Annotated in this window: 52 protein-coding genes (2 of these 52 cut by a window edge); 22 read left to right on the forward strand and 30 right to left on the reverse strand. The window is 60.0% G+C overall.

What is annotated here, in order from left to right; genetic code table 11:
• The 4 genes in view from IAE77_RS13725 to IAE77_RS13740 are tightly spaced (at most 50 nt apart) and all read left to right on the forward strand, a layout consistent with a single transcriptional unit that may run on beyond the window.
• Positions 1-3,924: the 3' portion of an autotransporter-associated beta strand repeat-containing protein gene (locus IAE77_RS13725; protein ID WP_294227428.1), read on the forward strand. 1,239 nt of this gene lie to the left of the window's left edge; only the last 3,924 of its 5,163 coding nucleotides appear in the window; its start codon lies off the left edge, out of view; it ends in the stop codon at positions 3,922-3,924.
• A complete protein-coding gene (locus IAE77_RS13730; RefSeq protein WP_294227430.1) occupies positions 3,921-4,706 on the forward strand; it encodes an autotransporter-associated beta strand repeat-containing protein in 786 nt (261 codons plus the stop codon). The genes IAE77_RS13725 and IAE77_RS13730 overlap by 4 nt, the downstream gene beginning before the upstream one ends.
• Positions 4,707-4,756: 50 nt before the next feature.
• Positions 4,757-6,193: a metallophosphoesterase family protein gene (locus IAE77_RS13735; RefSeq protein WP_294227431.1), complete on the forward strand. Its 1,437-nt coding sequence runs from the start codon at positions 4,757-4,759 to the stop codon at positions 6,191-6,193.
• Between the two features lie 44 nt (positions 6,194-6,237).
• Positions 6,238-7,509, forward strand: a complete 1,272-nt coding sequence (locus IAE77_RS13740) for a DUF1552 domain-containing protein (RefSeq protein ID WP_294227433.1) — start codon at positions 6,238-6,240, stop codon at positions 7,507-7,509.
• A gap of 46 nt (positions 7,510-7,555) precedes the next feature.
• Here the strand turns inward: IAE77_RS13740 and accD are convergent, their stop codons facing one another.
• Complete coding sequence (accD, locus tag IAE77_RS13745; protein ID WP_294227435.1) at positions 7,556-8,392, reverse strand: acetyl-CoA carboxylase, carboxyltransferase subunit beta; 837 nt, start codon at positions 8,390-8,392, stop codon at positions 7,556-7,558.
• Between the two features lie 141 nt (positions 8,393-8,533).
• A complete protein-coding gene (locus IAE77_RS13750) occupies positions 8,534-9,361 on the reverse strand; it encodes a ComF family protein (protein WP_294227437.1) in 828 nt (275 codons plus the stop codon).
• Positions 9,362-9,481: 120 nt separating this feature from the next.
• Here IAE77_RS13750 and purT point away from each other — a divergent pair, with 120 nt between their 5' ends.
• Positions 9,482-10,663, forward strand: a complete 1,182-nt coding sequence (purT, locus tag IAE77_RS13755; RefSeq protein WP_294227439.1) for a formate-dependent phosphoribosylglycinamide formyltransferase — start codon at positions 9,482-9,484, stop codon at positions 10,661-10,663.
• 13 nt (positions 10,664-10,676) lie between these two features.
• On the opposite strand, the gene IAE77_RS13760 is transcribed toward purT, so the two are convergent.
• Complete coding sequence (locus tag IAE77_RS13760; RefSeq protein ID WP_294227538.1) at positions 10,677-11,183, reverse strand: class I SAM-dependent methyltransferase; 507 nt, start codon at positions 11,181-11,183, stop codon at positions 10,677-10,679.
• A gap of 188 nt (positions 11,184-11,371) precedes the next feature.
• Here IAE77_RS13760 and IAE77_RS13765 point away from each other — a divergent pair, with 188 nt between their 5' ends.
• The gene (locus IAE77_RS13765; RefSeq protein ID WP_294227441.1) at positions 11,372-12,214 is read left to right on the forward strand and encodes a transglutaminase-like domain-containing protein; all 843 of its coding nucleotides are present in this window, start codon (positions 11,372-11,374) and stop codon (positions 12,212-12,214) included.
• Between the two features lie 9 nt (positions 12,215-12,223).
• Here the strand turns inward: IAE77_RS13765 and IAE77_RS13770 are convergent, their stop codons facing one another.
• A complete protein-coding gene (locus IAE77_RS13770; RefSeq protein ID WP_294227443.1) occupies positions 12,224-13,477 on the reverse strand; it encodes a hypothetical protein in 1,254 nt (417 codons plus the stop codon).
• 147 nt (positions 13,478-13,624) lie between these two features.
• Positions 13,625-14,497 (reverse strand): S-methyl-5'-thioadenosine phosphorylase, encoded by an 873-nt coding sequence (gene mtnP, locus IAE77_RS13775; RefSeq protein ID WP_294227446.1) that lies wholly within the window; start codon positions 14,495-14,497, stop codon positions 13,625-13,627.
• A gap of 134 nt (positions 14,498-14,631) precedes the next feature.
• On the opposite strand from mtnP, the gene IAE77_RS13780 reads away from it, so the two are divergent.
• Both IAE77_RS13780 and IAE77_RS13785 read left to right on the forward strand, forming a co-directional pair.
• Positions 14,632-14,874: a YgdI/YgdR family lipoprotein gene (locus IAE77_RS13780; RefSeq protein ID WP_294227448.1), complete on the forward strand. Its 243-nt coding sequence runs from the start codon at positions 14,632-14,634 to the stop codon at positions 14,872-14,874.
• Complete coding sequence (locus IAE77_RS13785; protein ID WP_294227450.1) at positions 14,874-15,449, forward strand: Maf family protein; 576 nt, start codon at positions 14,874-14,876, stop codon at positions 15,447-15,449. The genes IAE77_RS13780 and IAE77_RS13785 overlap by 1 nt, the downstream gene beginning before the upstream one ends.
• 6 nt (positions 15,450-15,455) lie before the next feature.
• On the opposite strand, the gene IAE77_RS13790 is transcribed toward IAE77_RS13785, so the two are convergent.
• From IAE77_RS13790 to IAE77_RS13825, 8 genes are all read right to left on the reverse strand, one after another.
• The gene (locus IAE77_RS13790; RefSeq protein WP_294227452.1) at positions 15,456-16,946 is read right to left on the reverse strand and encodes a hypothetical protein; all 1,491 of its coding nucleotides are present in this window, start codon (positions 16,944-16,946) and stop codon (positions 15,456-15,458) included.
• 34 nt (positions 16,947-16,980) lie between these two features.
• Positions 16,981-19,416 carry a U32 family peptidase gene (locus IAE77_RS13795; RefSeq protein WP_294227454.1) on the reverse strand — a complete coding sequence of 812 codons (2,436 nt, stop codon included), beginning with the start codon at positions 19,414-19,416 and terminating at the stop codon, positions 16,981-16,983.
• 42 nt (positions 19,417-19,458) lie between these two features.
• Positions 19,459-20,025, reverse strand: coding sequence for an adenylyl-sulfate kinase (cysC, locus tag IAE77_RS13800; protein ID WP_294227455.1), 567 nt, complete (start codon positions 20,023-20,025; stop codon positions 19,459-19,461).
• 4 nt (positions 20,026-20,029) lie between these two features.
• Positions 20,030-21,109: a hypothetical protein gene (locus tag IAE77_RS13805; protein WP_294227456.1), complete on the reverse strand. Its 1,080-nt coding sequence runs from the start codon at positions 21,107-21,109 to the stop codon at positions 20,030-20,032.
• The gene (locus IAE77_RS13810) at positions 21,106-21,909 is read right to left on the reverse strand and encodes a sulfotransferase domain-containing protein (protein ID WP_294227458.1); all 804 of its coding nucleotides are present in this window, start codon (positions 21,907-21,909) and stop codon (positions 21,106-21,108) included. The genes IAE77_RS13805 and IAE77_RS13810 overlap by 4 nt, the downstream gene beginning before the upstream one ends.
• On the reverse strand, positions 21,906-23,654 hold the full coding sequence (locus IAE77_RS13815; protein WP_345780981.1) for a glycosyltransferase: 1,749 nt from the start codon (positions 23,652-23,654) through the stop codon (positions 21,906-21,908). Before IAE77_RS13815 ends, IAE77_RS13810 begins: the two co-directional genes overlap by 4 nt.
• Before the next feature lie 11 nt (positions 23,655-23,665).
• Positions 23,666-24,448 (reverse strand): hypothetical protein, encoded by a 783-nt coding sequence (locus tag IAE77_RS13820; RefSeq protein ID WP_294227462.1) that lies wholly within the window; start codon positions 24,446-24,448, stop codon positions 23,666-23,668.
• A 494-nt stretch (positions 24,449-24,942) separates the two neighbouring features.
• On the reverse strand, positions 24,943-25,539 hold the full coding sequence (locus IAE77_RS13825; RefSeq protein WP_294227465.1) for a hypothetical protein: 597 nt from the start codon (positions 25,537-25,539) through the stop codon (positions 24,943-24,945).
• Between the two features lie 148 nt (positions 25,540-25,687).
• Here IAE77_RS13825 and IAE77_RS13830 point away from each other — a divergent pair, with 148 nt between their 5' ends.
• Positions 25,688-26,617, forward strand: a complete 930-nt coding sequence (locus IAE77_RS13830; RefSeq protein ID WP_294227467.1) for a hypothetical protein — start codon at positions 25,688-25,690, stop codon at positions 26,615-26,617.
• Between the two features lie 384 nt (positions 26,618-27,001).
• On the forward strand, positions 27,002-27,412 hold the full coding sequence (locus IAE77_RS13835) for a hypothetical protein (RefSeq protein WP_294227469.1): 411 nt from the start codon (positions 27,002-27,004) through the stop codon (positions 27,410-27,412).
• Between the two features lie 215 nt (positions 27,413-27,627).
• Here the strand turns inward: IAE77_RS13835 and IAE77_RS13840 are convergent, their stop codons facing one another.
• Positions 27,628-29,337, reverse strand: a complete 1,710-nt coding sequence (locus tag IAE77_RS13840) for a molybdopterin-dependent oxidoreductase (protein WP_294227471.1) — start codon at positions 29,335-29,337, stop codon at positions 27,628-27,630.
• A gap of 146 nt (positions 29,338-29,483) precedes the next feature.
• On the opposite strand from IAE77_RS13840, the gene IAE77_RS13845 reads away from it, so the two are divergent.
• On the forward strand, positions 29,484-30,389 hold the full coding sequence (locus tag IAE77_RS13845) for a diacylglycerol kinase family protein (RefSeq protein WP_294227473.1): 906 nt from the start codon (positions 29,484-29,486) through the stop codon (positions 30,387-30,389).
• A gap of 17 nt (positions 30,390-30,406) precedes the next feature.
• Here IAE77_RS13845 and IAE77_RS13850 read toward each other — a convergent pair whose 3' ends face one another.
• The 7 genes from IAE77_RS13850 to IAE77_RS13880 all read right to left on the reverse strand — a co-directional run bounded on the left by IAE77_RS13850 (position 30,407) and on the right by IAE77_RS13880 (position 36,879).
• On the reverse strand, positions 30,407-31,420 hold the full coding sequence (locus IAE77_RS13850) for a pseudouridine synthase (RefSeq protein WP_294227475.1): 1,014 nt from the start codon (positions 31,418-31,420) through the stop codon (positions 30,407-30,409).
• A gap of 9 nt (positions 31,421-31,429) precedes the next feature.
• The gene (locus IAE77_RS13855) at positions 31,430-31,582 is read right to left on the reverse strand and encodes a small basic protein (RefSeq protein ID WP_294227477.1); all 153 of its coding nucleotides are present in this window, start codon (positions 31,580-31,582) and stop codon (positions 31,430-31,432) included.
• A gap of 217 nt (positions 31,583-31,799) precedes the next feature.
• On the reverse strand, positions 31,800-32,096 hold the full coding sequence (locus IAE77_RS13860; protein ID WP_294227479.1) for a hypothetical protein: 297 nt from the start codon (positions 32,094-32,096) through the stop codon (positions 31,800-31,802).
• 39 nt (positions 32,097-32,135) lie between these two features.
• Complete coding sequence (locus IAE77_RS13865) at positions 32,136-32,588, reverse strand: hypothetical protein (protein ID WP_294227482.1); 453 nt, start codon at positions 32,586-32,588, stop codon at positions 32,136-32,138.
• An 18-nt stretch (positions 32,589-32,606) separates the two neighbouring features.
• Positions 32,607-34,076, reverse strand: a complete 1,470-nt coding sequence (gatB, locus tag IAE77_RS13870) for an Asp-tRNA(Asn)/Glu-tRNA(Gln) amidotransferase subunit GatB (RefSeq protein WP_294227483.1) — start codon at positions 34,074-34,076, stop codon at positions 32,607-32,609.
• 91 nt (positions 34,077-34,167) lie between these two features.
• Complete coding sequence (locus tag IAE77_RS13875; RefSeq protein WP_294227485.1) at positions 34,168-35,853, reverse strand: dihydroxy-acid dehydratase; 1,686 nt, start codon at positions 35,851-35,853, stop codon at positions 34,168-34,170.
• A 117-nt stretch (positions 35,854-35,970) separates the two neighbouring features.
• Positions 35,971-36,879, reverse strand: coding sequence for a hypothetical protein (locus IAE77_RS13880; RefSeq protein ID WP_294227487.1), 909 nt, complete (start codon positions 36,877-36,879; stop codon positions 35,971-35,973).
• Here IAE77_RS13880 and IAE77_RS13885 point away from each other — a divergent pair.
• On the forward strand, positions 36,878-37,051 hold the full coding sequence (locus tag IAE77_RS13885; protein WP_294227489.1) for a hypothetical protein: 174 nt from the start codon (positions 36,878-36,880) through the stop codon (positions 37,049-37,051). The genes IAE77_RS13880 and IAE77_RS13885 overlap by 2 nt on opposite strands.
• Positions 37,052-37,147: 96 nt before the next feature.
• On the opposite strand, the gene IAE77_RS13890 is transcribed toward IAE77_RS13885, so the two are convergent.
• Positions 37,148-38,155, reverse strand: a complete 1,008-nt coding sequence (locus IAE77_RS13890; RefSeq protein ID WP_294227491.1) for a hypothetical protein — start codon at positions 38,153-38,155, stop codon at positions 37,148-37,150.
• A 284-nt stretch (positions 38,156-38,439) separates the two neighbouring features.
• Here IAE77_RS13890 and IAE77_RS13895 point away from each other — a divergent pair, with 284 nt between their 5' ends.
• Complete coding sequence (locus IAE77_RS13895) at positions 38,440-39,069, forward strand: matrixin family metalloprotease (protein ID WP_294227493.1); 630 nt, start codon at positions 38,440-38,442, stop codon at positions 39,067-39,069.
• On the opposite strand, the gene IAE77_RS13900 is transcribed toward IAE77_RS13895, so the two are convergent.
• Together IAE77_RS13900 and IAE77_RS13905 are read right to left on the reverse strand one after the other, a co-directional pair.
• Entirely contained in the window at positions 39,032-40,201 is a 1,170-nt protein-coding gene (locus IAE77_RS13900) for an 8-amino-7-oxononanoate synthase (RefSeq protein ID WP_294227495.1), read from the reverse strand. The genes IAE77_RS13895 and IAE77_RS13900 overlap by 38 nt on opposite strands.
• A gap of 7 nt (positions 40,202-40,208) precedes the next feature.
• Entirely contained in the window at positions 40,209-40,880 is a 672-nt protein-coding gene (locus IAE77_RS13905; protein ID WP_294227497.1) for a tetratricopeptide repeat protein, read from the reverse strand.
• A 90-nt stretch (positions 40,881-40,970) separates the two neighbouring features.
• Between IAE77_RS13905 and lexA the strand changes: the two genes are divergently transcribed.
• Together lexA and IAE77_RS13915 are read left to right on the forward strand one after the other, a co-directional pair.
• Entirely contained in the window at positions 40,971-41,600 is a 630-nt protein-coding gene (gene lexA, locus IAE77_RS13910; protein ID WP_294227499.1) for a transcriptional repressor LexA, read from the forward strand.
• A 17-nt stretch (positions 41,601-41,617) separates the two neighbouring features.
• Complete coding sequence (locus IAE77_RS13915; protein WP_294227501.1) at positions 41,618-41,944, forward strand: hypothetical protein; 327 nt, start codon at positions 41,618-41,620, stop codon at positions 41,942-41,944.
• Positions 41,945-41,948: 4 nt separating this feature from the next.
• Here IAE77_RS13915 and IAE77_RS13920 read toward each other — a convergent pair whose 3' ends face one another.
• From IAE77_RS13920 to IAE77_RS13935, 4 genes are read right to left on the reverse strand one after another with little or no spacing between them, the layout of a single operon-like run.
• Positions 41,949-43,463 (reverse strand): carboxypeptidase M32, encoded by a 1,515-nt coding sequence (locus IAE77_RS13920; protein WP_294227503.1) that lies wholly within the window; start codon positions 43,461-43,463, stop codon positions 41,949-41,951.
• 8 nt (positions 43,464-43,471) lie between these two features.
• Positions 43,472-43,909 (reverse strand): PIN domain-containing protein, encoded by a 438-nt coding sequence (locus IAE77_RS13925; protein WP_294227505.1) that lies wholly within the window; start codon positions 43,907-43,909, stop codon positions 43,472-43,474.
• Positions 43,906-44,079 carry a hypothetical protein gene (locus IAE77_RS13930; RefSeq protein WP_294227507.1) on the reverse strand — a complete coding sequence of 58 codons (174 nt, stop codon included), beginning with the start codon at positions 44,077-44,079 and terminating at the stop codon, positions 43,906-43,908. Before IAE77_RS13930 ends, IAE77_RS13925 begins: the two co-directional genes overlap by 4 nt.
• Before the next feature lie 31 nt (positions 44,080-44,110).
• Complete coding sequence (locus tag IAE77_RS13935) at positions 44,111-44,980, reverse strand: aldehyde dehydrogenase family protein (protein WP_294227508.1); 870 nt, start codon at positions 44,978-44,980, stop codon at positions 44,111-44,113.
• 144 nt (positions 44,981-45,124) lie between these two features.
• Here IAE77_RS13935 and IAE77_RS13940 point away from each other — a divergent pair, with 144 nt between their 5' ends.
• Genes IAE77_RS13940 through IAE77_RS13955 form a run of 4 tightly spaced genes read left to right on the forward strand, consistent with a single transcriptional unit; the run spans position 45,125 to position 47,250 of the window.
• The gene (locus tag IAE77_RS13940) at positions 45,125-45,409 is read left to right on the forward strand and encodes an addiction module protein (RefSeq protein WP_294227510.1); all 285 of its coding nucleotides are present in this window, start codon (positions 45,125-45,127) and stop codon (positions 45,407-45,409) included.
• 18 nt (positions 45,410-45,427) lie between these two features.
• Positions 45,428-46,318 (forward strand): AAA family ATPase, encoded by an 891-nt coding sequence (locus tag IAE77_RS13945; protein ID WP_294227513.1) that lies wholly within the window; start codon positions 45,428-45,430, stop codon positions 46,316-46,318.
• Positions 46,290-46,700, forward strand: a complete 411-nt coding sequence (locus IAE77_RS13950; RefSeq protein WP_294227515.1) for a hypothetical protein — start codon at positions 46,290-46,292, stop codon at positions 46,698-46,700. Before IAE77_RS13945 ends, IAE77_RS13950 begins: the two co-directional genes overlap by 29 nt.
• A 10-nt stretch (positions 46,701-46,710) precedes the next feature.
• Positions 46,711-47,250 carry a hypothetical protein gene (locus IAE77_RS13955; RefSeq protein ID WP_294227517.1) on the forward strand — a complete coding sequence of 180 codons (540 nt, stop codon included), beginning with the start codon at positions 46,711-46,713 and terminating at the stop codon, positions 47,248-47,250.
• Positions 47,251-48,259: 1,009 nt separating this feature from the next.
• Here the strand turns inward: IAE77_RS13955 and IAE77_RS13960 are convergent.
• Positions 48,260-49,687 carry an aldehyde dehydrogenase family protein gene (locus IAE77_RS13960; RefSeq protein WP_345780983.1) on the reverse strand — a complete coding sequence of 476 codons (1,428 nt, stop codon included), beginning with the start codon at positions 49,685-49,687 and terminating at the stop codon, positions 48,260-48,262.
• A gap of 132 nt (positions 49,688-49,819) precedes the next feature.
• Complete coding sequence (locus tag IAE77_RS13965) at positions 49,820-51,619, reverse strand: YHYH protein (protein ID WP_294227521.1); 1,800 nt, start codon at positions 51,617-51,619, stop codon at positions 49,820-49,822.
• A gap of 211 nt (positions 51,620-51,830) precedes the next feature.
• On the opposite strand from IAE77_RS13965, the gene IAE77_RS13970 reads away from it, so the two are divergent.
• The 3 genes from IAE77_RS13970 to IAE77_RS13980 all read left to right on the forward strand — a co-directional run.
• On the forward strand, positions 51,831-52,589 hold the full coding sequence (locus IAE77_RS13970; RefSeq protein WP_294227523.1) for a hypothetical protein: 759 nt from the start codon (positions 51,831-51,833) through the stop codon (positions 52,587-52,589).
• Complete coding sequence (locus IAE77_RS13975) at positions 52,586-55,093, forward strand: serine/threonine-protein kinase (RefSeq protein WP_294227524.1); 2,508 nt, start codon at positions 52,586-52,588, stop codon at positions 55,091-55,093. The genes IAE77_RS13970 and IAE77_RS13975 overlap by 4 nt, the downstream gene beginning before the upstream one ends.
• 64 nt (positions 55,094-55,157) lie before the next feature.
• A protein-coding gene (locus tag IAE77_RS13980) for an IPT/TIG domain-containing protein (protein WP_294227526.1) crosses the window boundary here: on the forward strand, positions 55,158-57,671 show its 5' portion. It continues 1,950 nt past the right edge of the window; only the first 2,514 of its 4,464 coding nucleotides appear in the window; the start codon lies at positions 55,158-55,160; its stop codon lies off the right edge, out of view.

The following is a 57,671-nucleotide window of genomic DNA, read 5'->3' on the forward strand; positions in this document are numbered from 1 at the left end:
ACCGGAGTGGATCAGGTGCAGTGGACCGGCGGCGGTGGTTTTGCCGCGTTCAACGCAGATCGCATCGTGAACCTCGGCGGCGCGGGTGACACCGTGATCTGGGGGAGCGGCAGTTTCGTGCCGAACGGCTCCTCTCTCTATCTCGGAGCAACGTCCGCCACCCATACGATCGATTTCCAGAATCCCATCGACCTCGGTTCCGCTGTGCGGACGCTGGAGATCGCCAACGCCGCCGCAGTGAACCTCGACGCCATCATCAGCGGTGCCATCGGCGGTTCCGGCGGCCTGACGAAGAACGGCGATGGCACCCTGCTGCTGCAGGCCACGGACAGCAGCTACACGGGGCAGACTTATCTCGCCGTGAATGTCACCATGATCACCAAGATGGCCGACTACGGCCAGAACAGCTCCATCGGCCAGGGCGAGGCTGGGGTGCCGGTCCTGATTAGCACCCAGTTCCGCATGGGGACGCTCGAATACATCGGCAGCGGTGACAGCTCCGACCGCAGCTTCCAGCTCGGCACCAGCACCGCGACCCACGGCCAGGGAGGCACGATCGCGAACAACGGCACGGGGGCACTGGTCTTCGATGCCCCTGTGTTCAATGTCGCCGTTCCCGGCGTCACCACGGCACGCTCTCTGACGCTGAGCGGCTCAAACACGGACCTCAACACGATCTCCGGCGTCATTCAGAACACGGACGGCACCACCGGTGTCCTCAGCCTGACCAAGAGCGGCACCGGCACCTGGATTCTCTCCGGAGCGAACACTTACACCGGCACCACGACCGTGTCAGCCGGTGCGCTGCATCTCAACAGCACCTCCGCCATCGGCACGGGCGGCCTGACTTTGAACACGGGATCCATGATCGACAACAGCAGCGGGGCCACGATCACATTGAGCACCCCGAATGTGGTGACGTGGGGCGGGAATTTCGCGTTCGGTGGCACCAACGACCTCAGCTTTGCCAACGGCACCACCCTCGCCACCGGCAGCCGTACGATCACGCTGAACGGCACGGGCCGGACGCTCGCATTCGGCCAGCTTTCCATCACGAATGCGACCACGATGACCGTGAACGATGCGGGAACGGGGAACAAGCTCGTGCTTGGCGGGCTGGTGCTGGCGGAGAACAACCAGACACGCACGCAAACTTTCGCCGGCAGCGCTGCCATCGACATCGTCGGCGCGGTGGTGGATGGCACGGGAACAGGCGCGGACGCCCTCAGCTACACCGGCAGCGGCACCCTGAACCTCGTGGCAAACAACACCTACACCGGTGCCACGACGCTGAACAACACCGCAGGCACGCTCATTCTCGGCGGATCGAGCACCACCTCGCTGGTCACTCTTTCGGCAGGCACGCTGCACATCAATCATGCCGCCGCCATCGGCAGCGGCACGCTGGACATCAACGCTGGTGCCATCGACAACACGAGCGGGGCCGACATCGTGGTCGCCACGGCCAATCTGGTCACGCTGGACGGCAATTTCTCCTTCGGCGGCACGAACAGCCTCAGTTTCATCAATGGAACCGCCAGCGCCGGCGGCAGCCGCACGGTCACGCTGAATGGCACGGGACGCACGCTCAGCTTCGGCCAGCTCAGTTTCACCAATTCCACCGTTCTCACAGTGACCGACGCCGGCACGGGCAACAAGCTGGTGCTGGGCGGAGTGGTGCTGGCGGAAAACAACCAGGCGCGCACGCAGACCTTCGCAGGCAACGCCGCCATCGACATCACCGGCCCGATTGTCGATGGTCCGGGCACGGGCGCGGACAATCTCACCTACACCGGCAACAACGTGCTCACGCTCTCCGCAGCGAACACCTACACCGGCACCACCACCGTCAACACGGCCGCCGGCACCTTGCGTGTGACCTCCAGCAGCAGCCTCAGCACCGCCAGTCTGGTCGTGGTGCAGGGCTTGCTCGAGCTGAATCAAGCGGCGCAGACGGCCAGTCTGCTCACCTTTGGCTCCACCACAAACACCGCCCAGACCGTTGCGGCCACCATCACGCTGGCCAGCGGCACGGTGCTCACCCTCGGCGGCAATCTGACCGCCAATGACAATGTCAACGGCCAGGCTTCCTTCCTGAGCGGCGGCACGGTCGATTTGAACGGTGTGCGCACGTGGACGGTGGATGATTCCACGGCGGCCGATGTCGATCTGACCGTCACCTCGGTCATTCAGAACAGCGGAACGCCGGGGACCTTCACCAAGAATGGCCTGGGGCGTCTCGTGCTCTCCGGCGCCAACACATTTGCCGATGTCTTTGCCGTGGGGGACGGCGTGGTGCGCATCCAGCATGCCAGCGCCCTGGGCAGCACGGCCGGCGGCACCACGATCAACAGCGGCGACGCGCTGGAGATTGATGGCGGCATCACCGTCAGCGGCGAGAGCCTGCTCATCGCAGGCGGCGGCCCGTCATCCACGGGAGCGCTGCGCAGCGTCGCGGGCATCAATGCCTGGACCGGTGCGATCAATCTCGCTGCCGATGCACGCATTCATGCCGATGCCGGCTCAAAGCTCACCGTTTCCGCCATCGTGGCCGGCGGAACGTTCCGTGATGTCACCTTTGGCGGCGAGGGCGACATCATCGCCAGCGGCCGGATCGGCTCCGGCGATGTCTCTCCGGTGGATCAGGTGCTCAAGGACGGCGCTGGAACCTTGACGCTGGAGAATGCCGGCAATGATTTCACGGGCACGCTCACCATCAACAACGGCACCCTCAAGCTGGGCGCGTCGCAGGTCATTCCCGACGCCGAGAACGTGACAGTCAATCGCGGCACCTTCGAGCTGAATGGCATGACGGAAACCATCGCCGCGCTCACGCTCGGCAGCTCCACCACCACGCTGGCAGGAGCCACGCCGGGCATCATCGACACGGCCGGGGGCGGTCTTTTGCGCCTGGGAGGCAGTGTGGCTTCCAACGCGGGCTCGGCGGGCTTTGAAAACGGCCAGGCGGTCATCTCGGCCGGCCTGGACCTCAACAACGCCTCCCGCACCATCACCGTGGCGGACAATCCCACGCTGGATGTGGAGCTGGTCATCTCCGGCGTCATCAGCAACAGTGGCGCGACGGCCGCTGGCATCGTCAAAGACGGCGCCGGGACGCTGATCCTCAGCGGAGCGAACACTTACAACAACACCTCGACCATCCGCAACGGCACGATGCGCCTCGGTGCCGACGAGGTGCTGCCGAACGGCTTTGGCCTCACGCTGGACCAGCGTGCGGCGGGCACTTCGACACTGGACCTCAACGGGCACGTCGAGACCATCGGCGGCACGCTCACGCTCGGTTCGAATTCGACCACGGTGGCCGGTTCCGTGAACCAGATCATCGACAGCGCAGGCGGTGGCGTCCTGCGGCTCGGCGGCGGCATCACCTACAACACCGGCGCGGCCACCTTTCACAACGCCACCTCGAACATCTCCGCGAACCTCGACGTCAACGGAGCCACACGCACCTTCACCGTCAACGACAGCACAGTGGCCGCCAACGATGTCGTCATCAGCGGCGTGATCAGCAACAGCGGCGGCAGCGCGGCCGGAATCGCGAAGAGCGGCACCGGCACGCTGGTCCTCACAGGCGCGAATTCGTATGATGGAAACACCGCGGTGAATGCCGGCGTCCTGCGTGCGGCGAACAATTCGGCCCTCGGCACCCTCGGAACCGTCACTCTGGCCAACACCGACGCCGTTCTCGAGCTCGCGCAGGGCGTGACCATCAGCCGTGCCCTCACCGTTTCTGATTCGGGCAACAACAAGGTCCTGCGCCTCCAGGACGGCGCCACTGCGGCCACTTATGCCGGAAATGTGGGCATCTCCGAGGCCACCGCCGGGAACTTGATGTCTCCGCCAGTTCTGGCGGCACACTCACGCTCTCAGGCGTCATCAGCGGCACAGCGGCGGCTGGCGTGAGCAAGGAAGGCGCGGGCACGGTGGCTCTTTCCGGTGCGAACACTTACACAAGCGCCACGAATGTGAACGCGGGCGCGCTGCAGGTCGGTGCCACCGGCGTCGGACAGACGGGCACGGGGGCGCTGTCCGTGGCCTCGGGCGCGTCACTGCTCGGCACGGGCGTGGTTCGCAGTTCCAGCGTGATCCTGGCCGCCGGCTCGACTTTGACCGCAGGGGACTCCGCCGCCGTTTCCAGCCACGGCACGCTCGTTTTCACGCCTGCGAGCGCCAGCGGCACCGTGCACGACCTGCAAGGCTCCATCGTCCTGGGCATCACGTCCGCCACCTTGGAGGACGGCACCTTTGGCGGTCATGAGGTCGGTTCCATTGGCTATCAGGCCTGGATCGATGCGGTGGCCGGAACGGGCAGCCACGACCTGTTGGTGTTCAACAATCCGGCCGCAGGCACCGGCTACACGCTGAACTTTCTCACCACCACCGGCACCTTGCAGGTCGCGCCTTCCTCTTTCACCGCACGCTCAGGTCAGGTCTTCAATCTGCTCGACTGGAGCGGCATGGTGACCGCCAACTTCACCGGATTCAGCTTCAACAGCGGCTATCTCGTGGGCAATGGTGACGAAGGCGCCGACCTCGACCTGCCGGACCTCACCGGCACCGGCCTGTTTTGGGACATGAGCCGTTTCACCCTCTCAGGCAACATCGCCATCGTTCCGGAGCCCTCCCGCATGCTCCTCATCCTGCTGGGTTTCATGGGGATGATCCTCCGCCGCAGCCGCCGTTGATGAGCAGCCCGGTGCCAGAAACACGATTCGCAGCCGTTCATGGCGGCACCATGAGCATGCGCCCCTCTCAGAACCGCCGCCGATTCCTGCAAACCACCGCCGCCGCGGCCTTGACGGCACCCTGGCTGGCCGAAGCCGCCGATGCGGGGCCGTTTCAGGCCACGGGCACGCGTGTGGGCGAGGTGACGGACTCCACGGCCATCGTGTGGACTCGCCTGACGAAGAACGCGACGCGCAACAACGACGGCGTGACCTTCGCCCTCCGAAAGGGCAGGAACAAAGGCAGGACGCAGCCTCCCGTGCCGCCTGTGGCCGAGATCGAGGGCGCGTGTCCGGCGGCGTCAGGCCAGGTGCGTGTGCGGTTCGGTTTGAAGGAGGATTTGAGCGATGCGGTCGAGACGCCTTGGACGGAGGTGAGCGATGCTGGCGATGGCATTCACCAGTTCAAGCTCAGCGGGCTCAAACCCGGCCGCACGTATCACTATGTCAGCGAGACACGAGGCGGGGGCAGCTTCGCGGGCCGGTTTCACACCGCGCCTGCCGCTGAGTCGCCCACGGCCCTGCGCTTCTGCGTGATGACCTGCCAGGGCTATCAGGACCGCGATCACGCCGATGGGCATCCGATTTATCCCTCCATGACCGCGCTCGATCCGCGCTTCATCGTCATGACGGGCGATCTGGTGTACTACGACAGCAATCCGCCGCGTGCCGTCTCGCCTGCGCTCGCACGATTGCACTGGGAGCGCATGTTCAGCCTGCCGCGTCTCGTCGCCGCCACGCGCAGCACCTCGACCTACTGGTTGAAGGACGACCACGACACGCTCACCAACGACGCGTGGCCCGGCATGAAGGCGGGCGAGCTCACGTTCAAGGAAGGCGTGCAGATTTTCCGCCAGCAGGCCCCCATCGGCGATCTCGACTATCGCACCATCCGCTGGGGCCGCGATTTGCAGGTGTGGTTCACCGACGGACGCGATTATCGCTCGCCCAACACGATGCCGGACGGGCCGGAGAAGACCATCTGGGGAGCGGAGCAGAAGGAGTGGTTCAAACGCACGGTGAAGGAGAGCACGGCCACGTGGAAGGTGCTCGTCAGCCCCACGCCGCTCGTCGGTCCGGACCGCGAGAACAAGCACGACAACCACAGCAACGACGCCTTCACTCATGAGGGCGATGAGATCCGCGCGTGGCTGAAGGCGAACGCGCCGGGCAACTTCTTCGTCGTCTGCGGCGACCGCCACTGGCAGTATCACTCCGTGCATCCGGTCAGCGGCCTGAACGAGTTCAGCGTCGGCCCGGCCAGCAATTCGCACTCCGGCGGCACTCCGGGCGAGGACAAGGCCTATCACAGGTTCCACCGCGTGAAGGGCGGCTTCCTCTGCGTCGAACTGCGCCCGGATGGAAACGAAAGCGAGATCGCCTTCCAACTTCGCGGAGTCGATGGCGCCATCGGCTACGAGGCCAACTTCAGACGCGCCGCAGGTTAGCCTTTGTGTCAGACTTCACCGCCCATCATCGTTCCCCATCCGCCATGTACACCGCCACCAAACGCCATCTCGACCGCCGTGTCTTCCTGCGCGGCACTGGAACCGTGCTCGCACTGCCGTTTCTGGAGGCGATGGTGCCGGCTTTCGCCACGAAAGCGCAGGCAGCGGTTGGGAACCCGCCGCCACGGTTCCTCGCGATGTGCGCCACGCTCGGCTTTCACACGCCGTTCCTGTTTCCCAAGGAGACTGGCGGCGACTACGCGCTCACGCCTTATCTGGAGCCGTTGAAAGACCTGCGGAAGGACTTCTCCGTCATCTCCGGCCTGCAGCACATGGAGCAGAATGGCGCGAACGGTCATACGTCCGAAATGACCTGGCTCACGTCTGCGAAGCATCCGGGGCTCGCCGGATTCAAGAACACGATCAGCATTGACCAGCTCATCGCCGAACAGATCGGCTCGCAGACGCGTTTCCCGAGCCTGATCCTCGGCACGGGGAGCGATTCGCTCTCCTGGTCCTCCAGCGGCGTGCCGCTGCCGGCGGAAAGTTCGCCGTCCAAGGCGTTCACGCAGCTCTTCATCGACGGCACGCCTGCGGAAGTCGCCGCACAGGTGCGCAATCTCAAACGCGGCCGCAGCATTCTCGACACGGTGATGGGCCAGGCGAAAAAACTGCACGGCGACCTCGGCAAACGCGACCAGGAGAAGCTCGACGAGTATCTGAGCGCCGTGCGCGATCTCGAAGGCCGCCTCGTGCAGAACGAGGAGTGGGCGCAGAAGCCGAAACCGAAGGTGGATGCGAAGCCGCCCACGGACATCCAGAGCCGCACGGACGCGATCGGCAAAATGAACCTCATGCAGGACCTCGTGGTGCTCGCTTTGCAGACGGACAGCACACGCACCGTCACGCTCCGCCTCAACGGCATGAATGCGGTGCCGGAGATCGAGGGTGTGAAGAACGACTGGCACAATCTTTCCCATCACGGGCAGGACGAGGCCAAGATCGCCGAGCTGGAGATCATCGAGAAGGCGGAGTTCGCCGCCTTTGCCAGCTTCCTCACCAAACTGAAGGCCGCGTCGTTGCTGGACACCACTGCGGTCATCTTTGGCTCCAATCTTGGCAACGCCAGCTCACACAGCACCGCGAACATTCCGCTCGTCCTCGCCGGCGGCGGCTACAGGCACGGCCGCCACATCGCCATCGACAAGGAGAAGCACGTTTTTTCGAACCTCTTCGTCAGTCTGGCACAGCGCATGGGCGTCGAGACGGACAAATTCGGCTTCAGCACCGGCGTGCTGGACGTCAATCAGGCGTGATCCCGGATTCTGAGGCATTCACGCGGGCGGATCCGCCGCGCGGAGATCAGGCCGCCGCTTTCATGTACCGCAGGACGCGGGCCAGGGTGGCGCGCATGTCCTTGCGATCGACGATCATGTCCACCAGGCCGTGCTGGAGCATGAACTCGGCAGTCTGGAAGCCAGGAGGAAGGTCGGCATGAGTGGTCTCCTTCACGACACGCGGACCAGCGAAGCCGATCATGCACTTCGGCTCGGCGATGATGAGATCGCCCAAGGTCGCAAAGCTGGCGGTGACGCCGCCGGTGGTCGGATGGGTGAGGATGGAGATGTAGGGCAGGCGGGCCTCGGCATGGCGGGCCAGGGCGCCGCTGGTCTTGGCCATCTGCATGAGGCTGAGGATGCCCTCATGCATGCGGGCGCCGCCGGAGGCGGAGAAGACGAGGACCGGCTTCTTCTCGGCGGTGGCCGCCTCGATGGCGCGGGTGATTTTTTCACCGACGACGCTGCCCATGCTGGCGCCGAGGAAGCGGAAATCCATGATCGCCAGCAGCACCGGGATGCCTTCAATGCTGGCACGGCCGGTGAGCACGGCTTCGGTGAGACCCGTCTTGGCCTGGTAGGCCTTCACCTTGTCGAGGTAGCCTTTGAAGCCGAGCGCGTTGACGGAATCGAGGTCCTTGTCCATCTCGGCAAAGGTTCCCTCGTCCACGAGACTGGTGACGCGTTCGTCGGAGCCGATGGTGAAGTGGTAGCCGCAATGGGTGCAGACGCGCAGGTTCTTGTTCAGCGCATCCTCAAAAAGGCTTTCGTTGCAGGACGGGCACTTCGTCCAGAGGCCCTCCGGCATGTCGCGTTTCTTTTCCCCAAGTTCGTCAACGGAGCGTTTTTTGAAAAATCCCATGGCAGGTCAGTCGGTGTGGGCGTCCTGCGGGGCGGGGCCGGGCGGTACGTCTCCCCGATAGGCATTCGCAGGAGGTGCCCGGGGGAGGCCCCGCGGCGTTCGCACTGTCCGGCCCGGACGGTGCCGGACGCGGGGGCGAGACTAGCCGCGTGCGACGGTGATGACCACTACTTTTTCAGCCCCGCCCTCCTGCCGCAGCACGCGGGCGCACTCGCTGGTGGTGGCACCGGTGGTGAAAACATCATCCACCAGGAGGATGCGACCACCCTGGAGGGATGGAGGCCTGCGGCGGTAGCGTGTGCGCCGCAGCGCAAAGGCTCCGCGCAGGTTTTGCAGCCGCTCCTCGCGGTCGAGCCGCGCTTGGGTGTCGGTTTCACGGCAGCGGAGGAGGGCATCGCTGACGGGGATGCCGGTCGCTTGGCCCAGGCGCAGCGCCAGTTCGCGGCTTTGATTGAACTCGCGATCATGCTCGCGGGAACGGTGCAGGGGGACAGGCACGAGCCGCCACGTGGCGAGGTCCTCGCCGGCCAGGCGCGGGTCGTCGAGCGTCTTGAGGAGCAAGGCGGCCAGGACACCGCGCAGGTGCAGTTTCCGCTCATATTTGAACTGATGCACCAGCTCGCGCACGGGGCCCTCCGCGCGGCAGGCGGCGATGGCGAAGTCAAACGCGAGCCGCCGTCCGTCGCAGTTCATGCAGCGGAAATCGTGGGTGAAAGCGCCGTCATACATCTCCCCGCAGACCTTGCAGAAAGGCGGCTCCACCCAGGGCACCTCATCCGCGCAGGGCTGGCAAAACCAGGCCCGCATCCCGGCACGGGGCGCGTCCAGAGGCACCGGCACCTTGCACAGGCAGCACAGCCGCGGGTAGATGAGATCCAGCAGTCCGCCGAACACCGGGCGCAGCAGGCCTTGCAGACGGTTGGGCGCTGGCGGACCGGGGAAGGGCATGGCGCGAGGAAGGTCCGCCATGGAGGCCGGAGATCGTGAAACTGCAAATCGAGAATGTGATGATGGGAACCCTGCCGCTCCCGGCCGGCGGACTCGAAAACGGACGTTTGAAAGGCGGCGCGGGCCGTCCTAAATGGCCGCATGGCACGCATCGGCACTCCTTTTTCCTCCACCGCAACGAAAGTCATGCTCCTCGGCTCGGGAGAGCTGGGCAAGGAGGTGGTGATCGAGCTCCAGCGCCTCGGTTGCGAGGTGATCGCGGTGGACCGCTACGCGAACGCCCCCGCCATGCAGGTGGCGCATCGCAGTCACGTGATCTCCATGCTCGATGGGGACGCACTGCGCCGCATCGTGGATGTGGAAAAGCCGAACTGCATCGTGCCTGAAATCGAGGCGATCGCCACCGACACCCTGCTGGAACTGGAAAAAGAAGGCTATCGCGTCGTTCCCACCGCCCGCGCGGCCAAGCTCACGATGAATCGCGAGGGCATCCGCCGTCTCGCCGCCGAGGAGCTCGGCATCAAGACCTCGCCGTATGTGTTTGCGGCCACGGAGGAGGAATTCCGCGCCGGCATCGAGAAGATCGGCATGCCCTGCGTGGTGAAACCGATCATGAGCAGCTCCGGCAAGGGACAAAGTGTCGTGAAACGCAAAGCGGACATCGCCAAGGCCTGGCAATACGCGCAGGAAGGCGGACGTGCGGGGAAGGGGAAGGTGATTGTCGAGGGCTTCGTCGAATTCGACTATGAAATCACCATGCTGACGGTGCGGCATGCCGGCGGCACATCCTTCTGCGCTCCAGTGGGGCATACCCAGATCAAAGGCGACTATCGCGAATCCTGGCAGCCGCATCCGATGTCGAAAAAGGCGCTCAAGGCGGCGGAAAAGATGGCGGGAGCCATCACCGAGGCGCTCGGCGGCCGCGGGCTGTTCGGCGTGGAGCTGTTTGTCAAAGGTGACGACGTGATCTTCAGCGAAGTCTCGCCTCGCCCGCATGACACCGGCCTCGTCACGCTCATCTCACAGGACTTGAGCGAGTTTGCGCTCCATGTGCGGGCGATTCTCGGCCTGCCGATTCCGAATGTCAGCCAGCACGGACCCAGCGCGAGCTGCGCCGTGCTCGTCGCTGGTGAATCCTCCCAAGTTCAGTTCGGCCGCCTCGACAAAGTGCTCGCCGAGCCCGACACGCAGATCCGCCTCTTCGGCAAACCCAACGTCAGCGGCCAGCGACGAATGGCCGTGACGCTCGCCCGCGCCAAAAACATCAACGAAGCCCGCGCCAAGGCCCACCGGGCTGCGAAAGCGATGCAGATCCGGCTCTGAGCCGGTCATGGGCTCAGCACGGCTCTGGCGCATCCGCTTTGCGGATGTCGAAGGCGTAGCCTGCCGAGAGGAGCCACAGGTGAAGGTAGCCGGGATACTTCGCGATGATCTCGCGGTCGAAACGGATGCCGCGGCGTTGCTTGAGGCAGAGGCCTGCCGCACAGGTGGCAGCCTTGTAATCGGCCAGCGTGTGTCTGAACGAATCGGTCGCCAGGCCGTGAAACAAAGGGATGACCTTCCGCTTACGCGACCAAAAGCTGCTCCGGAGGTCGGTGACGATGATCCGGCCATCGGGCCGCAGCAGCCGGGACATCTCCCGGAAGCAAGGAAGCAGGTTTTCGACGTGATTGAGGACGAGGCTGCAAACCACGAGGTCAAACGGCTCTTGAAGCGGGATTGACTCAAGAGTGCCCTCCACAAACCGGGCCTCAAGGCCGTCAGCCTTCCCACGGGCCACTGCCAGCATCTTCTCTGAAAAGTCCACGCCTGTCACGGATGCCTCGGCTTTGGCGAGGTCGATGGAATGGCGGCGGCTGTGCCGGCGTGAAGTTCCGGGCCATCAGCGTGCCGTCCATCTCGCCGGACCCCCGGACTGGCAAAGTGGAGCAGAACCGGCCTTTCCCGGCGGTCTGAAGGACGCGGGCCCGCGGTCGGTGCTGCCAAAATCATCATTGCCTTCATCGCGTCGCCCGTGCTAACAAGCTGCCCATGCCTGTGCTGCCCCGCCTCAGCCATTTGATCAAGCTGCTGGACGACGAATCCGAAGTCGTGCGCCAGGCGGTCACGCAGGAGCTGACGGTGATGCGTCGTGAGCTGCCGCAGCACATCGAGGCGCTGGACACGCCGCTCAGCGCCGAGGAGGAACGTCTGGTGTCCCAACTGCTGGAGCCCGCACGCCGCACCGAGCTGGAGGACACCTGGATGCGCTGGCGCTGGATGGACGGGCCGGATGCCCAGCTTGAGGAGGGGTTGAGCCAGCTTTCCGCCTTCTTGAACGGCTGGAAGTCCCAATCTACCGACCTGACGAAGCGGCTCGACGCGCTCGCGGAGGAAGCCTTTGCCGAAAAAGGCCGCATGGACGCCCACGAACTGGCCCAGTGGCTGTTCGCGCCGCATGGCGGCGTCACACGCTTCCGGGGCAACAGCAAGGACTACTACGCGCCCTGCAACAGCAACCTGTTCTGGGTGCTGGACACCGGCTTGGGCAATCCGATCAGCCTCTGCTGCCTTTATCGCCTGCTCGGTCATCGTTTTGGCCTGGCAATCGAAGGATGCAACTTCCCCGGCCATTTTCTCTCCCGCGTCAGTCACCGTGAGGAGACCTGGCTGGTCGATTGCTTCAATCGCGGTCGTTTCATGCTGGCTGGCGATGTGGCCAGACATCACCCGGCGGCAAATCCTGGCATGGAGGACCTCATCCGTGAGCCTGCGACCGCCGAGGCGACCCTGCTGCGCATCCTGCGCAATCTCGATGACGCCTACGAGCGCCTGGGCCAGATGCCGGAGCGCCAGTTCATGCGCCGCCTGGCCGTGAAACTGATGGAGGAGTGAACCGCACGATCATTTCGCCGGGTTTTCCTTCTCCCACGTGGCGAACTCAGGCGAGGCGAGGAATTCAGCAAACTGGGCGTCCTCCGCCATCGTGTCACGAGTCAGCGTGACGCCGCTGGTTTTCTTGAAGGCTCGCAGTTCCTCCAGCAGGCCTGCAAAGTCCTTCTGATCCGCCCGAATCGACAGACGGGCATCGACGGCTTCATACAGGCCGGGCTCCTCCTGCTGCGCTTCATGCGCCAGCTTCAGCGCACCCGCATAATCCTTCATCATCCGCCGGGTGTTGGCCCGCAGCACCTTCAGGTAGGGATCATTGCCGATGACCTTCTGCACGCGCTGGATGCAGGCATCCGCCTCGGCCAGTTGGTTGTCGAGAAAGAACAAATCGATCATGATCAGGTCAGTGGTGCTGTCCTTGCCGAGGATGTCCGGCGCAGCGCGAAGGACTTCCTTGTAAGCCGCGTCGTTTTTGTCGTCGTCCGTACCGCTCAGAGCCATGTGTGCCTGGAGGCGCATCATGAAGAACCGCCGGTTCGTGCGATATTTGGCCGGCAGGGCGTCGCACACACGCAGAGCCTCCTTGTACTTGCCAGCGCGGAGCAAATCGCCTGCGGATTTCAGATGCCCGACCATCTCCGTGTCCGTTTGTGAGATGCCCAGCAACGCTGCCAGCTTTCCTGCGGCAGAGTCTGGAAGCATCATCGCCATCATGTTCCGCGCTTCATCGGAGACCAGGCTCGCATACATGTACGTGAACATGTCCACAGCGCGGAAGGTGCTGCCTTCGGGCCTCACGAGGATGTCCACATAGTTCACGCCGCCTCCTTCCGGTTTGATGCGCAGCAGCACCGCGGGCAGGCCCTCGCGCTCATGAAGACGCAGCACCTTGATGTCAGCCCCCATCAGGTCGTGCAGCCACCCGCCCGGGTTCTTGGTGATGCCGGAGAAGAACCCCCGCTTCACATCCGCCACCTGCGGCACACCGGAGAGACGGTCGTCAAACACCCGCTCCGCCAGGGCTGCGGAATCCAGCATGCTTTTGACCTTCTCATCGTCTTCATCGGCTAAGGCCTCGGCCAGTTCATCGCCAAAGGCTTGCAGCGCCACCTTTTGCTCGGCAGTGAGTGGTTTGACCACCTGTGCGGCCTTCGCCCGTTTCTGCTTCTCCTCCTGTGCTAGTTTCTGGATGCTCTGAAAAGCCGGAACCGCCAGTGCTCCCAGCACCGCAATCGGCAGCACCACCGCTCCGACGACGATCAGCACGATCGCTCCGGTGCCAAAGCCCTTCCGCGGTACAGCCGGGACAGGTGTCGGCGGAAGCGGCGGGGGAAGATCAGGCGGATTCATCTCAGCAGTGTGAGTGAGACTGCTCTCGCGTGGCAAGCACTCCCTGTGATGCCGTCAAAAAACTCACACAAACCGCCGCAGGATCGGCAGGAGGTCTTCGACCGTCTGCTCCGGCCACAGTTTGCGATCCGTCATCAAGGCGGTGTCGAGGGCGCGGTGCTCGGGCCAGTTGGGCTCGGTGGGAACCTGCGGAATGACCTGTGCAAGGATCGCCTTCGCGGCGGCGACGTTCGCGTGAAGATGGCCGATGACCGATTCGGCGGTGACGGCCTCCTCCTCGACCTTCCAGCAGTCGTAATCCGTGATCATCGCCAGGGTGGCGAGGGCGATCTCCGCCTCGCGGGCCAGTTTGGCCTCCGGCAGGTTCGTCATGCCGATGACATCGAAGCCGAGCTGACGGTGCGCATTCGACTCTGCCCTCGTGGAGAACGCTGGCCCGTCCATGCAGACGTAAGTGCCGCCATTGTGGACACGGCGGCCCTGGGAGACGCAGGCATCGTGCAGCAGACTGCGCAGTTGGTCAGAAAGCGGGTCGCCAAAGGCCACGTGGGCCACGATGCCACGCCCGAAGAAGGTGTGCTGGTCGCGTCGGCTGGTGCGGTCGAAGAACTGGTCCGGCAGCACGATGTCACGCGGGTGGTATTGCTCCTGCAAACTGCCGACAGCGGTCACGGCGATGATCCAGCGCACGTTCAGGCTGCGCAGTGCCCAGAGATTCGCACGATGATTCAGCTCCGTGGGCAGGATGCGGTGCCCTTTGCCATGCCTGGGCAGGAAATAGACGCGGCGTCCGGCCAGCGTGCCGGTCACGAGTGCATCGGACGGCGGGCCGAACGGCGTCTGGATCGTGATTTCCTCGCGGTTTTCGAAGCCGTCGAGGTCGTACAGGCCGGAACCGCCGATGATGCCGATGGCAGGGGGGAGATCTTGACTCATTCGGGCAGGGTAGGAGGCACGCGGAGTGCTTCAACTGTGATCATTCTGTTGCTTGAAATCGTCACTTGGCGACGGATGAACAGAAACCGCGAAAGCCCGGTCTGATTTGTGCCGTTTGCCACGTGTTCCCAGTCATGAAAGCCCTGCGTTTCAGTGTTTTGCTCGTGCCCGTCCTTCTGGCTTCCTGTTCCATGCCTGATATTCTGGTTTCGAACGCCCCGCACAAGATCAAGCTCAAGGACGGTCGTGAGGTGATCTGCTCCGGCGTCCCTCAATACCAGGCCAAAACCGGCTACTATTACTACCGCACACCGGAAAACCGCGACGCGGTCATCCGCGCGGACGAAGTGGCCGGCATCGTGGGAACAGGCGCGTGATGTCCGCCGGAACCAAACGCACGCTGGTGCTGGCTTCCGCATCGCCCCGTCGGGTGGATCTGCTGAGCGGGGCTGGATTCGCCTTTGAGATCATCGTGCCGCAGGTTGAGGAGGCGCACGATGCCACGCTCACTCCTGAGCAGCTCACGGTGGAAAATGCACGCCGAAAAGCTGTCGCTGGCAGCCTGCTGAAGCCCGGAGCACTCGTGGTCGGTGCTGACACGCTGGTTTACATCGATGGCGAGCCGCTGGCGAAGCCTGCCGACCTGGAGGAGGCGCTGGGCATGGTGCGCCGCCTCTCCGGGCGCACGCATGAGGTCTGCACCGGTGTCGTACTGGCCTGCGACGGAAAAGTGGAACGCGAACTCCATGTGATCACCCACGTCACCTTCAAGACGCTCAGCGATGCGACCATCCGGGACTACCACTCGAAGGTGAACCCGCTCGACAAGGCCGGCGGCTACGGGATTCAAGCATGCACGGACATGCTGCTGGAGCGGATGGAAGGCTCCTTCACCAATGTCGTCGGTCTGCCAGTCGATGAAGTCGCAACGGCGATCCGGGCGGCCGCGTGAGTGGCGTTATCGCCGTCTGAGGAAATCCTCACCTCTCACGATCTTCCCATCGCCAAGCACCACGGTGAAGCGGCCGTTGTTGCGCCTTGCGAGCGTGTCCAGCTCACGCGCTGCGTCCGGCTCCTGCATCGCGCTGGTGTAGATCGCCGTCATGGGCAGGCGCCGCTTGTTCTCATCCGTCACGATGTCGATCCAGCCCTGCTCGTCGGACCGCAGGCCGTCCGTCATGAAAAAGATCACATCCGGCTTTGGGTTTGCATGCAACGCCATCAGCAGGCCAGTGCCCCAGTTCGTGCCACCGGGATTGTCCGAGTTCTGCACGATCTTCACGCTTTCCGGCAGGCTGAAGGGCGTGGCCGGGAGGTAGCGGAACGTGGGGATCTTCACCCGTTTGTAGTTCGTCGTGTCGATGTCCCAGCGATACTTCATCAGCGCCTCCACATTGCGGCTGTCCACCTGGTCATGCGGCCAGGCGAAGTCGGAGAAAAAGAGAATCTGATACTGCGTGCCCATCGGCATCTGGTTCAGGCTCTTGGTCAGTTCCTTCTTCAGCAGGTCAAAACGCGAGATGCTCTCGCCATTCTTGATGGCCGACATCGAGCCGGACACATCCACGACAAACACGACACGCTTCCCCAAAGCCGTCTGGCCGACGAAGCTGAATTTCCCACCACGTCCGATGCCGGAACCAAATCCGCCGCCTGCCCCTCCCGCGCCCATGCCCTGTGGCAATCCCATGCCCAGGGCGCCACGAGCGCTGCTCAGATCCATGCGGTCGTTGATCTTCGAGAAGTCAGGCATGTCGAGCTGCGGCATCTCCGGCAGCGTGACCGCTGTGTTCAGCGTCTGCGCTTGAAGACGCGGCTTTGATTTCAACCACGGGTTCTTTTTCTGCTGGATCTTGTGCGTCAGCTCCGCCGCGGCTGCTTCCCCCTGGGCCGATCTGCCACTAGGAAGGAAATCCACCTGCCGGTCCATCACCTGCTTCACGCCGATGAACGTGGCCGTGATCAGGATGAACAGATGCACACCCAAACTCCAGCCGAGCGACTGGATGCCGACCTTCTCCGCCAGCTTGCGCCAGCGTTCGTGTTTCGCCGTCTCTGGATCATCAGGCTCTTCGGGAGGGCGTTTGGGGATGTGAGACCGCTTTGAATCCGCCCATTCGAATCGATCACGATCGTTTCCGCTGCTGACCTGTGGCGTTTCGATCGTCCGGGTCGTTCGTTCCGTCGCAAGACGCAGCACTCGAGGTGATCGAGGTGTTGGAAATGCGTCCGCTCCCGCCAAGTTCGGCAGGTGCTGCTTCGGAAGAGGCGCAGGCGGGGCAATGAATGGCAAAGTCGGCGCTTTCACCTGAGGCGGTGGCTGATCGGGCGGCTCCTCACGAGGCACAGACTTCTTCTCCCTCCAGGAGCTCCGCCGTTCGATGACTTCCTCGTCCGTCGAATCAACGGAAGGCAGGAAACTGAAGTCATCAGGAACGTGCCGGGGCATGAGGACGCAAACGTCAGGTCCAAACCCCGGTCATTCAAGGAAGTTCCGCCATCGTGCCGCGGGTCACCCCGAGCTGGCTCTGGGCCTTCAAATCGCGCCAGATGTCCTGTTCGTCGCGATTTCCGGCCAGCAGCTCCTGATAAGTGCGCAAAACCTCGGCGGAGGCCGCTTTGTCTTCCTCCAGCAGCTCCACACGGAAGCAACTCAGGCCATAGCTGCGCAGTTCGGAGAAAAACTGCGCCCCCGTCTGCGGCACGGCGTTGAAAAGCGTGTTCCGGCAGCCCACATCGGCCTTCAGCGGATGCGCCATGCCCACGCGGTCACGCAGATGCACGCGATGCTTCTCACAAGGGCGGCCGCAGTTGGTGAAATCGGTGCCTTCGCTCAAGAACGCGGCAAAAGCGCAGTGCTCCATGTGAAACATCGGCATGTGCTGGTGCAACGTCAGTTCAAACCACGACGGTGGTGCCGAGGCCAGCAGATCGACCACCTGCTCAATGTTGAGATCGTAGCTGATGGTGAGCCGCTCCAGCCCCGTCTTCTTCAAAATCTCCGCCGTGAGCGGGTTCGCCACGTTCAGCGAGAAATCACCGGTGACGGGAATGCCTTCGTCGCGGAAGAAAGCGATCGCGCCGAGGTTGCGAATCAACACGCCGTGCGGCTCGGCGCGTTGGATGAGCTTGAAGAAGCCTGCCTCGCCCGACTTTTGGATGCGCGGTGTCGCCAGCCAGACCTGCGATTGATCGGTGCGGTCCTTGATGTGCTTCAGGAGGTCCGCGTAGAGCCGGATGTCCTCGAAATCGAGATAGAGTCGCGGAACACCGGCCTCCAGCGCGGCGTCGATTTGATCCCGCGTGCGGCAAAGCGCGAACATTTGGAGCGGCGACGATTCGTCGCCCTTCCCACGCGATGGCATAAGCGATTCGAGCGTCGTGATGCTCTTCAATGGTTTGTCTGGCGACGATTCGTCGCCACTCCACGAGGCAATCAACTCCCTCCGCATCCGGTTCAACTCGCTCACCGGCAGGATCACCTCGCCAACCACATCGAACTGCACGCTGCCGAGTTCGAACTCCGTGCCGCCGAGTCGGCTGAACTGATCAATGAAGGCCTGGGGTGTCAGCGGGCGCTTCATCGCTGTTTGCAGCGGCATCGTGGATTCGATCACCAGATCACCGCAACACACACGCAAAGGTTCACCTGCTGTGCCAGTGACGACCAAATTGAGTTTCGACTGCTTGCGGATCGGAATCTCGCCTTCAAACGACTGCCGCAGCGCACGATTGAGCGTGGGATCGCTCGTTTTGAAGACTCGCGTGCCGATGGGGATGCCTTCCATGCGCAGATGGCCGTGGCGGAAGCTCAAACGGCTGCCGCGCATCTCGTAGATGCTGCCGCCCTGCTCGTCGTTCGTGTTGTTCAGGTTCTCAAACACCACGCCATCGCCCGGCTTCATCGCCAGTTGCAGCGAATCGAGCTCCAGCGTGTCCGCGTCGATGATTCGAGTCACAGAGCCGACATACGGCCCGCGTTTCTTGCCGTAGTAGGCACCCACGAGCTCCTGATGATTCACGCCGTGCATCCAACCGGTGGAAAGACCACGCGAGAAGGTCATTTCGAGCGCATAACGGTCGTCCTCCGTCGCCGGAGCCGGTTTTCCGGCCAGCGCACGATCAATCGCCGCACGATAGACCTGCGTGACACCGGCGACGTATTCCGGCGTCTTGAGACGGCCTTCGATCTTGAAGCTGCGGATGCCGAGTTCGATCAAGCGCGGGATTTCATCCACGGCGGCGAGATCCTGCGGCGAAAGGAGATAACGTTTGTCGCCGAGGTCGCGCAGATCGCCATCCACGATCATTTCATACGGCATGCGGCAGGCCTGCGCGCATTCACCGCGGTTCGCACTGCGGCGGCCCAGCGATTCGCTCGTGAGGCACTGCCCCGAGTAAGCCACGCACAACGCCCCATGCACGAACACCTCCAGCGGCACATGCGCGTCTTTGAAGCGCTCCAGCTCGCGGATGGAAAGCTCACGCGCGAGCACCGCCTGGTCGATGTCGAGCTGTTTGGCAAATTCGAGCCCTTCCGGCGAGGTGATCGTCATCTGCGTGCTCGCATGCAGCCGAAGATTCGGTGTGAGCGCTTTCACCATGCGGGCGAGGCCGAGATCCTGCACGATCACCGCATCCACCCCGCTGTCTTCGAGCAGACGAAGCTGCGTTTCGGCATCCGGCAGTTCCTTGGTAAAGATCAGCGTGTTAAAAGCCACATAGCCCTTCACGCCATGCGCATGGAGAAACTTCATCAGCTCCGGCAGGTCTTCCTCTGTGAAGTTGTCCGCCCGCAGGCGCGCATTGAAGCGCGGCATGCCGAAATAGATCGCATCCGCCCCGTTCGCGACCGCCGCGCGGGCACAGTCCCAATTCCCGGCGGGTGAGAGGAGTTCAGGACGGGCATTGCCAGGCATAAGTGAAGAACAGTGTGTTGTGGCGTACTCGGCAGCCTTTTGTCATTTTGTGATCAACCGCCAAAGCTGGTTCAGACATTCTTCTTGGGATCGCGTGCCCGTGTCCAGGGAAAGCTCGTTGTTGGTTGCCTCCTCAAAGACCATGTCGCAACCAGGAAGATGAGTGACCTGCCCTGACGCGGCTTGTCGATACAGTCCCTTCACATCGCGGGCGGCACAGACAGCATGGTCGCAGCGCAGATGGATGGTGGTCAATACATCGCCGAGAATTTGCCCTGCTAGCTCACGCATCCGACATTGCGGTGTCATCAATGCCACCAACACCAGGACACCCTGGCAGGAAAGCAGCCGTGCCAGCTCGGCAGCACGGCGGACGTTCTCCAAACGCCCTTCCTCGGTGTAACCCAGCCCTCGGCATAGTCCGGCTCGCAGCTCATCACCATCCAGCACCACCACCTGCCTGCCATCAGACCGAAGTTGTCTGGCCGCCTGCTGTGCCAAGGTCGTTTTCCCCGCACCGGACAGACCATAGAGCCAGATGACAGGAGCTTTCACAATTTCTTGTGCCTGCGCATCATCAATAGCCTCTATAAATTTCTCCGTGTGCATTGCTTTACACTTGTTTCAGTTCCGCAGGCCAGACAAGGTGGTTGCCATTCTCCTGCTGATATGACAGATCGAGACTCTGGATGAGATCGTTTGGATCATGGCGCTGGACCTGGGTGGCAATCCGCCCGTTTGAGAAGTGATAATACACCACCTCCTTGAGCCACTGCTCGTCAAAACAGTAATACGGGAAGCACTTCAAAGGAACTCGCTCGCTGGGCATCGGACCCTCATATTCCTGTTCAAGAACGCGGGGAATCGCAGGCTTTCGGTCATGACGGTTTTCATACACAAAATTGGTGGGGCGATCTTCCGCCAAAATGTTGAGCACGATGTAGCCGAGCATGCTTTCGGCAGCGTCAAAATCCACACTCGCAGGCTTCGCCATGAAGTTGTTGCCAAGGATGAGCGCCATCTGCCCTCCGCTTCCGGTGGATTGCAGCGGGCGTGCCAGCGCAGTTTTCGGCTCTTGTTCCAATAGCTTGAGCAGATGATTCACCCGCCTGATCTCAAACTCACGGTCGGTATCTGCGAAGTAAACAGCCCGGCATTGGAAATTGAAGGCCAGATAGCGCCACATCGCGCCAGGACTGTGGGCGAGGCTGGAATGGCGCATCATCACCACCTTGATGCCCCGGTTTTCTAAAATGGGTTTCAGGCATCTCAAATCGGCCGCAAGAAAGATCACGCACTTGTACGGCTCCCACCGCCCCTTGATGATGGGCTTCACATAGTTGTCAAAGAACGAGAACGGTTCTCGCTTCGACCCCGCGAATGCTGGATGCGGTATCTTGTAAAGTTCATCCAAGGGAATCTGCCCGCTGGCATCTTGAATCGGATGAGCGTCGCGTTTGGCGTAGTTGCAGCCTTTGAAGAACAACGAACCGCTGATGATCACATCCTCCGGGAGAATCACGAATTCGAGCGGTTCGAACTCAAACATCTCACTGAGCCGATAATGACCTCGGTTCGTCCGGTTCAAATATTCGCTGATAAGCTTTTCGTAATCTGCCAGCAGCACACGCAGCAGTCTTTGGGAATAGCAAGGATAGACATCCGTGATGCTGGTTGGAGGCCCGCTGATCATTGCATCAGCAGCTTGAGGGTGTTGCTTTGTGACTTGGTGAGGAATCGCTCATAATCACCTGCTACCCCTTTGCGACAAAAGGCTGTTTTCACCTCGCGCTGCTTTCGATCTTGTTTGAGGTTGATGTCGATCTCCTGGAAATTGGAAGCTGCTGCTATTGCTGCCGCTCGTTCTGTGGAAAGTCCACCGGACACCAACTTTTGTCCGAGCAATTGCACGGTCCTTTGGAGTTCAGCTGCATCCAGCAACGCCTCGTACTCCAAACGGACATAGTGCTCGTGCGCCACCGGCTCGTTGAAAAGTTTCCATTGCACCAGCCAGTCTAGCATTTCCTTGGTGCCATAGAATTGCCGAACCATTTCCACCTCCGTAAGGTGCGGATGCTCCGCCACAAAACGGCACTCCACAGACAGGCCGACCGTGGGTAGATAATAGCGGCTATACATGAGCCGGGAGATCATCACATCACGGAAATCCCGCACAATGTTAAATACCCAGAAGTCCGGGTTCTGCTCCAGAAACAATGGCACCAACCGCAAGGGAAGATCATGGGTCTTGAACACTCTCGATCCGGTTCTCGCAGCAGCCTCTTTCACTCCCTGAGAAAATCCGGCCACTCGTTCAGCGTCATCACTGCCAAACATCGAGAGGTCCATGAGTCGTTGCGGCACACCCGCGACATATTCGGCCTTTTGCGACTGGCTGGTGATCTTGCAGCAGATGGACGAAATCCAAGTCGATCCACAGCGCTGCGTGGTGCTGACCAGGACGTTCCTGCATTCTCTGGAGGATTCACTCATGGCAACAAGGGATGCTCCTTGATGTGACTGGCATGCAAATCCCGCACATGCCCTAGACGGAACAATGTGCTGATCCGCTCCTGGAGAAATTGCTTCACATTGCAGGCCATGCCTTTGCGGCTTGCTAACTGCCAGTGCTGGATGGCGCCAGCCACGACTTCACTCTTTGGCGGGCAGGCCAGCAGCCAATGATCTTTGCCATGGCAGAAGCTTGTTCGGCAATCCCGGTGCAATTGTTCAGGAAACGCCATCATCACCCCTTGAAACATTACCCCGCCATGCACATAAAGGATTGCTAGTGCGCAAAGGAGTTGCTGTTCCTCTTTCGGAGTCAGGGACAAGTCCCAGACTCCCATGGACATGTCCTCCAGCATGCGCTGCGTGTCACCTGTCGTCCATTGCCGGAGGCTGAATTCATATTCAGCCAGTGTTTCTGCCAAATCTGTGACGGAAAGACCGTGATCAGGAAGCAGATGCACAATGCGTGGCACCCTTTGGTCAGTGGAGTAAACCTCCGACAGCGTGACGCCGTCGCCTTCAGTAAGAGCTTTGGCCCACTCCACCGCAGGCCCCAATACGAAGCCACCATAGTGCTGTATATGACGGGAAATGGCGCGTTCTTCATCCAGATTGGCATCAGGATCTGCTACCAACAAGACTTTTGATCCCAAGCCGTTGCAGGCAGCTTGGCTGAGCTGTGCCGCTCGAATGAGGGTAGCGCCCTGATCTTTGAGATTTTGCACCCGTTGGCCGATGCCTTCGGTATCGCCTGATGCCAGCATCAGTAGTTTGGGTTTAAGGCCCACCATTTTGAGCACTTCCAAGAAACGATCCATGACTGCATTTGCCGCGCGATCCACCCAAAGAATGATGGTCCCATGAGCTTCAGCAAATTCAGCCAGTGCACATGCAATCAAATTATCTGTTTCAGAGTATGCATCCCGCAAATACCATTGCAGCTTACGTTCTGTTTGCTCCCCTATGGTGCTTAATAGCACATCTGCATTTTTTGTGAGTGTGTTTCCGTTTGAATCACCTAGCCAAGTATGAAACCAATAATGCACAACATAGGTTTCACGTTGAAGCCATTGCCGGGAGCGTATCAAACCTCGGTAATAGTGAGCCTCCTCAAAAGCACATGTTAAATCGGGCAAAAAGTGAACCCATGTTGATGGGACCGCCCCCAAGCTATGCACACACTGTGCCCCTCCCAACATTTCAATTACAGAAGTGATCACACCAGGACCAGTTTCCAAAACAGCATTAGCGGAAGACTTGGATGAGGCCGGGCTTTGAGTCATCCAAATCAATATTTCACCAATCAAGTCATTGCCAGGCTCCGCTATCATGAAGTCGTTCATCCACATTGTGCGACCGGAGAAATGAATTCTCTCGTGTATTGGATGATCGCGCGTCAGAAACACTGACTTCGATGAGTCCAGTTTTTGTAACAACTCATCCAAAGGCCTGATGCATTCGATGTCAACGTCGGCATATACTCCACCGTCAAAATAGAGGACCAAGATCCGGAGAAAGTCTGCCCGGTGAATACCTGTGGGGAACGACAAATAAGTAGGCAACAAACGAGGGCACCGCTCCTTTATCCAACGGACACAATCCTCGTCAGTATAGTATCGAAGTTCCCACCCAGGGTTCATGAAACGAAATGATTCGATACAAGCAGCTAAAGCTGGGTGGGGGTGGCGATTTTTCCAAGTCTGATGAATGATCTTAGGTACAGGCATAGCGGACAAATTTAACTTTCGAGAAGGTTAAATAGCGTTAGACGTGAATCGAAAAAGTAGGTTCCCATAAAGAGACCAAACGCTGCTCTGAGTTTTTCTTGTCCAACAGCACCAACAAAGTGTGAGATACAGCGCTGTCTGAGGTTGGAACTTTTGATGCCAGGGTGATAAGGCATCGAGACTAGAGGGCCACAATCAAACAAGCAGTAGTTTGTGTCGAGAATAACGCGATTCAGCGACGCCTGATCGGCACAAAGACGCCGCCTCCTTTCGACAGATTTTTCTGACGCAGACCAACGGCGAAAAAAATCTTCAGCAACTCCTCGCTGCACACCGAATACACCCGAGTTTATGCCATCGCACTTCAATGTGTTCATTTCCGAGTCGGAAAGAAAACAGTTAAATTGGCTTTCTACTATCGATTGACCTGGCTCTCTACAAATCAACACTTCCCACTGGGCATTTAAAATGGGATCTAAGGATTTTAGAACTAAACAATCGGCATCAAAAAAAATTAGTCTTTGCCAACTGTTCTCTAATAAAATGTTAACAAGACGATGCTTTAAACTCCATATTGCTTCGACACTCAAATCACCAACTTCATCAAAATCGATGGATTCTTCTTTGACTTGCTCCCTAGGAAACAAGAAAAGCTTGTCGTTCGAGTTGTGAATTACGAGGATCTTTCCCGAAAATCCTGAACGCACAATCGACGAGACAAGAAGCTTGGCTAAATTGCGTTGTAGAAATTCACCTTTTCGATCAATGGCTATCGTATAAATTAAATCACACATGAATGCGATAAACTTACAGTAGCATCTCTTTATGGATCATGTGAAATCGTTTTCCTAAGCTTGGTTGTGCCAGCCGGAGCAGGGTCCAAGCTCTGAGGTTTCCATCCTTTCGGGTCACCTTTCTTGGCAGTTCCAGACTCGTCATCAGTGCCCAACACATTACCATTTGCGTCCAACCATTCAATTTTCACGCTCCATGTCACATCACTAGCGGAACTTGCGAAAAATGTCGGAGCAAATACGTCTCCCGGTTGCGCGTCTTCTACTACCGGTTCGCCTGCGTGCGCCATTGAAACGCAAGTAGCTCCTGCAGCCATCAATAACATAGAGGCCGTAGTAGCCGAGCTTTTGCGAAGAAACGACCGTCTATTAATAGTGGGATTAGTATTCATGTTCGTATTATCATCATGAATGCTTCAGCCGAAATCTGTCAACATATTTTTCCGAAAAGCCACCCGACCTGTATTATAATTATAATATTATTCATTTTCTCACTAATTGAGGTTTTTTTCCTTCACGCTCATTTTCAGCATATTCGGAACGAATTCATCAGGCTCTGCAAAAATTTGTAGCTCATGAGTCGTGTTGTCGGAGCTTGGAAAATAAACATTGTGCGACGGTTTGCCTGCGGTCCTGCCTGTCATTTCCACGCTAACATCCGCAAGCTTGAATTGTTGACCTGACATTGTCATTTTGACTGTTTCGAGTTTTACACTTACTACCGCCGAAGCCCGCTCGTTGCGTGTTATACTAGGCGTCATTTTTGTAAACACAAAGCTGCCAGGTTCCGATTCATACCCCTGTGTGATAACGGTTTCGCCTTCTGCTACCAGAGTGTCAAAGTTGGTTATTAGATGGTTTTTTTTACTTTCAAAATTTGCTGCGAGCTTTCTTAGCTCGTCGGTAGAGAGGTCTTCCAAATGCACGCCCTTATTCAATTTCGGTGGAGAATCACTAACGCGGCTGGTAGCCCGCGCTGTTTCTTTCCGCCCCGAGATTGACGTGGCCTTGGAATTCCATAGCCATACGCCTCCCTGCATCAATATCAAAAGTGTTAATGCCAAGCCGATGTAGAAAATCGTTCTTTTCATCGCAAATGCATTATTAGTGTTGTTTAAATAGTGGCGCAACTTCTAATCAGTCGGATGGCAGCATCTCTCTGTGAAATGAACGCAAATTATGTCACGGGTACACCGGGACTGCAATCGACTTTCGGTGTTGGACAGTCGGCACGATCAAATGATGAAGCAACTTTTTCCACCATTCGGCCAATATCATCTGCATCGTTTTTTTCAAGAAAGCGTTGCCGAAGAAAAGCTGCTTTTGAATAGGATGTTTCAGGTCGTTGACATCTTGAACCAACAGCCCTCCGATTTTGTTGTCAGCACCTCGCTTTACTGCAAGCCACATGACCCAGAAAACTATCCCATTTTTCCACTAACAGTGGAGGAAATTAGGAAGCCCCATACCAGCGTTCGACATGGAAACTCCTGGTGGCAAGAATACATGGAGCCGCTCCTGAGTGGGGTGGAGCGAATCCCCGATCCGTGGTCGGTGCGCATTCACTTGGCACCCGACCTGATATTCCTCGAAAGTTATCTTCGGCATCCACGGATTGAATTGCGTATCATGTGCCACAACTCCGAGTTCACGATGCCAGGGATGCTCTGGCGCTACCTGCCTTTAAATGAATGTGGAGTCGTTATGGCACGAGGGGCGGATTCAATCTGGCCGGATGCTGGCACCTATAAGCATATCCAGGCCATGTTGAAATCAGATGCCATGCTGATTCGACGTTTTCGCCCCAGGGACAGGGATGCCGATGGTTTGTGTGTTTACCGGTCCATTCCAGGGCCGTTGGTGATCAAGTTGAATAACCCGCTCAACTTCACGAAGATGGCAAAAGCCTGGCTCTGGCACGGCATGCACGGCCTGCTGCCAACGGAAGTGACCGCTCCTTTTTTTGAGAAGCCGCTGCCCAAACTGGGCATGTCCCACTGGGCACGCTATGGGCAGGATGAGCAAATGCTGAGCCACTGGCTCTACTACGTTGCCGCCGCCAAAGGCATCTATACCGTCATCGACAAGACGCATCAAAGCCAGATTTGGCCGTTTGATCAGGAGTATCTGGAATCTCGATCTCCCCATTCAACGACCGTGCTGGTTTGATCTTCATTCACCGCACATCGAAGCTGGATTCCAAACCCACAACCACAGTTTGTTGGTTGAGAATGAAGGGTTTGGTGACGCAAATGAAGGTTTGTTGGGGGGGGGACATTGATTTCCGGCGCAAAATCCTTCTTTTCTAGTAGTTGAACTCGAATTTAAGGCCATTAAAGGGTGATTTTACCGTGACAAACAAAGATTTGAGCTTTGTTTGAATCCTTCGACGGATGCTGATGTCGAACTCGTTCGCAACTCAGAACCGTTATGCCTGTGCCGGATTCAGAGGGAGAAGCAGCCCGATGGGATGACCCACGATTACGGTGGGATATGGAGGGCTTGTTGTGGGATGGACCCGTGCCGGAATCGGTTCGCAACCAGATGCAAACCATGGAACCCAACACCAAACCGATGAGTCCTGCCATGCAGGACGACGACAACAACGCTGCCATCGCGATCCTCGCGATGGCGGATTACACCAGCATGAAACCCGAGTTCGAGAAAACCGTGGCCTATCAAAAAGCGGCGGATGGCACCGAAACCGGCATCCGCCCCGCGCTCGCTACGGCGCAAGCGGACTACCTGCTCAAGCAAAACGCCCTCAACGACGCCCGTGACAAGATGGTGGCCCTGCAATGGCAGCAGCACGAGTGGGTGCTGGGTGCGCGTGACCAAGTGGCCGCCAAGTTCGGCAAGAACTCCGACCAATACGCGGCCACCGGCCTCAAGAAGAAGAGCGAGCACAAGAAGGGCGGACCGCGTGGGCCACGCACCGCCAAGTCAAATGGCGCTGGAACCTGATGATCAAACTCTTGCGCCTGCGGCGTCTGTTTGTGACCGCCGCAGGCGCATCCCAGCGCTGGCGGGAGTGAGGAATTCGGGTTTGTAAGTCAGGGGCATGCTGAAGGTTCTTTGACAGAATGCGCTGCCCTTCTCGGAGGGACACTTTTGAAGTCATGTGTCCTTTTGCGAAGGATACATTGTAAACCAAGAGCTGGCCCGCATGATGTCACGATTCAACCAACGATGATCCCCTTCGCCTTGCGTTCTTTTTCGCGTTCGAGTAGCGGGATTTTCTCGGCGGTTTCGAGCACTTGCACGCCTTGATCACCGATCTTCGCGAAAGTCATGCCGGCGAGCGCAGGGACTTCGGCGGCGAGACGTTTGAAGACGTCCTCAATGGTGTGGATGCCATTCGAGCCGCCGAGGGCGACGATGAGGTCGCGCAGGATTTCCCAGGTGTCGCGGGCATTGCCAGGCGTCTTGATCGCCTTGTTGAGGCGCTGGAGGCGGCCCGTGGTGTTGATCATGCTGCCGCGTTTTTCAGCGTAAGCGGTGCCCGGGAGGACGACGTCGCTGAGTTCAGCGCTGGCATTGGCCAGAATGTGCAGGGAGGCGATGAACGGCACTTTTTCGAGATCGCGCTGTGAGAAGCCGACTTTGAGCAGATTCTCGCCAAGGGCCAGAACGCCGCGCAGCAGGCCGCGGGACATCTTTTCCTGGATGTCAGCCAGCTTGGAGCCGGGTTCGATGCCGAGGACGAGTCTTGCGCCGTTGGTGTTCGGATTGAGGTCGTCGGCACGCAGGTAATTGTCGGCACCACCCGTGCGCGGCACGACATCCACATTCGTCGTGCCAAGCAAGGCCGCCAGATGCTTCACGAAGAACAATTCCTCGTTCGTCATGCGGGCACTGGCGATGATGGCGATCTCCTCGCCCTTCTTGCCGGCCAAGGCGCTGGCGATGGTGCTGAGCGCGGTCTTCCAGCTCGCAACCCCGTGTTTGCCGCCGGTTTTCACCATGGGATCGGTGAGGCGGAACTCGCTGTTCACGAAGTGGAAGTCGAGACGGCCGCTGTCGCACATCCAGGACGAGTTCACGTCGTTGTTGTCGCGAGGCGTCTGGCGGTAAACGATGTCGCCACGGGCACCGATCTCCATGTTGCAGCCCCGGCCGCAGCCGGTGCAGATGCTCGGCGTCTCGGTGAGGAACCAGACGCGCTGCTGGAAGCGGAAGTCGTTGCTGGTCAGGGCGCCGACGGGGCAGATATCGACCGTGTTGAGTGAGTAGTTGTGCTCCAGGCGCTTGCCCGGATGCACGGCGAGGGTGGTGTGGCTGCCGCGATCAGTGAAGCCGAGCACCGGCTCGTCGGCGATCTCCGCGGTGAAGCGGATGCAGCGGCTGCACATGATGCAGCGCTCGTCATCGAGGCGCACACGCGGGCCGATATCGACGTTCTTGGGCTTCTTGACCTTGTCCTCACGGAAGCGGCTCTCGCCCTTGCCGTGCTCGACGCTGAACTCCTGCAGGCGGCACTCGCCTGCCTGGTCGCAGATCGGGCAGTCGAGCGGGTGATTGATGAGGAGGAACTCCATCACGCCCTTGCGGCATTCCTGCGTGAGGACGCTCTCGGTGCGGATGCCCATGCCTTCAGCGACCGTGTTCGCACACGCGATGACGGGGCGCGGCATCCAGCCAATCTTCGGCATGCCGTGCTCGTCTTTCTCCGGCTCCTGACCGGGAGCCGGGCGCGGCGGCATGCCCATTTCGACGAGGCACATGCGGCAGTTGCCGGGGGATGACAGTTTCGGGTGGTAGCAGTAGTGCGGGACTTCGGCCTTGGCCTGCTTGCACGCCTCGATCATGCGCGTGCCTTTGGGGAACTTGTGCCAGACGCCATCGATCTGCACGTTCACCAGATCGACGGGCGGAGGTGCGGCGGGCATGGCGGGGGCTTCGGCAGGAGCAGGCATGAGCAAAAAGGGGGCTTGGAAGGCGATTATCGGAGCCGCATGGACTGCGGCAACCGCATTTTGTGAAAAGTTTCACAAGCGTGCGGCCCTGAGTCTTTGCCAAGCGTTCACGACGTGCCATGAGTGCGCCTTTCATGCCCATTCCGGTCATCCTGAATCCCGCCGCACGAAGCACGAAGGCCGCCGCGCTGGAGGAAGCGCTGCGTGCGCTTTCCCCCGCGCCGGAACTGCACCTCACCAAGGGCCCTGGTGACGCGACGGTGATCGCCGAGAACCTCGCTGATGCCGGGCACGAACTGGTCGTTTCGGCAGGTGGCGATGGAACGATGAACGAGGTGCTGCAGGGCCTCTGCCGGGCAAATGCCCGCCGTAAACCCGGCGAAAAACACACGGCGCTCGGTGTTCTGCCCCTGGGGACCATGAACGTCTTCTCCGTGGAGTTGAAGCTGCCGGGCAAGGACATCTCTGAGTGCTGGCGCCGCATCACCACCGGCACTCGCTCCGAAGTCGATCTGTGGATGGCGAACGACCACTACTTCGTTCAGCTCGGCGGTGTGGGTCTGGACGCCCAGATCGTGCAGGAGACCTCGTGGGAGGCGAAGAAGAAATTCGGCCCGCTGAGCTACGTGATGAGTGCGGTCAACGTGCTGCTGCGGCCGCCGCCGACGCTCAGCGTGCAGATCGACGGGCGCGCCCCGCTGCTGGGCACCGTGGTGCTGTTAGGCAACGGCAAGCACTATGGCGGACCGTTTCCCCTGTTCCGCGATGCCTCAAACACAGATGGAAAGCTGGACCTGATCATCTTCCGCGGCCTCGGCGGCATGGAGTTCCTGCAATTGCTGCGCGGCATGCTGCTCGATGGCTACCAGGCCTGTGAATACCTGGACTACGTGCAGGCAGAGCAGTTCACGGTGACTTCCGACGCGGGTGACGCTCCCGTGGAACTGGACGGTGAGCTAGCCTCCCATCTCAGCGGGCCGGTGGCCTTCCGCCGGGCTCCATTTCAGCTCGGCGTGGTGGCTTGAGCGCGACGTCAGGTCGTTCAGCGTGGCCTTGGACCGCGACGAGGTCCTCGTGGCGCTGGACGCTGGGATTGCGGGCCGGAACGACCACCGGGACGTTCTGGCCGCCCTGCGCCGCCGGAGCGTGATCGTGAGCTGAATGAATCGCGTTTCGGTTTGAAGCGGGAAGGCTTCTCATCCGAGAGTTCGTCGGAAAACCGGGCTGATGGCCCGCTGCGCTTGCCACGGGAAGGCTTGAAACGCTTTTCACCAGCCCCGGATTCACGGGCGGGGCGTGGGGGACGTCGTTCCTGGGCACCTTCGGCCTCAGAAGCGGTTTTGCGGCCCAGTTTGGGCTTGCTGGGCTCCTCTTTGAAGAAACGCTCAACTTCCGTCGGTGTCAGCTCCTTCCAGCCGCCCTTGGGCAGGCCTTTGAGTTGCAGCCAGCCAATGCGGATGCGTACGAGGCGCACCACCTCATAGCCCAGCGCATAGAACATCAGGCGGATCTGGCGCTTCAGGCCCTGTTTCAATACCACATGGGCGTGATAGGCACCGTCCATCCACGCACGCTCGGCCCGGGCGTAACCTTCCTCGGTCTGCATGCCTTTGACGAGCTTCGCCATGACCTCGATGGTCAGCGGCTGGTCCACCGTCACCTCGTATTCTTTCTCCGCTCCCTGGCTGGGGTGGATCAGGCGGTGGGAAAGTTCACCGCGGTTCGTCAGGAGGATCAAGCCCTCGCTTTCCTTGTCCAGCCTGCCGACGTGATGCAGGCTCTGGAACTTCAGCGGGAGCAGATCGTAAATCGTCATCCGCTCATGCGTGTCACCACGGGAGCAGAGGTAGCCCTTCGGCTTGTTCAGGGCGATCACCAGCGGTAACTCGGTCCGCACCGGGGAGCCATCGACGACCACCTTGTCTTCTGGCTGCACCTGGGTGGCCAGCTCGGTGATGATGTGCCCGTTGATCGAGACCCGTCCTTCGAGGATGATCTGCTCGGCCCCGCGTCGCGAGGCCACACCACATTGGCTCAGGTATCGGTTTAAACGCACGGGAAAGCCTTATTCCGGCTTGGTCTTCGGCAAGTTCGTCGGCAGACGGCCTTCCTTCCACTGACCACGGGACTTGAGAAGCTTGATGCGCTCACCGCGCTTCAGGACACTGCGCTTGGTGCCGACGGAACCGGCGGACTTGAGGCTGCGATGCTGGGACATGATGACGAATGGGCTGGAGGTGGTCTGAAAAAGGGCGCGGAGAATAACTGACCTCGCGGAGGGCGCAAGGGGTTTGTACGTCTTGGTTCGAGCGGAGCAGAGGACAGAAAAATGATGAAACCTCAATGAGGAGTGACGAATCAACGCCACGAGCCATGGAATTCCGCGTCTGGCAGGACATTTGGCTTGATTGGTCGTTGCCAGCTAGCTGGCAGGCTCAATAAAAACTACCAAAGACCGGAGGAATCTCCCGCACGACCACCCGCAGGCTCAATCCATGCTGGCTCAATTCTTTGTCGAGCGCATCATCCGCCTCTGAACTGGTCTCCAGCACCTTTTCCACCCAAGGACGATAGACTTGCGAAAAACGCCGGGCGTAAGGGTGTCTCTCGTCGTTCCAATGCTGAAGCAGCCGTGCCTTGGCGGCCGGTCGCTTCCACAGCAGACGGCCATACTCCAGCCGCGCCTGATCGTGCGGCAGAAGTGGCCAGCGCTGGTGTTTGGAAACATTCACGGATTAAGCATGCCATACGCTCGCGGCATCGCAAAGCCGTTAAATCAGCCCCAGCTTGGCCGCGAAAGCCTCATGCTCGCGATCACGGGCCTCATTGCGCATGCGCTTGGGTGCAAGCAAGTCCGCCACAGCTGGCACAATGAGTTTCAGCTTGTCACGGTAGGTTTGGGCAAAGGCACGGTCACGCCATCCTGCAGGCAAATGATCCAGAACCATGCGTGGCATGAGATTCACATGCCAGCCATGGGTTTGCTCAAACTCACTGCCGATGAGCGCATCATAGGCAAGTTCCGCGATGGCATCGCTTTCGGTCACCGGATCGGCATCCATGCTGTTTTCAGGCAGCGGATCATCACGACCAACCCGTGCCACATGCCAGAGGAGGGCCGCCGAACCGATCAAAATCATCTCAGCCGGTTCGGCCAGGCGCCCGGCCCATTCATGAAGCCAGTCGATGACCTGATGAGGATGGCTCAGTTCGCGCTTCGGCATGGCCTTGTTGGTTTAAACTCAGCCCAAAACCTTCTTCCGCACGATCTCGGTGACCATCTTCGGATTCGCTTTGCCCTGGCTGGCCTTCATTGCCTGACCGGTGAACCAGTTCATGGCCTTGTCGTTGCCGCCTTTGACCTCGGCAACTTTGTCCGGGTTGGCGGCCAGGATTTGGTCCACGATGGCCTCCAGGGTGCCCGTGTCGCTGACCTGCTCGAATCCTTTGGCCTTGATGATCTCGGCGGCGGGTTTGCCGGACTCGAACATCTCGGCAAAGACTTCCTTGGCTTGGTTGTTGGAGATTTTTCCGGCTTCAACGATCGAAACGAGCTCGCTGAGCGCTTCCGGCTTCACCGGGCACTCGGTGATGGTGAGAGAGCGGTCATTCAGCACACCCAGGAGGTCGTTGATGACCCAGTTGGCGATCTTTTTGGCCGGAACCTTCGTGTCGGCGGCCACGGCGGCCTCATACCACGTGGCAAGCTCCTTTTCGCTCGCCAGCACACCGGCATCGTAGGCACTGCAACCGTAGTCCTTCTCGAAACGGGCACGTTTCTCGTGCGGCAGCTCGGGGACAAGCTGCTTCACCTTCGCCACAAGACCAGCCGTGCGCACAGGCAGCAAATCGGGATCGGGAAAGTAGCGGTAGTCATGCGCGTCTTCCTTGGAACGCATCAGCGTCGTCTCGCCGAGGTCGTCGTCCCAGCGGCGCGTGCTCTGCACGAGCTTCTCGGGATTGCGGCCTTCGAGAACGTCGATCTGGCGCTCGGTTTCAGCCTTGATGGCCCGGCGCACGGCGGACATCGAGTTGATGTTCTTCAGCTCGATTTTCACGCCCAGTTCCTTCTGGCCTTCCGGGCGCACGGAGATGTTCACGTCGCAACGCAGGTTGCCCTTTTCCATGTCGGCATCGCTCACGCCGCCGTAGATCAAGATCTGCCGCAGGCTGGTCAAATACGCGAAGGCCTCCTCCGCGCTGTCGATGTCCGGTTCGCTGACGATTTCCATCAGCGGCGTGCCGGCACGGTTGAAGTCGAGCGTGGTGAACTTGTCGTGATGCGTCGATTTGCCCACATCCTCCTCCAAATGGATGCGCGTGAGCTTCACTACCTTGCCGGGATTCGCGATGCTCTTCTGCGCGTCCTTGGGATACGCCAAGTCATACAGCGGGACGCCGCCGCCGAGGCACAATGGCAGGTCGAACTGCGTGATCTGGTAGTTCTTCGGCATGTCTGGGTAGAAGTAGTTTTTGCGGTCCCACTTCACCACCGGCGGTGTTTCACAGCCCAGCATCATGCCGGTGAGGATCGTCTTCTCGATGGCGGCTCCATTCAAAACCGGCAGTGCTCCCGGCAGGCCGAGGCAGGTCGGGCAGGTGTGCGTGTTCGGCTCCGCGCCATACTCCACCGGGCAGGAGCAAAACATCTTGCTGCGCGTGGTGAGCTGAGCGTGAACTTCGAGGCCGATGGTGACGATGTACTTGGGCATGGCGGAACGAGCCAAGCCAAAGCCGAATTCACCCCCAGATGCAAGAGCGAAGCCGCCGTCAGTTTCGATGAGACAGCACAAGGCTGTGACTTCAGCGGGAACTGCGGCTGAGCGTCCACTTCGGCACGCAGCCTTCATGGGCCTGCGAGACGGTCGCGGCGAAATCGGCAAGGTAGCCGAAGGGATGCGAAACTTCGACGGGTTCGGCCTTGCGGGCTTCGAGATCGGCTTTGACGGCGATGGTGCCTTTGAGGAGGTCGAACTCGATTTCGTCGTCGTCCTGCACTTTGGCGATGGGGCCGCCCAAAACGGCCTCGGGGGTGCAATGCACGCCGACCGCACCGGCGGAGACACCGGACACGCGGCCATCGGTGATCAGCGCGACCTTGCCATAGAGCTCCGGCACGGCGAGCGCGGCGCTGGCGACGTGCATCTCCGGCATGCCGAGCGCCACGGGGCCGCTGCCGCGGATGATGACGATGTGGCCGGGCTTGATGCGGCCCTGCGCAGCGGCTTCGAAGACGCCTTTGCTGTTCTCAAAGCAGATCGCACGGCCGCTGAAGCGCGGTTCTTTGAGCGACGACACTTTGAAGACCATGCCGTGCGGCGCGAGGTTGCCAAAGCACACCTGGATGTCGGCGTAGTCTTTGAACGGCTTGTCGTGCGGCGCGATGAGGTCGTTCGGAAACGGCACCGCTTTCGCGTTGGCGAGATTTTCGGCCAAGGTGCGGCCGGTGACGGTCATGCAGGAGCCGTCGAGCAGTCCAGCGTCAAAGATGTGCTTCAAAAGCATCGTGGTGCCGCCGAGGCGATGCAGATCGACCATCGTGCCGCGTCCGCGTGGCGCAAAGCTGCACAGCACGGGCACTTTGCGGCAGATGGCCTGCACATCGCGCAGCGTGAAGTCCACACCGGCCTCGCGAGCGACGGCGAGGAGGTGGATGACGCCGTTCGTGCTGCCGCCGATGGCGGCGATGGCCGTCATGGCGTTGGTGAGCGACTGCTTCGTGATGATGTCGCGCGGACGGATGTTCTTTTCGAGGAGGTTGCGCACTGCCTGGCCGACGCGGAGGCATTCCTCGCGCTTTCCGGCCTCGATGGCGGGCATGGACGAAGTATCGGGCAAACTGAGGCCCAGCGCTTCGAGCGTGATGCCCCAAGTATTGAAGGAAGCCGCGATGCCGCAGCCGCCGGGGCCGGGACAGGCCGTGCGGATGATCTGCTCGCTCTCGTCCCAGCTCATCGTGCCCTGCGCTTCCTTCGCGGCGGCGTCATAGACATCGAGGATGCTCGTCGATTGCCCTTTGTGGCAGCCCGGCATGATGCTGCCGCCATTGACGATGAGTCCGGGGAAGTTCGTGCGAGCCAGCGCCATCGCGAAGGCCGGGCCGTTCTTGTCGCAATGATGCAGGCCGATGATCGCATCGTAGCTGTGCGCCGTGCAGATCATCTCCGCGCCGTTGGCCATGAGGTTGCGCGAGCAAAGCGAGGCCGCGCCGCCGATGTTGCCCTGCGTGATGTTGTCGCTCGCCGGCGAGACACCAAACGGAAACCCCACCATGCCCGCCTCCGCGCAGCCTTGCGCGAGCAGCTTCGCCAGCTCGTGCGCGTGAACGTTGCAGATATTTCCATCGAGCAACGGCGTGCCGATGCCAACCTGCGCCTTGTTAAAGTCCTCTTCTTTAAAGCCGAGGCCCCAGAAGAAGGCCGTGATGCCGCGCTGCCAGCCACGGGTGACGTTGCGCGAGTTCCAGTTGAGGTGGTTTTGGTCTGCCATGAGGGGGCAGAGGCTAGCGAGCACGCCGGATCACGGCAAAAGAAAAGCTCCCGGCCTGCGAACAGACCGGGAGCTTCCCAACCTTATCAGAGAAATGCGGATCGAGATCCGCGTGGGTTAGAAGGCAACGCTCAACTTCACGCCACCGAAGATCTCGTTGTCATGGGTGACGTTGAGGTAATTGCGGGTGCTGCCGGCGAAGTTCCACGCGACATAGGGTGTCAGAGTGGCGATCTTGGTCAGCTGAATCGGAGTGCTGATGGAGAAAAGCACGTGCGTGAAGCCGCTCGACTGGGTGGCGACACCAGTGAATGCTGCATTGGCAAAGCTGCGCGTGCCAGTGTAGTAATCAATGCCGTAGCCGCCCTGAACGGAAGGAACGATGCTCAACCAGTCGGTGACGGCGATCGTATAGTCAGCCGCCAGCTGGAAGTACTGTCCATTGACGGTCAAGTCATAGTAGTAGCCAGCGTAGAAGTTGAACGCACCCACCGGGATGGTCAGTGTCACCCCGAGCTCATGAGCGCCGGTGAGACCCATTTCTGGGTCGCCGTTGTTCACGCCGGTGCCATTGATGGAACCAGAGTAGGTGTCCGGATAGCCGTAATACTGATACTGCACGCCCAGGGTGGACCAGCCAAGGTCATAGCTGAGGCTCGTGTAGATGTCGTATTCGGAGTAATCGAACGCTTGATTGGTCACGCCAGGCTGCGGGGTCTGGAGCGTGGAAATATATCCGGCACCAACACCCAGGCTCAGGCTGCCTGCGCCATCCTCTCCGGTGCCGGAAATCAGCGGAATGGAGAGGTTGATGAAGGTGGAGATGATGTTGTCAGCGAACCAGAGGCCGCGGAAGTAGTAGCGGCTGTCGTAGGCGGCGCTGATGCTGGCTCCCATGGAGTCGAACAGGGTGCTGGGCTCCGCCACGGGTTCAACGGGCGCTTTGGCTGGCGCAGTGCCAGCATTGGCGTTCAGCGCTGCACAGGCAGCAAGAACGGCCACGGACTTGGCAATGAGAGATGTCATGCTTTTGGGCTTCATGTGTTTGGTCGTGTTTCGTTTTGTTGGTGTTGAGGCGCTGCTTGGCCGGGAAGACGTTCACAGCGGACACGAGTCAAAGCAGTTGGCATGCCAGATCGCCGGGTTATTTCACCAAGCCGAGTTTCGCGGTTTTTATCCAGACAGAGCCGGTGCATGAGATTTCGGTCCCGCGGCTTGGAGCAAAAACAAAACCCCCTGGCGACTTAGTCACCAGGGGGTTGAAGTAACCGATTGGCTACGACTCGTGGCGATCTTAGAAGCGGATGCTCAGGGTCACGCCACCGTACACCACGCTTTCAAAGCCGGTGGAAGGAGGGTTGATGCCAAGACCGACGAGGGTGTTGCTGGACTGGGAGGACTGGGCGACGTTCTGAAGGGCTCCAAGCGGAACGTTCAGGGCGATGTAAGGAACCAGTGTTGCGCGGCTGTTAAGCTTGATCGGGAGGGAGAAGCGGATGTTAGCCGCTGCCCAACCTGAGATGTCATCACCACCGCTTTCAGATCCGGCGAAGAGCGTGGTGCCACCACCAAGGAAGGTGTTGGCTCCGTCGCGGGTGAACTGCCAAGTGTAGTTCTTGGCATAGCCGACATTGAAGCTCGGGACGAAGCTGATGGCATCAGTGATCGCGATGGTTGTGCTGGCCGTCGCGTCAAAGTACCAGCCGTCGCTCACCCAGTCGTAGTTGGCGCTGCTGGCGATGTCGATCGGGCCCAAAGAGGTCTTGAGACCAAGCTGAACTTCCTGACCGTCCTGCAATCCCTGATATCCACCGTTGCCAAAGTTGTTGATGGCAGGATTGGTGAGATCACCAGTGTTGTAGTAGTAGCGATAACCAAGGCTGAGAACAACCGGGCCAAGATCGTGCGCGAAGGCAGCACCGAACTCAAAGCGTTGGAAGGAATTGTGATCGCCAAGGCCGGCTCCGACTGCTCCTGGGAAATTCGGGGTGAAGGAATCGTTGTCACCAGCCAGGAATCCGTATTGGAAATCCCAGACGAGGGAGGTGGAAGGAGCGTCTTCGCTTTCTCCGCCGATGAGGAGGATGGAGCCGTCAACTCCGGCACGCACCCAGTTGGAACCGAAGTTCACGCCACGCCAGACATAGCTGGAGTCGTAGCCGAGGGAGGCGTTGATGCCGAGGTCGTCGTTCACCGGAGCGGGAGCGACCGGGTTTTTCGGGGCGGGAGCTGTTCCGGCCACAGCGGGAGTGGCGGCCAGTGCCAAGAACCCCAGCGTTTTCAGCAATGCATTCAATTTCATAGTCTGATCAGGTTGGTATTAGGTTGGTTGGTTTGAGGTCGGACACTCGCATGAAATGACCTGAAAACAGAGTTTCCAGGTCAAAGTACGTGAGCCGTTCAGGAAGTGAAGCTAGCAGGGGCTGTAATCACTGGAAAGAACTTTTTTCCGCGTCTCGGCATTTTTTTAGCTCTACATTGGCCTTTGGGTCTGTGCTCTGGAGTTCACGTGCTTCCTAAGTCACCTTGGCAGGCGGTCGTCCTGCTTGTGTGACAAATTGATCCCAATCGATCCCTTCGTCCGTCATGAGGATTCTCGTCGTCACCTCCATCATCCTGTGGTCCTGCCTCCGCCCGATCGCCGCGCAAGATCAACCTGCAACGCTGCTGACACTGCCGGTGCGCGTGCACCTGATGCGATCACAAATGCATGATCGGTTGCGAACGACTCTGAATGACGAGGCTGTGCGGAAAGTGTTTGAGGAGGTGAATGCGATCTGGGCGCAGGCAGGCATTCGTTTTGAACTGGAAGCCATCGCACCTCTTCAAGCTTTGGATCTGCCTGCCAAACGATGGTTCGTGAGGGATCGCGAATGGGTCAAGGCCACCATCCCCCCGTCTAGTTTCAGGCCGGACGCCATTGATGTCTGTTTCGTGAAGGACATGGGGCCGAATGGCTTTTTCTACGGCGAACCGGTCGTGGTCTGCGAGAATCCCGATTACACCAAAGTCAAAAATGGGGCCAAGAACCCTGTGGCCCGTGTGGCCGCGCATGAATTCGGCCATGTGCTAGGCCTGCAGCATCGACAGGATCACACCAACCTGATGGCATCGGCGCGGAACGGCTTCTCACTGAACAACCAGGAGATCAAAGACGCCCGCAAGCGTGCGATGGAGATCATCGCGGGCTGGACGTCGCAGCGGTCGCTTCCTTGATTTTGTTCATGGCCTCGGCGAGGGCGGCGACTTGGCCTGCTGAGTGGCTGGCGCTCAGGGTGATCCGCAGTCTGGCGCTGCCTCGGCCGACAGTGGGATAGCGTATGCAGGGGACGAAAAAGCCTTCGTGTTGCAGTTGCTGGCTTGCTTGAAAAGCAGCGTCCTCCTGGCCGAGGATCACAGGCAGAATGGCAGCGGGCGCGTCAGGTTTCGCCAGCAGCGACGTCAGGTGCCTGACATTGTCGCGCAATCGACGTCGCAGACTGTCACCACGACTTCCCCCCAGCCACCCCAGCGCCCGCAAGCCCGCGTAAGCCAGGGCAGGGGGGGGGGCGGTCGTGTAGATGAAGCTGCGCGCTCGATTGATCAGAAGGTCAATCACCGGGCGGGACGCTGCCACGTATCCTCCACTGAGCCCGAATGCCTTGCTCAAAGTGCCCATCTGGAGCTCAATTTGCGCTTCAACCCCAAGCTCGGCCGCCAGTCCTCTTCCGTGCGGCCCGATGACTCCCACGGCGTGGGCTTCGTCCACCATCAGCCACGCGCCATGCTTGGTTTTCAGTTCCACGATCTCCCGCAATAGAGATGCATCCCCGTCCATGCTGAAAATCGACTCGGTCACCACCAGCACGCGGCCTTCGGCGGTGCCCAGCAATCGTTCCAGCTTTTCGAGGTGGTTGTGCGGAAACACACGCACCGTGGCTCCACTCAATCTCGCGCCGTCCACGAGGCTGGCATGGCAGAGCTTGTCGAGAATGAGGGTGTCTCCCGGTCCCACCAGTGCCGGGATCGTTCCAAGGGAGACCGCAAAGCCGCTGCTGAAGCACAAGGCCGCCTCCGTGCCTTTGAAATCCGCCAGCGCCTCCTCCAATGCGCTGTGCGCCTTGTGCGTCCCGCATACCAGCCGTGAGGCGCCGGACCCGGCACCATGCTTTGCCACACCATCTTCCAGCGCGGAGCGGAGGTCTGCAGAGCCAGCCAGGCCCAGGTAGTCATTGGAGGAAAAATTCATCCATTCCCGGCCCTCGGACCGGACCATCATTCCGTCCACCTCGTCGAGCGGGCGCAAATCACGCCACAAGCCCTGTCCGCGTAGTTCTTCGAGCTGTGAGGTAATGTTCCAGCTGTTCATGTGCGGTTCACTCCTTCAGCCGTCGCTCCACCACCTCGTCCCTGGCCACACCGAGGCTCAGGGCCTTCTCATAATGCCTGCGGGCGAGTTCCGTCGCTGGCGGACGACGTTCCAGGAGCATCAGCGCCATGTTGAAATGGGAGATGCCGTAGTCCGGTTGCAAATCGATCGCCTTTTGCAGTTCTGCCTCCGCGGCGTCAGTCCAGCCCAGTCCTTTGACGGTGATGGCGAGGTAATTGTGTGCGCGGGCATCTTCGGGCTCTTCGTGAATCGCCCGCGTGAAGCAGGAAATGGCCCGGTAGGCGTCTCCCTGGCGTTGAACGAGCAAGCCGAGAGCCGTCCACGAGGCGGCGAGTTTCGGATTGAACTGCACTGAATTCTCAAAGCACTCGATCGCTCGTTTCACATCACCGGCCTGCTGCTCCACCGCTCCCAGATTCGCCCAGATCAGCGCATTCCCATCATCCAGTTCCAGCATCTCCAGGTATGCCTTCCGTGCACCGGCCCAGTCCTTCTTCGCAAAGGCTGCCACCGCACGTTCTCCCAGGACTTTCGTGTGTGGCGGCAGCATGCCGGTCTTGTTCATGTCCGCAGGGTTGAGGGGCGCGGACTCCTGCGCCTGGCACAGCATGACCAGCAGCCCGAAGGCAATGAACTTCAGCAGTTTCGATGACATCATTCGCTACATCATGCCCAGAAAGCCGCCGTGGAAAACTCCTTGCGCATGGCCGATGACCGGGAATGTTCGCGCGAACAGCCTCACAAGCCCATGCTCGCCGACACCGACACCCGCCTCACTGCGCGTCAGCAGGAACTGCTCAATTTCCTCCGCAGCTACCAGCGTAGTGAAGGCGTCATGCCCTCCACGCGGGACATCCAGCGCCATTTCGGCTTCTCCAGCCAGACGGCCGCCATGAGCCATCTCCGGGCGCTGGAAAAGAAGGGCGTCATCCAACGCCATCCGCACAAAGCGCGTGCGGTCGTTTTCCCTGAGGACCTCGATCGTGCGGAAATCGTGGACATCCCCGTTTTCGGCCAGATTCCCGCCGGAATGGCTGCCGCCGACATGGTCCAGCACGCGGAGAAGTGCATCTCCGTCGATGTCGAGACCCTCGGCATCCCCCGCACCGCGAAAAGCTTCGCGCTCAAAGTGCGTGGCGAATCCATGATCGGTGCCCTCATTGGCGACGGCGACATCGTCATCCTCGAAATCCGCGAACCGCGCCCCCGTGACATTGTCGCTGCGCTCATCGACGGTGAAACGACGCTCAAGCGCTACCTGGTTCAGGACGCCCAGCCCTACCTCAAGGCCGAGAACCCCGAGTTTCCCGACCTTCTGCCCGCCCGTGAGCTGATGATCCAAGGCGTGATGATCGGACTGATCCGTCACGTGCGTTAGAACTGAATGGCGATGTCATGAACTCCCGCCAACGCATCAACCGGCGACGCGGTTTTATCGCGCTAGGAACCTTGCTTCTTGTGTTGTGCTTGGGAAGCCTGTTGTGCTGGGTGATAGCCACGGAGATGCAGGGAGCCATGCCGCTGCTGATCATAGCGATTGTTTCTCTTGGTGTTTTGCAACGCTTCGATGTGTGTCCGTGCTGTGGCAAGAACATCAGCTTGCTCCCAAATGGCGGATTCCTTTCATGGCCGCATTTATCTCTGGACGTGAAATGCTGCCCTTTCTGCGGAGACGATTATTCAACAGGCGTTGCGCAGAACGATGAGGGGACGCCATCTTGATGCATCACCCCACATACCTATCCCGCAGGTGCGCAATGTGCCACTTCGCATCCGTCGGCTTGCCAGTCGCATGCTGCATGATCTCCGTCGGCGTCAGCGCCGCGCCGTGCGCGTGCACGTTGTCACGGAGCCACTTCAGCAGCAGTGCGTAGTCGCACTTTTCCAGCGCGTTGGCGATTTTCTTCTGCTTGTTCGCCGTGGCGAACAATTGAGCCGCATTGAGGTTCCCCAGCGTGTAGGTCGCGAAATAGCCCAGTCCGCCCATGCTCCAGTGAATGTCCTGCAGGCAGCCGCGGCGGTCATCCGGCGGCGTGAGGCCGAAAAGCTCGCGATACTCGTCATTCCACACCTTCGGCACGTCTTTGACGGCCAGTTCGCCCTTCACGAGACGACGCTCGATGCCAAAGCGCAGCAGGATGTGCAGATCATACGTCGCCTCGTCCGCCTCGACGCGGATGAAGCTGAATTCCGAGCGCAACATCTCCTTCATGAAGGCATCCAGCTTCACCTTCTTCAGATGCGGGAACAGCTCCTTCGCGCGCGGCAGCCACTTCGCCCAGAACGTGCGGCTGCGGCCCACGTGATTCTCCCACAGGCGGCTTTGCGATTCGTGGATGCCCAGCGAGGCCGCACTGCCGCTCGGCAGGCCGTAATCGAGTCCCGGCAGGCCCTGCTCATACAGTCCGTGGCCCGCCTCGTGCATCACGCCGAAGAGCGACGACAGAAAATCCGTCTCATCATATCGCGTCGTCAGCCGCACATCGCCGGGGCCGAGCGTCGTGCAAAACGGGTGCGCCGTCGTGTCGATGCGGCCCGCTTCGAAATCAAAGCCCAGGCTCTCCGCGATCTCGCGGTTCAAAATCTGCTGCTTCTCGATCGGATAGCACCCCTTGAGCACGCCCGGCTTCACCTTTGCCGACTTCGCCACCGCTGCGCGGGCGATCTCGGCCAGTTGCGGCCGCAGTTTGGCAAACAGCGCCGCCACCTCGCGCGTCTTCGCGCCGCGCTCATACAGATCGAGCAGCGCGTCATACGGCTCGTCCTCATAGCCATACAAATCCGCCTTCTTCCGCGCGATGCCGAGGATCTTCTCCAGATGGGGCGCAAACAGCGCGAATTCCGACTTCGACCGCGCCTCCACCCACGCCGCCTTCGCGATCGCGCACACCTCGCTCTCCTCCTGGACCAGTTTCGAAGGCAACTTCGTCGCCTTGTCGATGTCGCGGCGCAATCCGCGCACGTTCGCCGCCTGCGTCGGATTCGACGGCATCTCCGTCTCCGCGCGCTCCAGCAACTTCAGCGTCTTCTTCGAGGTCAGCAAGCCATGCGCCTTGCCCGTCAGATACGACAACTGCCGCGCCCGATGCTCCAGCGCCTTCTCCGGCATGTAAGTCTCCTGATCCCAGCCCAAAACGGACTCCGTGGAGGTGATGAGGGCGATTTCAGAAACAACTTCGCAAAGGGATTGGTAGGCGGACATGCGTGAAGCCGTGGCGAGTCCGCGCCAGCGTGCAAGCATGATTCACCTCATGGTGCCACTTCCAGCCCCTCGGCCTTCGCCAGTTCGCGCTGGTGCTTGTCGAATGTCAGCATTCCCTTCGCCTTCAAGATCACCGCAGCCGCCACATGCAGCACATCAAGCGCACGGCAAACACAGCCGGTTGTCGCATGCATGCTGATGCGATGCGCTTGGGGAAACCATTGATGCGGAGACAGCTCCTTCTTTTCCAGAATGCCCTCGATGAGCCCTTGGCGAAGTCGCTGCTGTGCCAGCATCATCTTCTCGAATGTGATCAGGCCGCCTTGGACTGCCGCACGCAAGGCCGTTTCGTTCTCGAGAACAGACAGGCGACTGACGTAGATCGGAAATTCGCGGTTCTTCCGCATCCAGGATGAAGCCCTGGGTGTGTTCACGTCATCGCCAAACGACGAAGTAATGAAACTCGAATCTGAATACCAGATCATAACCGGCCTTCACGCATGAGAAGCACCGGATTCTCCGGCAACTGGTCCAGCGGGGGCAGTTCACGATCCACCAGCCAGGAGATGTCCCACTTTTTTGTCTTTTTTACCCGTGCTGGCGCAGGCGCGCGTTTCACGGCTCTTCGAGTCTTGGAAACTGTCTTGGTCTTCATGACTTGAGGGTACGATATGTCGTCTGGATTATCAAGCCCCCACCGGATGCCACGTCGTCTTGAACTCGACCAGCGCCCGAATCTCCTCCGCGCCCTGCGTCTTGTCCGAGAACCAGTCGATGGGCTCCTCGGCCTTGCGCAGGTGGACGCGCTTCACGCTTTCGGCCGCGCCGAGGCGCAGCGCCTTGCGCTCGTCCTCGTTCGCCACGCCGCTGATCGCGCGCAGATGCTCGTGCGTGGCAAATGTCGGGATCAGCTCGCTGCGCACGCCCGTGAGCAGGTTCACCACGCCGCCGGGCAGGTCGCTCGTGGCGAGCATTTCGCCCAAAAGAATGCTCGGATACGGCTGCGTGGTGCTGGCGAGCGCCACGACGCTGTTTCCGCTCGTGATCGCAGGCAAAATCAGCGACAACAGGCCCAAAACGGGCGCGTCATCCGGCGCGAGGATGCCGACGATGCCCATCGGCTCGGTGACGGTGAAATTGAAGTGTGCCGAGGCCACCGGATTCACGCTGCCGAGCACCTGCTCGTATTTGTCCGTCCAGCCCGCGTAATGCACCACGCGCTCGATCGCCGCCGCGACCTCGCGTGAGGCCTCCGCCTTCGAAGCACCGCTCAAAGTGATGCTGTCCGCCAATTCGACGCCCCGCGCCTCCATCATCTCCGCCAGCCGATACAAGATCTGCCCGCGATTGAACGCCGACCTCTTCGCCCACCCCGGCCCCGCCTTCGCCGCCGCCTCGACGGCATTGCGCAGGTCCTTCCGCGTGCATTGCGGAACATTCGCAAAAAACGCCCCCGTGGCATCCAGCAACTCGGCGACGCGTCCGCTCTCACTGCGAATGAAAGCGCCGCCGACGTAGCATTTGGGGGTCTTTGTAATGTGAAGGCGGCTAGACATGGGAGGGAGGGGTGAATGACGAATTCAGAATGACGAAGGACGAAGGACGAAGCAAGCCATGTCTTCGCCTCTCGGCACGGATTCCACCCCCAAACGCCGAAACTAGCGATAGCGCCGCGAGAGCGAGTGATGTACTCTCCTGCCATGACAGCATTAGAAATTTCTCATTTTAGCCTGCGCGAAAAGCTCCAGATCATGCAGGCGATCTGGGAAGATCTACGCGGACACGTGGATCGCATGGATGTTCCAGAGTCTCACAGGGTGATTCTCGATTCCCGCCGGAAGCGCGTTGAGAATGGAACCTCAGCTCTTTTGGACTGGAATCAGGTGAAGCACTCCATCGGAAAGCGACAATGGACATTCGCATCTCGGCAAAAGATGCCACGGCATCTGTCTTCCCGCTCGCCGTCACCTGATCCGAAGCGTTAGCCCATACAACCAAGCCTCATGCCAAAAATCATTAGCGTAATCAATCTCAAGGGAGGTGTCGCAAAAACGACCACTACAATCCAGCTCGCGGAGTGCTTGGCTTCAGCGTTCAGTAAGCGCGTTCTGGTCATTGACCTTGATCCGCAGACGAACGCAACAATTTCTCTTATTCCAGAAGTGCGTTGGGAGGAACTCGACTCGAAAGGGCAAACCCTTTACCACCTATTCAATGACAAATTGGAGAGGACCAAAGTATTTGATTTAGCTTTGGCGCGACAGAGGAAGGTTTCCAATCTTAAACTTCGCAATCTCGATCTACTCGCCTCCAGCATCCGATTCATTGACATTCAAGATCGGATTTCGGAGATACCATCAATGACAGGGTTCGCCCTGAATCCAATGGAGATACTTAAGTCCGTGGTGCATCCCATACTAAGCGAATACGATTTTGTGTTGATCGACTGTCCACCAAATCTCGGTTTCATCACACGGAATGGCATTGAGATCAGTGACCATTATCTCATCCCATCAATACCAGACACTCTCTCTACCTACGGCATACCACAGATTGTCCGCAAGATACATCAGTTCACCCAAGAACGGCCTCTCAAAATATCCTGTTTGGGTTTAGTAGTCACAAAGTATGATTCGCGTTCTGATTCACACTCTCGCGGCAAGCGCACACTTCCTGCCCGTTTCTCAAAGATCTTCGATGACTTAGGCCTGCCTCAGGCTCCCATCTTTGATACCGTGATGCCCCAAGCGAATGCTACTGCGGAAGCGATGGAGTTCACGAATACGCCTGTTTCTTTCAAACAGAAATACGGCAGATCAAAATCAGGGGACCGCTACCTTTATGAATACGTTGAAGATTTGACCCGTGAACTCATTGCTCATGCCAACAAATAGCCAAAAGGACGCCGTTTATACAAGGTTGCGTGCGCTTTGTGATGCTGTCTATGATGAGGCATTACGCAGCCCTGAGTTTTTCGCTCGCATTGAGGAAGTTTTACTTTCACCAGATGCGAAGGTGTCCATTCAGCAGAAGTCTTCCACGCCTCAAAAGCCTTCATTGAATACAGTCGAGATATTACACCGAGATGGCGAAAGCGGTCTTCTGGCTGCGCTAGAGCAACTTACCAATGATGATTTGATTCGACTTTGCACGGCTGATGGTATCAAGAAGTCCAAGGACGCTAAAGCCCTCGACAGGCAGCAGCTTATCGACCTTCTCACGAGCACAGCTTCTAGCAGGCTCAATCAAGGCGAATCGTTCACCAAGAAGAGCTAACAATTGCGCTATGAGAACAGGCATCCTTTTCCTCACGCTCTTTTTCGCTGCCGCATGTGCAAGCGCAGCCGAACTCAAGCGAGTTTCGTTTTATCAGGACACCGTCTCCGAACTCAACGGCAAGGTTCTCACTTTTCTTGGAGGCTCCACATGGATTCTGGAACGAGAGATTGTTGCATTGCCGCTCGGCGTCGGCGTCATCATCTGCGACGGCCCGGCTCCGCAATTCAACAAAGACCGGATGACCGATTACATTAAAGCCCTCCCGAAGTCCGGTGTCTTGGTTTACAACGATAACACAGTCATCGTTACACGCGTCGATGGTGCGTTCACACTACAGAACGGTTTTCTCACCAAGGTCGTGGAGTCGCTTGGAGACGGTGCCATCCTCAAGACAGACGATGAGAGCCTTTGGTCTATCCCGAGCTATGACCGCTACGATACCGGCTTTTGGCTTCCGCCGTATCCTGTCCTAATATTCGCTAACGAGCTTCACATGATTAACCTCAAGAAGGGAAAGAAAATATGGATCGAAAGACGAATAAAATAGCGCATCCCGTGAACGAAGCCAATGAAGAAGCACCAACCGGAATACAGACTCGAGCCTGAACAACATGTCAGAATAGCTGTAGAGAGGCGCTTCGGGTGCTCGGCTACGCTCGAGACAGCGCTAACGGCTCCTGAAACACGCGGTCACACGGTCATGTTGTTTCAACTCGCTAACCCTGATCGAGCAAAGGTGTATGCTTGGGTTCAGTCGAGAGAGGACAATCCTTTGATTCCCACGGTCGTTATCGTTCCCGCAAGCGCTGAAGTGTCTTCCGAGAATGCTGCCGTCGAATCGCAAACAAAGACTTCAAATGAGGACAACCAAATAGCCTAACCATGCGCGGGGCTGTGAAGAACTCATTCGGTTGGCGATTTTTGGGTCTCGCGTCCGCATCTGGACTTGGAAACGCAGGCTGGAGACAGACTGCAACTGCTTGGCTGATTTGCCACAGATTCAGGAAAGCGACCGATTGGATGCATCTGCGGCTCTCCTGAACCTGCGACATTCCCTTTTCACATCAGGTGACGACGCGCTCACACCTGCTATCGGCTTCGTGTCATCTGTTTCAACGACGGATCGGTTTGGAAACCAGCCGACAGCGTACCAATATGAAATAGCGCAACAAAACCCCGCATGAAACCGTTCAAGCTGAAATTGTTAGCAGAAAACTCAAATAAATACCCACAATGTCGAGCACTTCCCATTTCCAACTTCATCAGATCAACACGGCCCCAGAATCCTCCGGTCTCAAGTCTTGGGAAGTCTCAATCTGTCTTGGTTTTCATTCCAAAGACAAAGATGGCAACTTACAGCTCGGTGCAGAGTGCCGTTCTCAGGCCGATCTGGATGAACAGGTCACTTTTCTCATCCGAGAGCTGGAATCTCTTCGTTTCCCTACTTCGTGACGGCTTGTTGATAAGTATTTTAAAATGCGGACTACCGACGAGCCGGTCGCTTGGGAATTGATTCGTCATTCCTCATTCTGGTTTCGTCATTCCGCGCAGCGGCCTCAAGCCACCTTGAGATAATCCAGCAGTCCCTGCTTCCCGCCTTCTCTTCCAAACCCGCTCTCCTTGAATCCCCCAAACGGGCTCGTGGGATCAAATTTGTTGTAGGTGTTCGCCCAGACGACGCCGGCCTTCAGCAGCGTGCTCATTTTGAGGATGCGGCTGCCTTTGTCGGTCCAGACGCCGGCGCTGAGGCCGTAGGCGGTGTTGTTGGCTTTTTCGACGGCTTCTTCGAGCGTGCGGAAGGTGAGGATGCTCAGAACGGGGCCGAAAATCTCCTCGCGGGCGATGCGGTGGCTCATGCTGACGTTCGCGAAGATCGTGGGACGGAAGAAGAAACCTTTCGCGGGCAGCTTGCAGCCGTTGTCGTGCTTCTCCGCGCCTTCCTCGACGCCGCTTTTGACGAGGTCGGTGATCTTGGCGAGCTGCTCGGCGCTGTTGATGGCTCCGAGGTCGGTGTTTTTGTCGAGCGGATCGCCGACACGCAGCGTGGCGATGCGGCGCTTCAGCTTGGCGAGCACTTCATCGGCGATGCTTTCCTGCACGAGCAGTCGCGAGCCCGCGCAGCAGACGTGGCCTTGATTGAAGAAGATGCCGTTCACGATGCCCTCGACAGCCTGATCGAGCGGCGCGTCGTCAAAGACGATGTTCGCGGCCTTGCCACCGAGTTCGAGCGTGAGCTTCTTGTCCGTGCCGGCAAGGCTGCGCATGAGGATCTTCCCGACCTCCGTGCTGCCGGTGAAGGCCACTTTCGAGGTGAGCGGATGATTGATCACCGCCGCGCCGGTCTCGCCCGCGCCGCTGACGATGTTCACGACACCATTCGGCAGTCCGGCTTCCTGACAAATCTCGCCAAACTTCAGCGCGGTGATGCTGGTAGTCTCCGCGGGCTTCAACACGACGCAATTCCCCGCCGCGAGCGCCGGAGCAATTTTCCACGCGAGCATGAGCAGCGGAAAATTCCACGGAATGACCTGCCCCACCACGCCGTGAGGGGCGAGTTGCCGACCGGGCGCGAGAAACTCCAGTTTGTCCGCCCAACCCGCGTGATAAAAGAAATGCGCCGCAGCCATCGGCACATCGAAATCACGCGATTCCTTGATCGGCTTGCCACCATCCATCGTCTCCGCCACCGCGAACTCCCGCGCATGATCCTGCAGCAGCCGTGCGATGCGGTAGAGATACTTCCCTCGCTCTTTACCGGGCAAACGCCCCCACGTGATGAACGCCCGCTGCGCCGCCGAGCAGGCCGCATCGACATCCGAAGCATCCGCGAGTGCGATGTCGGCGATTTTGGCCTCCGTGGCCGGATTGATCGTCGCGAAGTATTTGCCGGAGCGCGACGGGACGAAGCGGCCATTGATGAAGAGGTCGTATTTCTTCTTCAGCTTCGGATCGGCCGTCTCCGGTGCCGGATCAAACTCCCACAGATCGCCAAACACGAGTTCGCGGGCGGGATTCGGGCGTGAAGGAGTTTTTTTGGCAGCAGCGGGCATGACGGGCGGAGTGTGGGAGAAAGCCCGCGTGTTGCCAAGAAGGGAGTTTGGCCCTTGGCACCCGCCTTACTGGATCGTCAGGCCGCCGGTGAGCGTGTAGCTGATGGTCGCCCCTTGGGGATTGAGGAAGCTGACGACGACATTCGCGGCACCTGGCGTGGCACCCGCTGGAACGGCGTAGGTGCAGGTGACGACATACTGCGAGGTGTGGACGATGCTGCTGATGCCCGTGGTGACGCCGCCGATGGTGAGATTGCTCACGGCGACATTGGCAGGCGGCACGGGCGGCGTGGAGGTCGTGGGGATGTTGATGGTCAGCGTGTAGCTGCTGCCCCGTGTGACCGTGCCTCCAGGAGCCGTGGCCGTGCCGCCGCCGCCTCCTCCGCCACCGGACGGCGTGTAGTTGAAGCCGGTGCTGTCAAAGGTGGCAAGCGCCGTGCGGGTGACGCGGTAGAAGCGGCGGCCGCTGGCGGTGCCGTTGGTCTCGGTATAGCTGCCGGTGTCATCGCCCGTCACCGTGGCGGTGGTGCTCAGATTGCTCCAGGCGGCGAGATCCGAGGTGCCTTCTACTTTGTAGGTGCCGCCTTCGATGCCGCTCCAGGTGAGTGTGACGTTCGCGCCGCTCAAAGCGGGAGCGGTCGCCGTCTCGGTCTTGTTCGGACCGCCGCTCCAGTGCGTCGTCACCGTCTCCGTGATGCTGCCCACCGATCCGCCGGTAGGGCTGCCGTAGTATTGACGGCCGGTGGTGTAAGGGTACGCGGGCGTGCCATCCGCATTGATCGGCGTGAAGTAAGCCCAGGTGCCGGAGGGATGCTCGGGTGTGACGCACCAGCGCACATTCTGCTCGTTCAGATCAAAGTGCGTGCCAAGAGTGAAACCGAGGTCGCCGAGGTAATCAAAGTCCTCGATGTAATGGCCGAGGAGGTAGTTCGTGCCGACAGCGGGGCCGTATTGATTCGCAGCCAGCGTGGCACTGCGGTTCTGCACGCGTGCCGCCCAGGCCGGAAGCGTGGCGCGGCCGGTGGAGCCGAGGTTGGTGGTGCCGTAGCTGCCATCGCGCAGCACGAAGCCGCTCACCATGCGCCGCACGCCGCTGTTCGGATCGAGCGGGGACGAGTAGCCGTAGGGGCCGTAAACGGGAATGCCATCCGCCGCCCAGCCGAGGATGGGCGAGTGCTTCGTCACCGCAGCGGCGCTCTCGGTGTAGCGATTGGTCGTGGCATTGTAATCGACATGATCACCGAGTTGGAAACGCAGGCCGATCGGATGCGCATGATAGTGGTAGTTGTTGCCCGCCTGATGAGCGAGAGCCGGGTCGAAGGTCACACCTTCGTTGTGATAGCCGTCACGGTTCCAGATGCCGTCACCGGTGAGCCCGTTGACCGGCGTGGCGTCAGTAGCGCTCGCATTGACGTAGGAAAAAGCATCGCGGCTGTCGAAGATGGACACGCCATTGACCATGCGCCCGGTGGCGCCGAGGCCCGTGCTGGTCTTCGTGCCAGGGATCACCGGCGTGCGCGGGATGCGATAGAGCACTGCGGTGTTCGAGGGGAAGTTGGGGAAGTTCTGTGTCTTCGCAGCGTCGAGATACCACGGGCCCATGATGTGGCTGGCGAGGCCGGTGGAGCGGATGTACACCCAGTTCGTCGAATACAGCACCTCGCTCACGCCAGCATAAGTCGGGTTGCTTTGCACACCTGTGCCGCGGCTCCAGGTGGTGGAGCTCGTCCCGGCGGTTTCTGCGGCCGTCGTCTGGTAGATGCGGGCATACTGGCCGGAATCGGCGGTGAACCACGAGCTGAGCTGAGGATCGGCGTGCAGCAGGCTTGCTGAGGCGAGAAAAGTGAGGATGGGGCGCGTCTTCATGGTCAGGGAGGAGGACGCTGGACAGAAACCGCTGAAGATGAACTGCGCTTCGGGTCGAAGATGAATTCGCGTTTATGTTCGTGTTTCCGCACTCGGAGGACCGGAGACCATTTTCGGATTGGAGCCAGCCTCAGATTCGGGGTGGCACCTAACACACAGGACACTTGCCAATCATCAATTGCCCTCTCCTTTTCCCGGCATTCCGCCATGCATGAGTGATGCCTCAGTTCCATCGGCCTCCCAAGGCAGCAAGCTGTCCGCGAGCGGCTTGTTTCCAGCCACGATGTGGTCGGCCATCCAGGCGGCCAGCACCGAGACGGAGGCCCTCCACGGTTTGGAGCGGCTGGCGCAGGCCTACTGGGAGCCGCTGCATGTGTATGCCAGGCAGCGTGGTGCCACACGGGAGGCGGCCGCAGACCAGGTCCAGGGCTTCTTTGAGCATCTGATCTCACGGGAGACGCTGGCAAAGGTCCGGCGTGGCGAGGTCCGCTTCCGCACCTTTTTGCTGCGTTGTTTTGCCAACTGGCTGTCCAACCAGCATCGCGATGAAACCCGCCAGAAGCGCGGAGGTGGTGTCCCTTTGGTGCCCATAAGCGAGATGGAGGTGGAGGATGACTCGCCTGCCATGCAGGACCGCCGTTCTCCGGACACTGCCTATGACCGGAGTTGGGCGCGCGCCTTGGTGGACCGGGTGATGCGGCGACTGGACACCGAAATCGAAGACCGTGAACGCAGCGTGTTCCTGGGGGAGGTGCGGCAGCGAGTCTTCAGCCCGGATGCGGGCCCCCCGCAGTGGGACAGCCTCGCAGACCGCCATGGCCTTTCTCACGGCGCCGTGCGAAAAGCGGCCACCGACATGCCGCGGCGTTTTGGCATGCTGCTGCGGGAGGAGGTGCGGGAGGTCGTTTCGAGCGAGGGCGAGATCGATGAGGAGCTGCGCTACCTCGTGAGCCTCATCACGACGGCATGAAAGCGGCTTCCTCATCCTCATGTCCGGTATGCGGCACCCGGCTCGAACGGGATGGCATCTGCCTGGCATGTCTGCTCAACGAAGGCATCGACGCGGCCGGTGAGCCGCCTAAAGGACCGCGCAGCATGCTCGGCGTGCTGCCGTGTGAGTTTGCAGGCCATCGTCTGGAGCGCGAGATTGCCGACGGTGGCATGGGCGTGGTGTTTGAGGCGGTGGACCTGCGGCTGAAGCGCCGCGTGGCGATGAAAGTCATCCGCAATGCGCAGTTCGCGCGGCGTGAAGAAGCCGCGAGATTTCGCGCGGAGATGAAGGCCATCGCGCGACTGCTGCATCCTCATATCATTGCGGTGTATGAAAGCGGTGAGGTCGATGGCACACCGTATTTCACGATGCGGCTGGCGGAGGGCGGCTCGCTGGCGGAAAGGCTGCAATCACAGGGTGCCATGCCACCGCGTGTGGCCGCCGCGATGATGATGCTCATCGCCCGTGCGGTGCAGCATGCGCACGACCGCGGCGTGCTGCATCGGGACCTGAAACCGGCGAACATCCTGCTCGATGCGGAGGGCGGGCCGCTGCTGGCAGACTTTGGTCTCGCAAAGCAGCTCGATGGCGAGTCCCAGCTCACCAATAGCGGCTCCCAACTCGGAACCCTGCACTACATGAGCCCGGAGCAGGCCTCCGGCGGCAAGCAGGAGACGACCACGGCGAGTGATGTATGGGCGCTCGGCGTGCTGCTGTGCCAGATGCTGACAAACAAGCTGCCCTTTCCCGGCGGCAACGCGGCGGAGGTGATCCGCAGCATCACACAGGCGGAGCCGGCCCTGGGATCAGCGGCCAGATCATCGCCACAGGCCAGTGTGGGACAGGCGGATGTGTCAAAGCTGCCGCCTGACCTCTCGACCCTGATCCGCAGCTGTTTGGAAAAGCACCCGGAGAAGCGCCTGCGCAGCGCAGGCTTCCTCGCGGAGGAATTGGAACGCTTTCTGGCCGGTGACGAGATCGAATCGCGGCCCGTCACGGGCATTGATTTGCTGTGGCGGCGTGCGGCGCGGCACAAAGCGGCCGTCGCGGCCATCCTGGTGGCTTTTCTCTCGCTCATCACGGGCACGGTCGTGTCTGTTTGGCAGGCGGTGAAGGCCCGCGCGGCGGAAAATGGTGCGCTGCGGCAAAAAGCGGAGTCGGATGAGATCGCGGACATCGTGCTCGATACCGTTCACGGCATGGATGAGCATGTCACCGGCCATGCGGTGGACCCGGACAAGTGGCGTGAGGAGCTGCTGCGCCGCCTGGCAGCCTTTCACGGTGATTCACGGCGGAAGGCCTCCATGCTCGCGGAAGTGGCCTCGATGATGAACAAGCCTGCGGACGTGCAGCTCTTCCGCGTGGTGCTGGCACAAGCGGAGCCGCTGCTCGACGCGGATGACCAGCTGCTCTGGAGCCTGCGCTACCGGCTTGCGCTGAAGACCATGCAGTCTGCCGTGGCGACGAGCGCGGAGGCCGTCGCCGCACGCGAGGAGCTGCGCCGCATCATCGCATGGCAGGAAGGTCATTTGCCTGCCGATGACGAACAGGCCTGCCACACCCGCTACGCACTGGCGGAGGAGTTGATCGACGAAGTAGCCACAAAGGAGGCCTTTGAAGAAGCAGAGACACTGCTGCGCACCTGCGTCGTGCATTATCACAGCAGGAAGGACTTCTTTGATGAAATCACCGCAAAGACGGAGCTGATGACGGTGCTGTTTGAGCTGGGAAGACGGGAGGAGGCGCTGAAGCTCGGGCGCGAGACGGTCACCCTCTCGCTGAAGGAGAAGGGGGAGCAGCATTCGCTCACCGGACGCGTTTTGGGTCGTCTGGCGAAGCATTGCCGCGAAGCCGGACTCATTGATGAATCCATCCGCCACGCACGCCGAGCACTCGACATCTACTGGCAGACCGTGGGGCCGGATTATGTCAAAGCGAACGCCACGCTCGATGCGTTGGCGGACACGTTGGAAGACCACTCCGGCCATGCGGCCGTGCTGGAGCTGCGCCGCTCGGCTTTGAAGGCCTGCGATCAGGATCTCGGCCCGTTGCATCCCACCACCCTGCGCCAGGCGGCGAAGGTCATCGAAACTCTGCGAGACCTGAAACGGCCCGAAGAGGCTCACGCGACAGCACGGCTCTGGATGGACCGGGTAAGTTCGCAGGGCCGCCTGCCGCCCGCTGCGGCCGCCATCGTGGTTTTTGACTTTCTTGCCCTTCAAGAGCTAAACGAGCCTGCAGAGGCGGAGAAGCTGCTCTCCCAGCTCCCCGGCATGCTGCAGGCGCAAAAGTGGGATGAATCGACTTACTTCACTCGATGGGAGGCCCTGGCCAACCGCCTGCGCAAAGCGGGCAAGCGCGATGAGGCCGTCCACATCCTCCAAAAGCTCCTCGAAGCCCTGCCCACGGCCCCGATCAGCGCCCGCAAAGCCGCCGAAATCCAGCCCAGGCTCGCGGAGAGCCTCCGCGAGGCCGGCGGCTGAATTTTTCTTCAGCCTGGAGGTAACATGACGGGGAAAACGGTGTGGATGGCGTGGACGATCCGCCATGAAATCCTTGCTTCTCCGTCTCCTCTTTTTTTTCAGCCTGCCGCTGTCTGCCGCACCGTCAAGCAAGCCCCAGCAGATCACCTCACCCGACCAAGTGCCCCAGGGGCTGGAAAAGTCCGACTGGGCCAGCATCCGGGCGGCCCACACGGCCTGGGAGCACAGCTTCATGCCGCTGGAGGGCGGTGGCTTTCAGGCACGGAACAAGGGGCAGCAGTGGACCGCCGCCTTTGACGGCCAAGGATTCGAGGCCAAACCCAAGGACGCCGACTGGCGGTGGGGTCTGGAACTGCGCAGCTACGGCTTCGGCAGCCTACAGACGACCGTCCAAGGAGAGCCGGAGGTGAAGGCGGACGGTCTGCGCCTGAGCTATCAGTGGGACGCAGCCGTGCAGGAGTGGTTCGTCAATGATCAGCGGGGACTGGAGCATGGTTTCACCTTGGATCAGCGGCCAAAAGGCGCGGGTGGTGGTGTGGCCTTGGACGTCGTCCTGGGCATCCGGGGCACGCTGAAGGCCAGTGTGGCAGCAGACGCACAGACAGTTTACTTCCGGGATGAGGCAGGAGCGCCCGTGGTGACCTATGCGGGGCTGAAGGTGTGGGATGCGGACGGACAAGTGCTGCCCTCCCGTTTTGTAGCCGGGCACGAGGGTGGAATCGTCGTCCGCGTCGAGGAGGGAGGTGCGCGATATCCCATCACCATCGATCCGATTGCCCAGCAGGCTTATTTGAAACCCTCTTTAGGCAGTTCGGGATATGGCAATGCGCTTGACTTGCTTGGCATTTCTATCGCAATCGACGGAGACACGGTGATTGTTGGAGCGACTGGTGAGGACAGCAGCACATCAGGTGTCAACAGCATCCCCGACGAGGCGGCCGTCAACTCTGGAGCTGCATATGTTTTTGTGCGCAGCGGGACCACGTGGACTCAGCAGGCTTACTTGAAGGCAGCACAACCCTCAGCAGGCGACAATTTCGGCAATGCAGTCGCGGTGAGCGGGGATACCGTGATCGTAGGTGCCCAAAATGAGGACAGCAGCACGTCGGGCATTAACAGCACGCCCGACGAGCTGGCCGGCAACGCCGGAGCGGCGTATGTGTTTGTGCGCAACGGCACATCCTGGAGCCAGCAAGCCTACCTGAAGGCCGCACAGGTAACAGCAGACGACGTCTTCGGCATATCAGTGGCAGCGAATGGAGACACTGTTGTGGTTGGGGCGTACAATGAGGACAGCAGCACCACGGGCATCAACAGCACACCAAACGAACTGGCCAGTGGCGCCGGGGCAGCGTATGTGTTTGTACGCAGCGGAACCACGTGGACTCAACAGGCCTATCTGAAACCTGCCAAGGTCACGGCGAATGACCGGTTCGGCAGGTCCGTGGGGATCAGCGCTGACACTGTCATCGTTGGAGCCATGCAGGAAAGCAGCAGCACGACGGGCGTCAACAGCACCCCCAACACATCTGCCAGCAGTTCCGGAGCAGCGTATGTGTTTGTGCGCAACGCAACAACGTGGACACAGCAGGCTTACTTGAAGGCCTCCCAAGTCACCGGTCTCGACTTCTTTGGTATTTCGGTGGCGGTGAGCGGGGACACGGTGGTCGTCGGCGCAATCGGCGAGGACAGCAGCACGAGTGGCATCAACAGCACGGCAAACGAACTGGCCAGCAGCTCCGGGGCAGCGTATGTGTTTGTGCGCAGCGGCACCGTCTGGAGCCAGCAGGCTTATCTGAAGGCATCGCAAGTCTCGGCGAGCGACAATTTCGGCAATTCCGTGGCTGTAAGCGGAAACACTGTTGTCGTGGGCTCACCGCAGGAGGACAGCGGCACGGCAGGCATCAACAGCACACCCGACGAATTGGCCGGCAATTCCGGAGCGGTTTATGTGTATGTGCGCAGCGGCACCACCTGGACACAGCAAGCTTATCTGAAGTCAGACCAGGTTTTGGCAAACAACCTGTTTGGCACTTCGGTGGCAGTGAGCGGGGACACAATCCTCGTCGGCACCCCTCAGGAGGATAGCAGCACGACAGGCATCAACAGCACGCCCGATGAGGGAGCTCTCAACGCCGGAGCGGGCTATGTTTTCGTGCGCAACGGCACGACATGGACACAGCAGGCTTATATGAAAGTCTCACCAGAGAATCGGGGGTACGCCGGAGCGGATGACCAATTCGGTGCCTCAGTGGCAGCGAGCGGTGACATGGTGGTCGTTGGATCCCCCGGCGAGGACAGCACCACGGCAGGTGTCAACAGCATTCCTGACGACGGTGCCCTCGGTGCCGGAGCAGCCTATGTGTTTGTGCGAAACGGCACAACATGGACGCAGCAAGCCTGCCTGAAGGCATCACAGGTCACAGCGGGTGACAGCTTCGGCTCATCTGTGGCGGCAAGCGGGGACACGGTGGTCGTTGGATCCGCCGGCGAGGACAGCACCACGGCAGGTGTCAACAGCATTCCTGACGAAGGGGCCACCAGCGCCGGAGCAGCGTATGTGTTTGTGCGCAGCGGC

Origin of the sequence: Prosthecobacter sp. (genome assembly GCF_014879935.1) — a bacterium.
Taxonomy (GTDB): Bacteria; Verrucomicrobiota; Verrucomicrobiia; order Verrucomicrobiales; family Verrucomicrobiaceae; genus Prosthecobacter.

Coding starts and splice junctions, on each gene's coding strand:
- IAE77_RS13890 (WP_294227491.1), bottom strand. CDS start 38,155: ATGAAATTGAATGCATTGCTGAAAACGCTGGGGTTCTTGGCACTGGCC.
- IAE77_RS13735 (WP_294227431.1), top strand. CDS start 4,757: ATGAGCATGCGCCCCTCTCAGAACCGCCGCCGATTCCTGCAAACCACC.
- IAE77_RS13865 (WP_294227482.1), bottom strand. CDS start 32,588: ATGCCGAAGCGCGAACTGAGCCATCCTCATCAGGTCATCGACTGGCTT.
- IAE77_RS13855 (WP_294227477.1), bottom strand. CDS start 31,582: ATGTCCCAGCATCGCAGCCTCAAGTCCGCCGGTTCCGTCGGCACCAAG.
- accD (WP_294227435.1), bottom strand. CDS start 8,392: ATGGGATTTTTCAAAAAACGCTCCGTTGACGAACTTGGGGAAAAGAAA.
- IAE77_RS13825 (WP_294227465.1), bottom strand. CDS start 25,539: ATGAAAAGAACGATTTTCTACATCGGCTTGGCATTAACACTTTTGATA.
- IAE77_RS13900 (WP_294227495.1), bottom strand. CDS start 40,201: ATGAACAGCTGGAACATTACCTCACAGCTCGAAGAACTACGCGGACAG.
- IAE77_RS13955 (WP_294227517.1), top strand. CDS start 46,711: ATGAGAACAGGCATCCTTTTCCTCACGCTCTTTTTCGCTGCCGCATGT.
- IAE77_RS13765 (WP_294227441.1), top strand. CDS start 11,372: ATGCCTGTGCTGCCCCGCCTCAGCCATTTGATCAAGCTGCTGGACGAC.
- IAE77_RS13740 (WP_294227433.1), top strand. CDS start 6,238: ATGTACACCGCCACCAAACGCCATCTCGACCGCCGTGTCTTCCTGCGC.
- IAE77_RS13915 (WP_294227501.1), top strand. CDS start 41,618: ATGAACTCCCGCCAACGCATCAACCGGCGACGCGGTTTTATCGCGCTA.
- IAE77_RS13835 (WP_294227469.1), top strand. CDS start 27,002: ATGGAACCCAACACCAAACCGATGAGTCCTGCCATGCAGGACGACGAC.
- IAE77_RS13845 (WP_294227473.1), top strand. CDS start 29,484: ATGAGTGCGCCTTTCATGCCCATTCCGGTCATCCTGAATCCCGCCGCA.
- mtnP (WP_294227446.1), bottom strand. CDS start 14,497: ATGAGTCAAGATCTCCCCCCTGCCATCGGCATCATCGGCGGTTCCGGC.
- IAE77_RS13780 (WP_294227448.1), top strand. CDS start 14,632: ATGAAAGCCCTGCGTTTCAGTGTTTTGCTCGTGCCCGTCCTTCTGGCT.
- IAE77_RS13820 (WP_294227462.1), bottom strand. CDS start 24,448: ATGTGTGATTTAATTTATACGATAGCCATTGATCGAAAAGGTGAATTT.
- lexA (WP_294227499.1), top strand. CDS start 40,971: ATGCTCGCCGACACCGACACCCGCCTCACTGCGCGTCAGCAGGAACTG.
- IAE77_RS13785 (WP_294227450.1), top strand. CDS start 14,874: ATGTCCGCCGGAACCAAACGCACGCTGGTGCTGGCTTCCGCATCGCCC.
- IAE77_RS13795 (WP_294227454.1), bottom strand. CDS start 19,416: ATGCCTGGCAATGCCCGTCCTGAACTCCTCTCACCCGCCGGGAATTGG.
- IAE77_RS13975 (WP_294227524.1), top strand. CDS start 52,586: ATGAAAGCGGCTTCCTCATCCTCATGTCCGGTATGCGGCACCCGGCTC.
- IAE77_RS13945 (WP_294227513.1), top strand. CDS start 45,428: ATGCCAAAAATCATTAGCGTAATCAATCTCAAGGGAGGTGTCGCAAAA.
- IAE77_RS13885 (WP_294227489.1), top strand. CDS start 36,878: ATGCTTTTGGGCTTCATGTGTTTGGTCGTGTTTCGTTTTGTTGGTGTT.
- purT (WP_294227439.1), top strand. CDS start 9,482: ATGGCACGCATCGGCACTCCTTTTTCCTCCACCGCAACGAAAGTCATG.
- IAE77_RS13830 (WP_294227467.1), top strand. CDS start 25,688: ATGATGAAGCAACTTTTTCCACCATTCGGCCAATATCATCTGCATCGT.
- IAE77_RS13840 (WP_294227471.1), bottom strand. CDS start 29,337: ATGCCCGCCGCACCTCCGCCCGTCGATCTGGTGAACGTGCAGATCGAT.
- IAE77_RS13895 (WP_294227493.1), top strand. CDS start 38,440: ATGAGGATTCTCGTCGTCACCTCCATCATCCTGTGGTCCTGCCTCCGC.
- IAE77_RS13815 (WP_345780981.1), bottom strand. CDS start 23,654: ATGCCTGTACCTAAGATCATTCATCAGACTTGGAAAAATCGCCACCCC.
- IAE77_RS13875 (WP_294227485.1), bottom strand. CDS start 35,853: ATGGCAGACCAAAACCACCTCAACTGGAACTCGCGCAACGTCACCCGT.
- IAE77_RS13880 (WP_294227487.1), bottom strand. CDS start 36,879: ATGACATCTCTCATTGCCAAGTCCGTGGCCGTTCTTGCTGCCTGTGCA.
- IAE77_RS13905 (WP_294227497.1), bottom strand. CDS start 40,880: ATGATGTCATCGAAACTGCTGAAGTTCATTGCCTTCGGGCTGCTGGTC.
- IAE77_RS13920 (WP_294227503.1), bottom strand. CDS start 43,463: ATGCTTGCACGCTGGCGCGGACTCGCCACGGCTTCACGCATGTCCGCC.
- IAE77_RS13810 (WP_294227458.1), bottom strand. CDS start 21,909: ATGAGTGAATCCTCCAGAGAATGCAGGAACGTCCTGGTCAGCACCACG.
- IAE77_RS13965 (WP_294227521.1), bottom strand. CDS start 51,619: ATGAAGACGCGCCCCATCCTCACTTTTCTCGCCTCAGCAAGCCTGCTG.
- IAE77_RS13805 (WP_294227456.1), bottom strand. CDS start 21,109: ATGATCAGCGGGCCTCCAACCAGCATCACGGATGTCTATCCTTGCTAT.
- IAE77_RS13750 (WP_294227437.1), bottom strand. CDS start 9,361: ATGGCGGACCTTCCTCGCGCCATGCCCTTCCCCGGTCCGCCAGCGCCC.
- IAE77_RS13790 (WP_294227452.1), bottom strand. CDS start 16,946: ATGCCCCGGCACGTTCCTGATGACTTCAGTTTCCTGCCTTCCGTTGAT.
- gatB (WP_294227483.1), bottom strand. CDS start 34,076: ATGCCCAAGTACATCGTCACCATCGGCCTCGAAGTTCACGCTCAGCTC.
- IAE77_RS13970 (WP_294227523.1), top strand. CDS start 51,831: ATGAGTGATGCCTCAGTTCCATCGGCCTCCCAAGGCAGCAAGCTGTCC.
- IAE77_RS13935 (WP_294227508.1), bottom strand. CDS start 44,980: ATGTCTAGCCGCCTTCACATTACAAAGACCCCCAAATGCTACGTCGGC.
- cysC (WP_294227455.1), bottom strand. CDS start 20,025: ATGCACACGGAGAAATTTATAGAGGCTATTGATGATGCGCAGGCACAA.
- IAE77_RS13940 (WP_294227510.1), top strand. CDS start 45,125: ATGACAGCATTAGAAATTTCTCATTTTAGCCTGCGCGAAAAGCTCCAG.
- IAE77_RS13930 (WP_294227507.1), bottom strand. CDS start 44,079: ATGAAGACCAAGACAGTTTCCAAGACTCGAAGAGCCGTGAAACGCGCG.
- IAE77_RS13925 (WP_294227505.1), bottom strand. CDS start 43,909: ATGATCTGGTATTCAGATTCGAGTTTCATTACTTCGTCGTTTGGCGAT.